This window comes from Candidatus Omnitrophota bacterium, assembly GCA_030688425.1.
GTDB lineage: Bacteria > Omnitrophota > Gorgyraeia > Zapsychrales > JANLHA01 > JAUYIB01.
In genome coordinates this window covers 57672-114862 of the sequence record JAUYIB010000027.1, presented here as the reverse complement: position 1 = coordinate 114862, position 57191 = coordinate 57672, and the positions used below count along the sequence as shown (strand labels likewise).

Genomic DNA, 57191 nt, shown 5'->3' with positions numbered 1-57191 from the left:
GTCCGTCAACGCGGGCGCAAAATTGTTCGACCGGATGAAGGCCCCGCCCAACAAAGACAGATTCCCCGCCATTGAATTCAATGCGCCCCGGGCCTTTTTTCTCCGGGAAAAAGTTTCTCTCAGCGCCTGGGATGAACGGATAAAACCTTCCGGCAAAAAAGGGCTTCTGATTTCCCGGCTTCTGGAAGAATACCCGCTGGAGAGAGGGGACATGGTGGGCCTGTATCATTTCCTTAAAGAACGCTCTCCCGCCTTATATTATCTCTTTTCCGAAAAATACGTGGACAGCCTGGCCGAAGCGTTTCAGGACAACCCGGAGGAAAGGAACACCCTGGAGAGGGTCCGGGCCAACATGAACGCCGAAAAGACATTCCTGGATTATCTGGACCGGCAAGCGGCGGCGGCTCCGGACTCATCCAAGCTGTTTGCGGATGCCATCAATTTCCAAATCGAAATCTACGGGAAGAGGTATTCCATTTTCTCCCAAAACCCGGAGGACCGGGCCAAGATTCAACTATCTCTGGAAGAGGCGGTCCAGCGGTTTCCGGAAGAACAGGGGGAGTGGCTCTTGCGATTGGCGGATTTTCACGATTATCACCATGAATATGGCGCTGCCATGGAAAGCTACTTCCAGGCCATTTCGCAGGAAAACCAACAACAGACAGGGGGGCAGCCGGATTTTCGAAAACGCGCCCTTACGGCTGCCCTGGGGATGTCGCTACGCGAGCAGGATCTTGCAACCTTTGAAATCCTCAAGGCCCTATATCTGCAAGAATTCCCTCTGGAATCCTCAAGCATCTCTCAGATCGAGCAGGCGTACAGCCTTCGGGGGGCCCATTGAAAATAACTAATAAAATTTTTGACTTCGGCTGAATTTCGAAGATAATATAATTATACTATTTTTATTATAGTGCCAAGGAGGGCATTAATGAAAAATCCGATCGGAAAGACAAAAGGGTTTACACTGCTGGAAATCATTATTGTTATTATCATTGTGGGGGTCCTCGCCAGCTTGGCCCTGCCCCGGTTCTTCAGCACCGTTGAATACTCCCGCAGCACCGAGGCATTGTCCTCTGTCAGCGCCATCCGGCAGTCTATGGAACGCTGTTATCTTCAGCGCAACGGGACCTACACCGGTTGCGTCGATTTTACCGTTCTCGACCTTAACAATCCCGGCCTTTCTCCCAACGCGCACTTTACCTACGTCTTAGGGGGATTGTCCGCCACAGGGTACACCATTACGGCAACGCGAAATACCCGGGATGGCGGGTCTACGACGGATATCATTGCCATAACCCAAACCGCGACCGGAGTCACCCGTTCAGGTGTCGGAGCTTTCAAAGGCATCCAATAGTCTCTAACCATTTAGGAGTTCAACACTTATAACATATTTATCCCGGAGGGAGGTGAGAGCAAAAGAAATTCTTGTTCTGCGGAATACCTGGGCAGGAAAACGTTTCCATGAATTTGCCCCCGCCCGGGACCAAGGCAACCTGACACAAGCGGTTGATTTGACTTTATCTCGAGAATATGGTATACCTGTGATAGAAAAAATACATTTCAACCCATACAATTTGGAACTTGCAAAAGGTAAACTACTCGTAAGGGTAGGGCACAAAACTATAGGGCCCACTCGGCACCCAAGGGTGCGGGAGGGGCAGCCAGTTACCAGAATCCAAAGCGAAAAGTGCCTATTCTGAAAAGTGGAATAGGCATTTTTTATTGAACCCAATAACCCCCGAAGGAGGGATGTGAAGACAAACGAAAAGCGACGCCACAGGACAATTTAATCCGAAATCAATCAAGATCCATTGATATAAAATTAAAGGAGAACTGACATGAGACTTACCATGAAAAGGAATAAAAAGGGTTTTACCCTTTTGGAAATTATCATCGTTATCATCATTGTCGGGGTGTTGGCCAGTTTGGCCCTTCCCCGATTCTTCAGCACCGTTGAGTATTCCAGAAGCACCGAGGCGTTGTCATCCGTCAGTGCCGTCCGCCAGTCCATGGAACGCTGCTACCTTCAGCGCAACGGGACCTACGCGGGTTGCACCGACTTCACCACCCTCGACCTGAACGACCCGGGGACGTCGCCGAACGCGCACTTCACCTACACCATCGGCGGGTTGTCAGCCACAGGGTACACCTTGACAGCGACACGCAATACCCGTGACGGCGGTTCTACGGCGGACATCATTGCCGTGACGCAGACCGCAACCGGGGTGACCCGTTCCGGCGTGGGTGCCTTCAAGGGTATTCAATAACGAAGGACCGCTTGTTAGTCGAGTTACGGAAGCAACCCCGACAGATCGATCGTCGGGGTTGCTTCATATAAAGACATGAAAATCAAAGGCTTTACGTTACTCGAGATCATCACTGTCCTGGTCATCGTGTCGGGCATGGCGGCTTTTGCGATCCCGAATTACATGACCACAACAGAGCGCTACAGAGCGGAAGAAGGGAAGCAGGTGCTCATTGCCCTTCTGGCCGCCCAGAAACGTTTCAATTTGGATACGGGCGCCTACACGGGGACTCTGGCAAACCTCGACGTGGAAATCAGGCCGTCGGCACACTTCGGCGCTCCAGCCGTGACGACCAGCACGGCAAACCTGGCCAATATTACAAGGACAGGGTCTTATACACTGCAAATTAACGAAAACGGGATCATCAGCTGTTCCGGCGGGCCCGCGAATTTATGCACAAAAATAGGTTTTTGACGGGAGCTATCCCTATGAATATCTGGACAAAAAAATCCTTTACCATCATGGAAATCATGGTTGTCATCGTGATCATCGGGGCGGTCGCCGGATTTGCCATCCCCAATTACGTCAAGACCGTCGAGCGGGCGCACGAACAGGACGCCACCACCCAACTGAGCGCCATCCATTCGGCCAATAACATCTACCGGGCCAACAACGGGAGGTACTGGCCGCTGGATACCGGGACTTATCCGCTCAATGGCGCGACAAGCATCAACACCAGTCTGGGATTAAGCGTGATCGCCAACGGCATGACGTATACGTGCACAGGCAGCGCGGGGGGGGCGACCTACCAGTGCAATGCCGTGAGAAACGCGCCGGCCGCGTCCTTTACCGTCAGAGTGGATCAAAACCCCTTGGGCAGCACCAACCCGGACTGCGTGCTCGGGCAATGCCCCTAAGGAAAGGCCCCCTTATGAAAAACACCTTGCCCCGAACAACCCGAATGTCCACCAAAGGATTCACAGTCACGGAAGTGGTGATCTCCGCGCTGATTTTCTCGATTGCGGCGGCCGGGATGTTCGCAACGGTTTCAGCCTTGCGCCAACCCGCCGCAGAATCCGCGGACGAAGTGGCGGCGGCCTTCCTGGGAAAACGGATCCTGGACGACCTGCGGGCTGAGCTGGACGCCACAACCTGGGACAGCGGGAATTTTTCCGTCGGCACTCACCCCATGGCTCCCGTGGTCATTGACGGGATCACCTTTACCCCGTCGTATGATGTCATCGCAGACCCTGCCGGGACAGGGGCACGCAAAGTCACCCTCGATATCACCTGGTAAAACCATGATCTTCACACCCGTAAAATCCCGGCAAGGCATGACCCTGACAGAGCTCATCGTGGCAACGATCCTCGTGGGGATCGTCATGGTGGGAACCGTCTCCGTTGATTACGCCATCCGCCGCACCCGCCAGTCAACGTCCTTCTCCGGGATCAACTCTCTGGAGACCTCCGCGACCCTTCTGCATATTTCCCGTAACATCGCCCTGGCCGTGGGAGACCAGCAAAACTCCGGAATTTTCGACCTGGCCGGCGGAGGCAGCGACGGTTTCTGCATCCGGCAGGACATCCTGACCACTCCGGGGGATTACACGGATGACGAATGGAAATGCTACACCCGGATCGCACAAAGAATCCATTTTTGCACCAAAACCGCGGTCCAGGGTCCCTTGGCCTGCGTCGGGACCGACGAAACGGTCGGATTCACTGTTTACGACAGCGGGACAGGAACTGACATGTTCACTTATTCCATTACCAACAACCCCGCCACCCGGGATTTCTACGTGGACGTGACCATTACCAGCAGGACAAATCCGCTTGCGCCCAGCGATCCGCTCAAGAACCCCCAGTATCAAGTCAGCACCCGGATTGCCCCCATGGGCAGCAGTTATTCTTTCCAATAATCTCTCCCTAAAGAAATCCTGGAAAACCTTGTCATCTCCGCCATGTTTTGATAATATAAGGAACATTTTTGTCCCATCATCAGCGCCAACATCATTTGGGCCGATAGCTCAGCTGGGAGAGCGCCTGGTTCGCAATCAGGAGGTCGGGGGTTCGATCCCCCCTCGGTCCATGAACTTCGACGGGCCGGGGTTCGTCCCCGGCCCGCCACCCAACATGCATCGCTTCTTCTGCCCAAATGCCGACTTTCATGTTGAAATACTCACGCTGACGGACCGCACGGAAATCCATCATTTGCGAGACGTCCTGCGGCTCAAAGCCGGACAGGGCATCGTTCTTTTCAACGGCAACGGCGAAGAGGCCGAAGGGACTCTCCAAAAAGTGGAAAAGGACGGGATCGAGATCCGGCTCGGGGCAATCCGGGAGCAGCCTCCCCGACGGTCAACCCGGCTGGTCCTGGCCTGCGCCATGCCGAAAAAATCCAAATTTGAAGGCATCATCGAAAAATGCACGGAACTCGGCGCGGATGAGATCATCCCGATGGTCACGGAAAGGACGGAAACCCGGCTCTCCGGCGATCGGAAAGAGGGGAAACGGCAGCGCTACCAGACCGTGGCCGTCAATGCCGCCAAGCAATCCCGGAGAGCGACCGTGCCCATCATCGGCGGCGTCCAGTCCTTTGAAGATGTCCTCGCAGGACTCACGGCTGAGACGGCAGCCGTCATCCCCTGCCTGATCCCCGGAACAAAAAACATTTTTTCCGAACTCGGCAATTTAAAAGCCCCGGAGAGGATCGTCATCCTCATAGGCCCGGAAGGGGATTTCACCCCGGAGGAAGTTCAAAAAGCGGTCACCGCCGGGTGTATTCCGGTGACGCTGGGACCGACGGTCCTGAAGGTGGACACCGCCGCCGTGATGTCCGTCGGAATCGCCAATCTCATACTTCATCACCAAAGTGCCTGACATGACCAAAGCCGACAAACGAAACATCTTGCTGATTACCCTGCTGGCGATGGGGCTGCGCCTGGCCTACGTTTTCCTCCTCAGACACAACTATTTTTTCGTCGACCATCCCAGCAGCGATGTCCTTTATTATCACGAATGGGCCAAAGAAATCGCTTGGGGAAAGGGAGAGGGATTAAAAACCTTTTGGGGGCTGCCCCTGTATCCCCATTTCCTGGCTGTTCTGGAACGGATCACCCTCGGCCACGCCCCGGGACTGATCCGCTTCACGCATTTTCTCCTGGGGTCGGCCAACTGCGCGCTGGTCTATGTTTTGTGCGCCGCGATCTTTTCCCGGACGACCGCCCTGCTGGCCGGGATCCTCGCCGCGGCGAATTTCACCCTGATCCACTTCGACTGGCTCATGATGCCGGTGCCGCTGCTGATCTTCCTCAGCCTGATCATCGTCATTTCTCTCATCCGAAGCCAGGAAGACGCCGGCGCGAGGGACTTTCTGCTGATCGGCTTTTTGATCGGCCTGGCCTGCCTCGGCGACGGGAAATTCCTGTTTTTCCTGGGGCTGATCTGCCTGCGCGATGTCATCCGGGACCGCAAGGACATCCCCCGGATCTTTTTCAAAAGGATCATCCCGGTCATCGCCGGCGCGGCGATCGTCCTGGGAGGATTTACGGTCCGCAACAGGATCGTTTTCGGCGACTGGATCTTCATCAGCGCCCAGAGCGGGTTGAGCTTTTATGTCGGCAACAATCCCGTGGCCAGCGGCATTTTTGAAAATCCGGATTTCATCCGCCCGACCCACCACGGCCAGGACGAAGACCAGCAGATCGTTGCCCAGGCCGTGGCGGAGAAAACCATGGGCCCGGCCGAAATCTCTTCGTTCTGGAAAAAGACCGCAGGAGCATATATCCGGGAAAACCCCGCCGGGTGGGGCAGGCTTCTCGCTCAGAAATTCCTCCTTTTTTTCAACGACCAGGAAAGGGCCCACGACATTGATCTCATCCTGCAGAGAGACCTGCGGCTCAGAATGGACCTGAACCCTTACTTCCTCCTGTGCCCGATGGCCCTGCTGGGCATGGTCCTGGCCTGGAGATCGTCACGGCAAAACGGCGTCATCAATCTGCTCCTTTTCAGCCAGCTGCTGGTCACCATCGTGTTCTTTCTGACGACCCGCCACCGGGCCACGGTCCTGCCGTATTTCCTCATCTACCAGGCCTATTTTGTCCTTTGGGTGATCGGCCGCTGGAAAAACAAAAAAACAACGCCCGTCGCGATATCCATTGCGGCCATCGCCGTCTTCGTCCTGCTGTTCCCGCCGAAATTCGTGGATCAGGACTCCTACCGTTTCCTGGTCCATGCCAAGTCAGGACCGATCTACGCCAAAAAGGGAGACCTCCCCAAGGCCCGCCAGAACTATTTCTTCGCGCTCGAACTGCGCCCGTCGGACACCAACACCCTCTATAACCTGGCCAACACCTATCTGCAGGAAGAGGATTACAACCGGGCGGAAATTTTCTACCTCAAGGCCCTTGAAACCTGCCATTACAACGTGGACGCCCTGTTCAACCTCGGCGTAACGTATGAAAAGCTGAACGCCCCGAACCGCGCCATTCAAATCTTCCAAAAAGCCCTTCAGTACCAGCCCGGAAGCCTGGACGTCCATTACCGGCTGGGCCGCCTGTACCTGGGACTCGGCCAATGCGACGTCGCCAACCGGCACTTCCAATTTCTTCTCCAGCGTCAACCGGCCCTGGAACCCGACATCCGGCCCCTGATGGAACAATGCCCCGGTCCTCATTTATAAAACCCTATCGCTTCGCCCCCGAAACGATTGACAATACCAGCCGCCTCATGTATAATTCGTTTCTTCATTGGTATAATAGTATTAATTAATAGCTTGTGTCCCCACCCTGAAAGGTCGTACGGGTTAAATCACCATTAACAGGATGAACCACGCAGGACAACCCCGGCCGGAAGACGCGGTTCGTGGGCACATCTCCGCCGTGAAGACACCGCGGATGTGCATCAAGGGAGGAAATCATGGTTGAAGTCAAGAAAGCACCGGAAAAGGCGATCGAAAAAACGGCTGACATGGAAAACAAACGTAAAGCGCTCGATCTGGCTTTGGCCCAGATCGAAAAGCAGTTCGGCAAGGGCGCGATCATGACGCTGGACAGCAACGCCGCGCAGGACGTCAGCGCCATCCCGACGGGATCCCTGGCCCTGGATCTGGCCCTGGGGGTTGGCGGCATCCCGAGGGGGAGGGTGATCGAAATTTACGGACCGGAATCTTCCGGAAAGACAACGCTCACGTTGAGCGTCATCCGGGAAGTCCAGAAAAAGGGCGGGGTCGCGGCCTTTATCGACGCGGAGCACGCCTTTGATTCGTCCTACGCCCAGCGCGTGGGGGTCAAGCTGGAGGACCTGCTCATTTCCCAGCCTGACACCGGGGAACAGGCCCTGGAGATCGCCGAGACACTGGTCCGTTCCAACGCCGTTGACATTGTGATCATCGACTCCGTGGCGGCCCTGACGCCGCGCGCCGAGATCGAAGGAGAGATGGGCGACTCCCACATGGGCTTGCAGGCCCGGCTGATGTCCCAGGCCCTGCGCAAGCTCACCGCCGCGATCAGCAAATCTCGGACCTGCGTTGTGTTCATCAACCAGATCCGCATGAAGATCGGGGTCATGTTCGGCAACCCCGAAACGACCACCGGCGGCAACGCGCTCAAATTTTACGCTTCGGTGAGGATCGACCTTCGCCGCATCGAGTCCATCAAACGAGGGGATGAGGTGATCGGCAACCGTGTCCGCGCCAAGGTCGTCAAGAACAAGGTGGCGCCGCCGTTCCGCGAGGCCGAGTTCGAGATCCATTTCAACGAAGGGATCTCCCGGACGCTCGACATCATGGATCTGGCCCTCAAAACCGAGATCATCCAAAAGGCCGGCAGCTGGTTTTCTTTCGAGAACGAAAAGCTGGGACAGGGCCGGGATGCCGTCAAAAGCTTCCTGCAGGACAACCCCAAGATCCTTTCCAAAATCGAGAAACTGATCCTGGAAAAAATGCACGCGAAAAAATAACGGAAAGCGCGGAGCCGAAACCCGGCGCTCGCGAATCATCAACCGGCTCAACCTTCACGGTTGGGCTGGTTGTTTTATGAAGAAGGACACGATGGCCACGAAAATCCTGAAGCTGTTTTTAACCACGGTTTCCCTGGTTATTGTTCTCGTGTTTTCAGCGTCTTCCGGATTCGGCCAAACTCCGCCTGACTTTACCACCGCCATAGAAACCGTCGCGGAAAAAGTGGGTCCGGCCGTGGTCTCCATTAAAACCCAGGCCACCGAGCGCTATCACGTCCGGCGCCAATATTTCGGCAGCCCGTTTGAGGACGACGCGTTCAACCGGTTCTTTGCGGAATTTTTCGGAGACTATCCGGATTACGAGCAAAAGCGCATGGGGCTCGGCTCCGGCGTCATCATTGACAAAGAAGGTTACATCCTGACCAACGAGCACGTGGTGGCGGGGGCCGACAAGATACTTGTCACTCTTCCCGACGGCCGGAATTTTCCGGCCACGCTCAAGGGCACCGATCCCCGGACGGACTTGGCCGTCATCAAGATCGACGCGGAGAATCTTCCGGTGGCGCAATTGGGCGACTCTGAAACGATCAAGATCGGCCAATGGGTGGTGGCGATCGGCAATCCGTTCGGGCAGATTCTGTCCGATCCCCAGCCGACGGTCACGACTGGCGTCGTGAGCGCGCTACACCGGTCGCTGCCCAAAACGTCCCGCCGGGACACCGATTACTCGGATTTGATCCAGACCGACGCCGCCATCAACCCGGGAAACTCCGGCGGACCGCTGGTCAATCTGCAAGGTGAGGTGGTCGGGATCAACGTGGCGATTTTCTCCACCTCCGGCGGCTACCAGGGCATCGGGTTCGCCATCCCGTCGCACTACGTCAAAAGGATCGTGAACCAGCTGATCAAGGGTGAAGAGATCGAATACGGTTATATCGGCGTCGCCATCCAGGACATGAACCCCCGGCTGGCCCAGTATTTCGGCATCAATTCGACCGAAGGGGTGGTCGCGGTCCAAGTGCTTGAGGACAGCCCGGCCCACGACGCGGGGCTGAAAGAAGGCGACGTGATCATAAAGGTCAACGGCATCCCGGTCAAGAACGGGACGATGTTCGTAAAATACATCAACAATTTGAACGCCGGCGAAAAGGCGGACCTGAGGGTCCTTCGGGACAAAAAGGAATTGTCCATCCCGGTGACCATCGCCAAACGGCCCAAGCTTGACCGGTACGGACGGATCATCACCGATAACGCAAAATCCAGCACTCGGCCGGATGACGATACCCCGGTTGTGATGAAAAATGAATGGCGGGGCATGATTGTCGAGAACGTGACCCAGGACATCGCCCAGCGGCTCAACCGGGATAACCCCAACGGGGTCTTCATCACGAAGATCGACCCCAGCAGCCCGGCGGCCATGGCGGGGTTAAGAGAAGGGGACGTGATCATCGAGATCAACCGGCAGGCCGTGAATAACATCGGGGATTTCAGCCGCGCCGTGGCCAAAGCCAAGGACGGGCAGGCCCTGGTGCGGACCATCCGCGGGTATTTTGTTCTTGGAGAATGACACGGAGGCCGCCCATTGATGATCCCGCGGTCAAGGCGAGAGAAACGGTTTACCGCCTGCTCAAGATCCGGCTGCGCAGCGAGAAGGAAATCGTTTCCAAGCTGGCGGCCAAGGGCATCCCGCCGGATGTTATCCAGACCACGGTTGAATATTTTAAGAAAGCGCGGTTTCTCGATGACGCGGTTTTCACCCGGGCGTGGATCAACTCGCGGCTGAACAAGCCTTTCGGCGCCCAGCGCATCCGGTTCGAGTTGCGGCAAAAAGGCGTTGACGAGGCCATCATCCGGGAGTTGCTCGCGGTCAGCGAAGAGGAAGAACTCGATTCCGTCCTCGGCTTGGCCCAGCGGCGGTGGAAAAAATACAAGGGGATCGATCCCCAGAAAGCCAAACGGCGGCTGTTCGAATTTCTGGCCCGGAGAGGGTTCCGGCCGGCCGTGATCCAGAAAGCTCTCCGGCAATTGACACGCACCCATGACGACACCTAATCTCACAGCCAACGAGATCAGAAAAAAGTTCCTGGACTTTTTCGCTTCCAAAGGACACACCATCGTGCCCAGCGACTCGGTCGTGCCGAAAGACGACCCGACGGTCCTGTTCACGACGGCCGGCATGCAGCAGTTCAAGCTGAATTTCCTCGGCATCGACAAGGGTCTCAAACGGGCGGCCTCTTCGCAAAAATGCCTGCGCACCGATGACTTGGATAAAATTGGCAAGACGGCCTTTCACCACACGTTTTTTGAAATGCTGGGCAACTTTTCCTTCGGCGATTATTTCAAAAAAGAAGCCATTGCCTGGGCCTGGGAATTCCTGACCCGGGAAGTGAAAATCCCGGAGGAAAAACTCTGGGTGTCGGTTTACAAGGATGACGAAGAGGCCTACCAGATCTGGCTGAAAGACATCAAAATCCCTGCCAGCAGAATCGTGAAGCTGGGCGACAAAAGCAACTTCTGGCCGTCGGACGCGAAAAAAAATGGCCCGAACGGCCCCTGCGGCCCGTGCTCGGAAATTTTCTACGATTACGGCGTCAATCCGAAATGCCCTAACGGAGACAAATGCGACCCGGACTGCAGCTGCGGCCGGTTTTCTGAGGTCTGGAACCTGGTCTTCACGCAATTCAACCGCAAGGACGGCGGCGTGCTCGAACCTTTGCCGGCCAAAAACATCGACACCGGAATGGGCCTGGAACGGCTCGTCGCGGTGGTGCAGGACAAGAAGACCAATTACGAAACAGATCTGTTTGAGCCGGTGATTCAAGCTATCGACACAGAGATCAGCAAGAACATTGAGCTCCGGGAGAAAAAGATCATTGCCGATCATATCCGCGCGATCACGTTTGCGATCACCGATGGGATCATCCCCTCGAACAAAGAGCGCGGCTCTGTCGTCAAACGGCTCATCAATGACAGCGCCAATATCGCCTTGAACAGCGGAGCAGAAGAACCTCGCGTTTATAAACTTGTTCCGGCCGTTGTGGATGTCATGAAGGCGCCGTATCCGGAACTGGGAGACAAGGCCAAAGACATCATGATGCATATCAAAAACGGCGAAGAGGCATTCATCCTTGTCAGGAAACAGCGCGTCCCGGAACTGAAAGAACAGCTTTCATTGGAACAAACCCCGGAACAGCGGGGAGAACTGTATTTTAAGTATCGCGATACCTTTGGCCTTCCGGTCCCGGTCATCCTGGACACGGCGGAAGCCGCCGGAATTTCAACAGACCAAATTCAACGGGACATGGTTTATTTCCTTGCCAATATGGAGCAACAAAAAGAAAAGTCCCGCGCCGGCAGCAAGATGGCCGGGGATGTGTTTGCCGACGCGAGCTTGAATCTAAACGTCGCCAAGACGCAATTTCTGGGTTATAGCGATGCAACAGCGAAGGGGGTCGTCCTCAAGTTGTTCAAGGACAACCAGGAAGCCGTAAAGGTTTCCGAGGGCGACCACATCAAGATTCTCTTGGACCGAACCCCGTTTTACGCCGAAGCAGGCGGGCAGATCGGTGACACGGGGGTCATCTCCTCCAGCGGCGGGACGATCCGCGTGACGGACACGAAGAAGAAATCCGACATTTATATCCATTCCGGCACGGTAGAAAAAGGAACAATCAAGAGTGGTGATGCGGTAGAAGCGAAGATCGATGCCGGGCGGCGTTTGTCCATCATGCGTAACCACACGGCCACACATCTTCTGCAGGCGGCATTGCGAAAAATCCTCGGGACGCACGTGCAACAGCAGGGATCGCTTGTGGCCGAAGACCGGCTGCGTTTCGATTTCACGCACCCCCAGGCCATCGTCAAAAACCAGATTTCAGAGATCGAAAGCATCGTTAACGGATGGGTCCGGGCATCAGACCTGGTTGAAACAACCGAGCTGCCCCTCGAAGAAGCAAAGAAAAGCGGGGCCCTGGCTTTTTTTGCCGAAAAATACGGCCAGAAGGTCCGCGTTGTTTCCATCGGCGGCTACTCAAAGGAACTCTGCGGCGGCACTCATGTCAAGGACACCGGACAGATCGAACGGGTGAAGATCACCGGAGAGGGCGCCGTGGCCCAGGGAATCCGCCGCCTGGAAGCAAAAACCGCAAAAGACGCCGAGGAATTCATTCGCCAGCAGGAAGAAATCGCCAAGAGCCAGAAAGAAGCGCTGGCCCTGAAGGAGGCGGCCGTCCAGGCGCAAAAATTCCAGCTCGCGGACATCCTGGATGAGGTGAAGCAGAAAGTCGATAAAATTTTGGACAAAAATGCCCCTCAAATCGTAACGCATTTCATCAAATATGACAACGTCGGGGTTGAAGCCCTGCGCAACGCCGCGGACGTCGTCAAGCAAAGCATTCCCTCGGCGGCCGTTGTCATCGGATCGGGGAGCGGGTATGTTGTGGCCACGGCTTCGGAAGATTTGATCAAACACAATATCAAGGCCAATGATATCATCGAACAGATCAAACCGATGATCAACGGCAACGGCGGCGGGCGGCCGCAGATGGCCCAGGCCGGCACAAAGGATCCGGCCAAAATCGAAGCCGCTGTCCAGCACGCCAGGCAATGGCTTGAGCAAAAATTCGCAAACATAAAATTCTGACAGGAAACCCCTTATGAAAACCTTCAAGATGCATGGGAAAAACGCGCAGAAGCTGTTCGACCGTAACCTGTACTTCCGCAAACGCCATATCGAGGAAAAGGTGCGGACCATCGTCGAGGATGTCCGGAACAACGGGGACGAAGCCGTCCTCAAGTATACACGCCGGTTCGACAAGGTCAAGATCGAGCCCAAGGACCTGCGCGTGGCCGAGCGGGAGATCAGCGGCGCGTTCCAGAACATCACCAGCGAGTTCATCGCGGACCTCAAGGTCATCATCAACAACGTCACGGCCTTTTACAAGGCCCAGATCCAGAGGCCGTGCCGGGTCAAGGACCAGGACGGCGTCCTGCTCAAAGAAAATTTCATCCCTCTGGATTCCGTCGGAATTTACATCCCGGCAGGAACCGCGCCCCTGATGTCAACGGTCTACATGACCGTGATCCCGGCCCAGGTCGCCGGCGTCAAACGCATCGCCATGGTCGCGCCCCCGGACAAAAACGGACACATCAATCCGCATATCCTGGCCGTGGCGAACCTGCTCAAGGTCAACGAAATTTACAAGGTGGGCGGCGCCCAGGCCATCGCGGCGCTGGCCTTCGGGACCAAGACCATACCCCGGGTGGATAAAATCATCGGCCCGGGCAACATGTACGTGACCGAGGCCAAGCGCCAAATTTTCGGCTACGTGGACATCGACATGCTGGCCGGTCCGACGGAGCTCGTCGTGATCGCCAACCGTTACAGCAACCCGGAGTTCGTAATCGCGGACATGGAAGCCCAGTTGGAACACCTGGGGGGACTGGCGATCCTGGTCACGACATCCAGAGACCTGATCCGCCAGGTCCGCAAACGGCTCACGCAGGGATACAGCATCTACGCTAAAAATTTGGATGAGGCCGTAGACATCGCCAACCGGCTCGCGCCGGAACATCTCCAGATCCTGACCAATAACCCGTCCAGCGTGGCGAAAAAAATTAAAAACGCCGGGGCGGTCTTCCTCGGGCCCTACAGCCCGACAGCGCTGGGCGATTACGCCGCCGGACCGAGCCACGTGCTCCCGACCCTGGGGACGGCCCGGTTTTTTTCCGGGCTCTGCGTCTCCGACTTCATGAAAAAAAGCCACGTGATTTCCTATTCCAAGAAAGCCCTGGAACGGCTGCGCCAGCCGATCCAGAAGATCGCGATCATCGAAGGATTGAAAAAACACGCGGATTCCATCGAAGTCCGTTTCAAGTAAGGAAAGGACCGTCTCATGACCGAACGTAAAGCCGTTATCGATCGCAAAAGCAAAGAAACCGAGATCATCGGTGAACTGAATGTTAACGGAAGTGGAAATACAAAAATTAAAAGTCCAATTGGTTTTTTAAACCACATGCTTGAACTCTTCGCATTCCACGGTTTTTTTGATCTGGCTCTAGATGTGAAGGGCGATACCCATATTGACATTCACCACACCAACGAAGATATTGGGATAGCATTGGGTAAAGCGTTTAAAAAAGCTCTTGGAGAAGAAAAAGCAGGAATAAAAAGATTCGGGTATGCCTATGCCCCCATGGAGGCGACTGTTGGGAAATGCGTTATCGACATAAGTGGCCGTGGCTATTATCGCTTCAACGCTGAGGGGGAATACCCGAAAACTTTCCAAAAGGGTGCCCACATGTTTGAGGCAAAAAATGGGATGGATGTTTTGAAGGAACAAAAGCAAGAAGGATATTCTTTTGTTTATTTAGAGCACTTTCTTGAATCGTTTGCTCTCAACTTAGGAGCGACTCTTAGCTTCACAATTCAAAACCCTAGCAACGATTTGCATACAAATATTGAAACTGTCTTCAAATCTCTTGGAATTGCGTTGGACCAAGCCACACAGGTTGATCCTCGTCGCAAGGGAGGGATCCCTTCTACAAAGGGCATTATCGACTAAACCATCCTGAGACATGTGACGTGTGTCCTTGTGACCCAACAAAATAAATCATGATTGCCATCATCGACTACGGCATGGGAAACCTGCGCAGTGTGCAGAAGGCCCTGGAAAAGGCGGGCGCCCGCGCCAGCATCACTCAGAACGCGGACGATCTGGCCAAGGCGCAAAAAATCGTGCTGCCGGGCGTCGGGGCCATGCGGCCGGCCATGGAAAAATTAAACTCCATGGGAATGCCGGAGGCCATCCGCAAGGCGATCGCCGGGAAAAAACCGTTTTTGGGGATATGCCTGGGATTACAGCTGTTATTTGAAAAAGGAGATGAGGGCGGGGGCGTGACAGGCCTGGGCATCCTGCCGGGCACGGTCGGGCGGTTCACTAAGCTTAAAGTGCCGCACATGGGATGGAACCAACTGATCCTGAAAAAAGACAATTGTCCGTTCCTCAAAGGCATCAGCAACGGTGCCAACGTCTATTTTTGCCACTCGTATTACGCCCAGCCGGCTGATCCCAAGATCGTGGCCACAGCCACCGGGTACGGCGTTGAATTCACTTCGTCCGTCTGGAAGGACAACCTGTTCGCGGTCCAGTTCCACCCGGAGAAGAGCCAGGCCATCGGACTCAAGATCCTGGAAAATTTTGTGAGGCTCTAATTTATTTGTTGCCGGTGCGGGCCCGGGGCTGTGTCCCGCGCGCAGGCCCTCGGTGTTTCGTTCGGGATGGTGAGCGAAAGCCGAACCATTCGAGACCGCTTTTCCATCAAATTTAGACCAGAAAAAAGCGGGATCGCTGTTTGAGCACGGGGCACAGCCCCGGGCCGAACAAAACAATGTGTTCAATCAGAGGAACTGTTCAATGTTGCTTATTCCGGCCATTGATCTGAAAAACGGCAAGGTCGTGCGTCTCGTCCAGGGGCATTTCGACCAGGTCACGGAATACAATACCCATCCGGCCAAGGTGGCCCAGCACTGGGAAAAGGACGGGGCCAAGCTGCTGCATGTGGTTGACCTGGACGGCGCGGCGACCGGGCACCTGAAGAACCTGGACGCGATCCGCTCGATCGTCGAGGCCGTGAAGATCCCCGTGCAACTGGGGGGAGGCATCCGGTCCAAAGACATCATTGATCTTCTTTTGGGAAAAAAGGGCTCCGTCAGCAGGGTGGTGTTGGGGACGTCCGCCGTCATTGAAAAAGACATCTATCTGCGCCCGGCGGAAAACCAGGGACTGAAGGACATCATCGCCAAATGGACGGACAGGATAGCCGTGAGCATTGACTGCTCCGACGGTTATGTGACCTACCGGGGATGGACGAAAAAAGCCAATATCAAGGGAACAGAATTGGCCAAAGACCTGGAAGAGATCGGCGTCCAATGCCTGATCTACACCGACATTGCCCGGGACGGGATGCTGAAGGGGCCCAACTTTGACGGAATTGAAGAAATCCTGAAAACCGTCCGCATCCCGGTCATTGCCTCTGGAGGAATAGCCAGGAGTGATGACGTTGAAAAATTAAAAAGACTATCCCTTGATTATCCGCATCTGCTCGGGGCGATCACAGGGAAAGCCATTTACGAAGGCACGCTGGATTTCAAGGACGCGTTAAAAATACTGGCTCCTCACAATCAATGATTGTGGTAACCGGCATAACGGCCATTTTAATCTAAAAGTTTTTCCTTGCCATGGAACAAAGGTCTATATGCTCACCAAAAGGATAATCCCCTGCCTGGACGTCAAGGACGGACGGGTGGTGAAGGGGGTCAATTTCGTCAACCTGCGCGACGCCGGGGACCCGGTGGACATCGCCAAGGCCTATGACCAGAACCTGGCGGACGAGATCGTGTTTCTGGACATCACGGCCAGCCATGAAAAACGCTCCATCATTCTGGACGTTGTCAAAGCCACGGCCGAGCAGGTCTTTATGCCGCTCACGGTGGGCGGGGGGATCAACAACCTGGAAGACATCCGCGCCCTTTTGAACGCCGGGGCCGATAAAGTCTCGATCAATTCCGCCGCGGTCAAAAACCCGAAATTGATCACGGAGGCCGCGGAACACTTCGGCAGCCAGTGCATCGTGGTCGCGGTGGACGCCAAAAAGAGCAACGGCTCCTGGGACGTTTACATCAACGGCGGGCGGATCAACGCCGGCAAGGACGCGATCCAATGGGTCAAAGAGGCCGAACAGCTGGGCGCCGGCGAGATCCTGTTGACCAGCATGGATTTTGACGGTACCAAAAACGGCTACGACATCGCCCTGACCAAAACCGTATGCCGGGCCGTCAACATCCCGGTCATTGCCTCGGGAGGGGCAGGGAAAACCGAAGATTTCTACCACGTGCTCGCTGAAACCGGCGCCGACGCGGCCCTGGCCGCGTCCGTGTTCCATTACGGCGAGCTCAAGATCCAGGACGTCAAACGATACTTACAAACCAAAGCCATCGAGGTCAGATTATGAAATCCAAGTTGGAAAAGATCCAGATCACCCCGCGCAACCTGAACAAGCTCCGCTTCGACAACAACGGGCTGATCCCGGCCATTGTCCAGGACTACAAGAACAAGGACGTCCTCATGATGGCCTTCATGAACATCGACTCGCTCAAGCAGACCCTCAAGCTGGGCAAGACCTGTTTCTGGTCCCGTTCCCGCAAGGAATACTGGGTCAAGGGGATGACCTCAGGCCACTTCCAATTTGTAAAAGATATCTATTACGATTGCGACTGCGACTGCCTGCTGATCACCGTCAAGCAGATCGGCGCGGCGTGCCATACCATGTTGCGCAGCTGTTTTTATAGAAAAATTAAAAGGCCAGGAAAATAGAAGATAGAAGATTGCAGATGGAAGATGGACAAAAGCCGTAACACTTCCATCTTCTATCTTCCATTTTCCATCTTCAAAAAAACATATGCACTATCCAGACCAAAAAGAATTCCTGCGGCTCTGCCGCAAAGGCAACCTGATCCCCGTCTACCGGGAGATCCCGGGGGACATGGACACGCCGGTTTCCACGTATCTGAAGCTCAGAAGCGGGGCAAAATACTCGTTTCTGTTGGAATCCGTGGAAGGGGAAGAAAAGCTCGCCCGGTATTCCTTCATGGCCACGGCCCCGAAGATGGTCATCCGCAGCCAGGGCCGGGAACTCCATGTCACCACCTTGGACCAAGGCCGGATCAAAAAAGAACGGCTACCGATCAAAAGAACCCCGCTCGAATACATCCGCCAGGTCATGCGCCGCTATCGGTTGGTGGACATTCCAGGGTTGCCCAGATTTTGTGGAGGGATGGTGGGATATATCGGCTATGACGTGGTCCGATTCTTTGAGCGACTGCCGGACAAACCCAAGGACGATCTCAAGCTTCCCGACATCCTGCTGGTCCTGGCCAAGGACCTGGTCATTTTCGACCACCGGAACCACAAGATCAAGGTCGTCCGCTGTGTCCATGTGGACCCCAAGGCGTCCGCAGACCGCAAAATCGCCGCCTACCGCGAGGCCGTCAAACAAATCGATAAAACAGTTGCCAAAATCGCGAAACCCCTTAAAATGATGGGAGACAAAATCCCCGTCGGGTCAAAAATCCCGTCCGTCGGGTCAAATATGACCCAGCGGCAGTACGAAGACATCGTCCAAAAGGCAAAAAAATACATCCGGGCCGGGGACATCATCCAGGTCGTTCTTTCCCAGCGGTTCTGCGTCGATTTGAAGACCGGGCCCTTTGAGGTGTATCGAAGACTCCGGCTTTTAAACCCGTCGCCATACATGTACTTTCTGAATTTCGACGACATCCAGATCGCGGGCTCGTCTCCGGAGCTCCTGGTCCGCTGCGAGGACGGGATCGTGGAAACCCGGCCGATCGCCGGAACGCGGCGCCGGGGCAAGAGCGACGCCGAGGACCAGGCCCTGGCGAAAGAGCTCCTGGCCGACCCCAAAGAGAGGGCCGAGCACATCATGCTGGTGGATCTGGGCCGCAACGATCTGGGCCGGGTGTGCAGCCAGGGCACGGTCAAGGTCTCGGAATTCATGGCGGTCGAGAAATATTCGCATGTGATGCACATCGTCAGCAACGTCAAGGGGCGCCTCAAGCCGTCCCAAGACGCCTTTGACGTTTTGGAAGCCGCTTTTCCGGCCGGAACGCTGTCCGGCGCGCCCAAGATCCGGGCCATGGAAATCATCGATGAACTGGAAAACGTCTCCCGCGGGCCTTATGGAGGGTGCATCGGATATTTCAGTTTCAACGGCAATCTGGATTCCTGCATCACGATCCGGACCATCGTCATCAAAGGGAAGAAAGCTTACATTCAAGCCGGGGCGGGGATCGTGGCCGATTCCGTGCCCCTTAACGAATACAGGGAAACCGTCAATAAAGCCCGGGCGCAGGTCATGGCTATCGAATCCGCGCACCGGTAAACACAGTTTCATCAACTGTCACACACGGAGGTTCGTAATGGAAGTCCGCATCAGACTGCAAAAAGCAGGGAAGATCGCCAACAAGCACTACAATTACCGCATTGTCGCCATCAGCCGCGCAGCCGCCCGGCAGGCGCGCCATCTCGAAATTCTGGGATACTATGATCCGGCCAAAAACCCGGAACTCCTGAAGGTCGAGCATGAGAAAATCGAGAAATGGGTCGCCCAGGGCGCGCAGATGAGCGACACCGTCCGCTCGCTGGTCAAGAGGAGTAAGAAAGCTAAATAAGCACGTGACTTATGGAGCGCAGCGAACATAAGTCACTGTGCGAATTAACCCCAGCGGTCAGCCCTGCCTAGCGTTTAGGGCTGCTGGGGTTCAAAAAATATCTTGAACCTAAAAGAGGTCTCCATGTCCCCTGAACAAACAGGAAATCCGTTGTTCCAGATGGTTCCGTTTCTTCTGGTGTTCCTCATTTTCTACGTGCTTGTGATCCGTCCGGAAAAGGACAAACAGCGCCAGCAGAAAGAAACGATCGCCAACGTCAAAAAGAACGACCAGGTCATCTGCGCCGGGGGGATCCACGGCACGGTGGTCAACGTCAAGACGACAACCGTGGTCGTGCGAATCGACGACAACACTAAGATCGAAGTCGAAAAAGATTCCATCGCCACCGTCAAGGTGAAAGCCTAATGACGGCTTGACTTGCGGAACGAGAGTGAACGCAAATCAATGCCGGAATTAATCCCAGCGTCTTGCCGAGCCGTAGCGAGGCAGTTGGGATTAATTCAATGAAGAAAGGTGAAAGTCTCATGAGCAAAGAACTTCGCGTCCGGCTGCTGACCATCCTGGGAGTGGTTGCCGCGGCCCTGTTTTTCACATTCCCCCTGGAACAAAGGATCAACCTCGGGCTTGACCTCAAGGGAGGGATGCACCTCATCCTGAAGGTGGAGACGGAGAAGCTGGACGACAACGCCAAAAGCGACGCGGTCGTCCGGGCCATCGAGATCCTCCGCAACCGCATCGACGGGCTTGGCGTGAGCGAACCCGTCATCCAGCGCCAGGGCGACGACCAGATCATCGTCCAGCTGCCCGGGGTCACCGACCGCGACGCGGCCATGAAGATGATCGGCCGCGTGGCCCAGCTGACCTTCCACATGGTCAACGACAATCCCACGAAAATGCAGGAAGCCATTTCCGGGCAGGTCCCCGAGGGATACCTTTTGAAAAACACCAAAAACGACCGCAGGCCCGTCCTCATCGAGGCCAAACCGGCCCTAAAGGGCGACGCGATCTCTGACGCCCGCGTGGATTTTGATTCCAGCAGTCTCGGCCAGCCCAAAATTTCCTTCACCCTGAATAACGAGGGGACAAAACTGTTCGGGGACATCACCAGCAAACATGTGGACGAACAGCTCGCGATCGTCCTGGACGACGAGGTCATCTCGGCCCCCAACATCAACGAACCGATCCTGACCGGCAGCGGAGAGATCACCGGGACATTCACGTTTGAAGAAGCGTCCCTGCTGGCCCTGTCGTTACGGTCAGGGGCCCTGCCCGCGCCCATGCGGGTCGAAGAGGAGAGGACCATCGGGCCGCTCCTTGGAAAAGATTCCATCACCGCCGGCATCAGCGCCAGCATCCTCGGGATCACCCTGGTCGTCATTTTCATGGCGGCCTATTACCTGGTCGCGGGGCTGGTGGCGGATATCGCGTTGGTCCTGAACCTGCTGTTGATCACCGGGCTCATGGGCTTTTTGAAAATGACCCTGCCGGAGTCCCAGGTCACTCTGACCCTGCCGGGCATCGCCGGGATCATCCTCACCCTGGGCATGGCCGTGGACGCGAACGTCCTGATCAACGAGCGCATCCGGGAAGAAATCCAGATCGGACGCCCGCTGCGCACGGCGATCGCCAACGGGTTCAACCGCGCCTTCAGCGCCATCTTTGATTCCAATATCACGACCCTGATCGCCGCGTTCATGCTTTTTCAGTTCGGGTCAGGCCCGATCAAGGGCTTCGCCGTCACCCTCACCATCGGGTTGGTCTCCAGCTTGTTCACGGCGCTGTTCGTCAGCCGCACGATTTTCATGATGCTTCTGGAATTCGGCTGGATCAAGTCTCTGAAAATGCTCCAATTGTTCAAAGACACCAAGATCGATTTCATCAGCAAACGGTATATCTTCTACGCCATCTCCCTGGCGCTGGTCATCGCGGGCATGACCACATTTTTCAGAAACCAGGACAAGGTTTACGGGATCGATTTTTCCGGCGGACAGGTCCAGGAATACCGGTTCTCAAAGCCGGTTCTGGGGGAAGAACTGCGCAACATCATCAGCCGGGGAAATATCGCGGACGTTAATATCCAGCAGGTCAAAAAGACAGCCGAGTTTGACGAGAGCTGGATCATCCGGACACCGGGCGATACGGTTTCCCAGGTGCAGGAATTGTTCAAATCCCAAATGCCCGATAACGCCTATCAAGTCATGAGGGTTGAAAACGTCGGCCCCATCGTCGGGAAACACCTGCGCGAGCGCGCCCTTCTGGCCGTGATCTTCGCCCTGGCCGGGATTCTGCTCTACGTCGGCACCCGGTTCAAGCATTTCGACTTCGCCACGGCCGGCGTGGTCGCGCTCCTGCACGACGTGGTCGTGACCCTGGGCGTCATCGTCATGATGGGCCGGCAGGTGGATCTCCTGGTTGTCACCGCGCTGTTGACGATCGCCGGGTTCTCCATCAACGACACCATCGTCATCTACGACCGTGTCCGGGAGAATCTGGCCAAAAGCCGCCGGTTCGAGCTCAAGGACATCGTCAACCTGAGCGTCAACCAGACATTGAGCCGGACGATCCTGACGTCTCTGTTGACGTTCCTGTCCGTGATGGCCCTGTATCTCAAAGGCGGAGAAGTGCTCAACACCTTCGCCCTGGTCATGATCATCGGGTTCATCGCCGGATCTTACTCGACGATCTTTATCGCCTCGCCGCTGGTCATCGCCTGCCAAAAATGGTTCGGCAGCGCGCCGGCGGGCGTTCCGGCAGGAGGGCGGCGGTCCGCATGATGTCCTATGTTCCAGTCCCTCAAGCTGTTCGTCGAACAGCACATCAACGTTGAGGAAATCCTGTCCAGCCTGACAGCCCTGTCCTACCGGAACGCCCCTTCCGTGGTCCAGGAAGGCGACTTCAGCCGCCGGGGAGAGGTCCTCGACATCTTCCCGGCGAATTTCGACAGCCCCGTCCGCATCGCCCTGGATGACGACCGTATCCGGACGATCTCCAGTTTCAATCTCGCGACCGGCAAGGCGATCTGGGAGCACAAGATCGTCCTGATCCTGGCCGCCAAGCCGCCCAAAGAAAAATCGTTCTCCTCGGACATCCCGCTCAATCCCTTCATCGATATCCAGGAAGGCGACTACGTCGTCCATCACCAGCACGGGGTCGGTAAGTTCCTCGGGATCAAACCGATGCTCGTGCAGGGCCGGGACAAAGACCACCTGGTCATTGAATACCAGGGGGGAGACCGGCTGTTCGTTCCCCGCCACGACCTGCACCTCGTCCAAAAATACGTCAGCTTCCACAAAAAACCTCCGCGCCTTTTCAAGCTGGGCTCCAAGGAATGGCTGAAGATCAAAAACCACATCCAGAAAAAACTGGAACGGCTGGCCGCGGAGCTCCTGCACGTGCAGGCCATGAGGGCCAGCCTCAAGGGACACGCTTTTTCCGCCGACGCGCCCTGGCAAAAAGAATTCGAGGACGCATTCCCCTTTGAAGAGACTCCGGACCAGATCAAGTCGACCCAGGAGGTCAAGGCGGACATGGAATCCGAACAGCCCATGGACCGCCTGCTGTGCGGGGACGTGGGCTACGGAAAGACCGAGGTCGCCCTGCGGGCCGCGTTCAAGGCCGTCATGGACAACAAGCAGGTGGCCGTGCTGGTCCCCACCACGATCCTGGCCGAACAGCACCACTATAACTTCAGCCAGCGGATGAAAAACTTCCCGGTCAGGGTGGAAATGCTGAGCCGCTTCCGCACCAAACACGAGCAGGCCACCATCCTCAAAGGCCTGGCGAGCGGTGAGGTCGACATCGTCATCGGAACGCACCGGCTCATTTCCAAAGACATCGCCTTCAAAGACCTGGGGCTGATCGTGATCGATGAAGAACAGCGTTTCGGCGTCAAGGCCAAGGAACGGCTCAAGCACATGAAACTGCTCGTCGACGTCCTCACAATGACCGCCACGCCGATCCCCCGGACCCTTTACATGAGCATATCCGGGGCCAAGGACATGTCGGTGATCTCCACGCCCCCCCAGAAACGCGTCCCTGTCGACACCCACATCGTGGCGTTTGACGAAGACCTGATCCGGGAAACCGTCCGCCGGGAACTCGGCCGCAAAGGACAGGTTTTCTTCCTCCACAACCGGGTGGAGGACATCGACCGGATCGCCAAGATCGTCCAGCGGCTGGCCCCGCAGGCCAGGACGGCGATCGGCCACGGCCAAATGCCATCAAGACTTTTGGAAGAAATTATGTTAAAATTCCTGAAAGGCGAGATCGACATCCTGATCTGCACGACGATCATCGAGTCAGGCATCGACGTCCCTAACGCCAACACGCTCATCATCAACAGGGCTGACCGCTTCGGGCTGTCCGAGCTGCACCAGCTGCGCGGACGGGTCGGGAGGTTCACCCAGCAGGCGTACGCCTATTTTATCGTTCCGGATCCCAGGGCGATGACCCACGAAGCCAAACTGCGGCTCAAGGCCCTGCAGAAATACAGCGAACTCGGGGCGGGGTTCCAGATCGCGTTTGAGGACCTGCAGATCCGCGGGGCCGGGAACCTTTTAGGTGAAGAGCAAAGCGGCTATATCGCGGCCGTCGGGTTCGACCTGTATTGCCGCCTGCTAAAAGAATCCATCGGGCACCTGAAAAAAACCAAAGGAGTCAAAATCTCATGAAGCGCATTCCCAAAGTTCTCATGGTCGTCTCCCTCATGACGCTGGCGGCCGCCGGCCCGGCGGTTCCCCCGGCAGGGGCCGTGGAAGACGGTATCCTGGCGGTGGTCAATGACGACATCATCACCCTCCGCGACCTGAGGGAATATCTCGATTCCTATTATTATCAGCTGAAATCCGAGGGGCAAAGCGAAGAGGACATCCAAAAGGCCATGAAAGAGATCCGGGACAACGCCATTAACCGGTTGATCGAGGACCGGCTGATCCTCACCGAGGCCAGCCGCAAAGGTGTCCAGGTCAGAGAGGAGGCCATCCAGAAAAAAATGGCGGACATTGAGAAACAATATCCTTCCAAAGAAGTTTTCTTAAACGCGCTATTGACCGACGGCAACAACGTCACGGACCTGCGCAACAAAATCATTGAGCAGATGAAGATCAAATTCCTGGTGGACGACCAGGTCCGAAACAAAATTTACGTCAACCCGCAGGAAGTCACGGCATACTACACCGCTAACATCGACACATACAAAAAAGCCGAACGCGTGGACCTGGATTCCATCTTCATCAAGGCCGGGGAACCGGCGGACGACGCCCGGCAAAAGGCCGAAGAGGCCCTGGGGCTGCTCAAGGAGGGGAAAGACTTCGCAGACGTCGCCAAACAGTTCTCCCAGGCCTCCTCTGTTGGGATCATGGCGAAAGGGCAGATGCTTCCGCAGATCGAAGAAGCCGTGCTGCCGCTCAAGGCCGGAGAGGTCTCCCCCGTGATCGAGGCCGGGGGGGGATTCTACATTTTCAAAGTGAAAAACAAACTCCCAGCCGAGACCGCTCCGCTGGAAGAGGTCAAGGAATCCATTTACAATATGATCTTTTCCAAAAAATACCGGGAACGGCTGCGGTCCTGGATCGACGGCCTCAAGAAAACCGCCTACGTTGAGATCAAGGAGCGATGATCCCATGCCGTCCGGCCAGCGACCAGTCATAGGGATCACGATGGGGGATCCCTCGGGGATCGGGCCAGAAGTGATCGCCAAGGCCTTGGCCGACAGGACGGTCCGGCGTCTGGGCCGATTCACCATCATCGGCGACCCCGCCATTTTCAAGCGTTACCGGCTGAAAGTCTCCTCACCCTGCGAATGGGCCGCTGTCCCTTCCGGAAGGATTCACCCTGGACATCCGGACCGGGCCACCGGCCTGGCGTCAATCCATTGTCTCAAAACAGCGGTCACTCTGCTTAGAAGCAAGGACATCCAGGCGCTGGTCACAGCACCGGTCAGCAAAGAAGCCATAACGACCCTCGGTCCCATTTTCCACGGACACACGGAATTCCTGGCTGGGGCCTTCGGGATCAAAAAATATGAAATGCTGTTTGTCTCCCGGGGGCTGCGAACCCTGATCGTCACCCGGCATATCGCTCTCAAAGATGTCGCCGGAGTGATCCGGCCGGACAACGTTTACCGCGCCATCCTCATGGCCCACCAATCCCTCAAAAAATATTTTAAGATTGCGCGTCCCCGGATCGCCGTTTGCGGGCTCAATCCGCACGCCGGCGAGGGAGGACAGATAGGGAGAGAGGACAGGACCAGGATCCTTCCTGCGGTCCAAAGAGCCCGCGCCCGCGGCATTCAGGCGACCGGCCCCTGGGCGGCCGACACACTGTTCACCGATGACAAGAGGAAAAGCTACGACATCGTCATCGCCATGTACCACGACCAGGGACTCATCCCGGTCAAGACCCTGTATTTCCGCAATGTCGTCAATCTCACCGTCGGCCTGCCGTTCATCCGCACCTCGCCGGCGCACGGGACCGCGTTCGACATAGCCGGCAAAAACAAGGCCGATCCATCGTCCATGAAGGCAGCCATCCGGCTGGCCGCTGAGCTGGCTTCCCGATGAACTTAAAAACCCCTTCGCACATCCTTCCGAAAAAACATCTCGGGCAGCATTTCCTCTGCGATCCGGCCGTGCGGGACCGGATCATCGAAGCCTGCGATCTTCAAAAAAACGACATGGTGCTTGAGATCGGCCCGGGGCTCGGCGTCCTGACCGAAGGCATCGCATCGCGGGCCCTGCACGTCTACGCGGTGGAAACGGATCTGCCGTTATGCCGTGAACTCGACAAAAAGTTCACCGGCCAGAACGTGACGGTTCTTCATGCGGATATCCTGCAATTTCCCTTCGGATCCCTGCCGTCACGTTTGAAGGTGATCGGCAATCTCCCATACAATATTTCCTCCCCGATCATCGAACGGATGATCGTCAGCCGGAGCCAATGCCGGGAAATTTTCATTACGGTCCAGCTGGAGTTCGGAGAGCGCCTGATCGCCAAGGCAGGGGCCAAGGATTACGGGGCTCTGACGTGTTTTGTGCAGTATTATTTTCGACCGGAGATCTTATTTAAAATCGGGAAAGGGGCGTTCCGCCCGGCACCCAAAGTGACGTCCTGTTTTATCCGGCTGACGCCCTCCGGGCCAGGCCGTCTCGCAGGGGATGAGGGCTGGCTTTTCACCGTGATCCGGCACGCCTTCCAGCAGCGCCGGAAAACGATCGTCAACGCCCTGGGCGGGCTGATCAACAAAGAATTTCTTCTGCCGGCGCTCGAACAAACCGGCATCCAGCCCAAACAGCGTCCTGAAACTCTGTCTCTTGAGGATTTTGTGCGCCTGGCGGACGCGAGCAAAGACATTGCCTCGGGCGCCAGGAAGAAAGGTCGGGAGTAACGGAGGAGAGGGGACTTACTTTTTGTCCCAGCCCTCGAACCAATACTTGACCATGTCTTCTTTCTTGATTTCGAAGGCGTGCTTGAGGATCAATTCCTGGGCCTGCTGGCTGACATCAGAAAAAATGATGCCGGCCAGGTCCTTCCCCTGGGCGTTCGTGCTCCACAGGATCTGCCCGTCCAGCTTGACCGCGACATCATCCGCCAAAAAAATCTTCATTTTGATCTTCTGGTGGACCGGCAGGGAGCCTTGTGTGTAAAGGCACGCGCCGCTGCAGCTGATGTCCTTGCTCTGGGCCTCGTAAGTCCGGGGATCGTCCTCGAACTGGTAATTGATCCTGTTCTTCACTTCCCAGCGGGGGAGGTACCGTTTGTCTGCAACGCTTGACATTGTCACCTTTTTGTCCTTTTTGTTATAAAATTTTTCGCTAACCATAAACTCTATTATCCCAAGCATTTATCAGTTATCAAAAAACCCGCCCCCAGAAAATTCCGAAAAAAAGGCCACAAAATTTATCAAACGATAAATTCCCGTGGCCAATAAAAATATAACATGTCGAAATATCAGATGCAAGGTGAAAAATGATTTTTTAATATTTTTACTAAAGGCCAAGAATTGTCGGCAAGGGCCTTGACACTCCCCCTGACGGATGCAAGAATAGTCCCGTTGGATCAACCCCATCATTATTTTCCCGTGAAAAAGATATTTTTCTCCGTATTCACAACCGCGCTCATTTTGCTCGCCGCATCGCCACGGCCGGCCGTCGCTCTGAACGAAAACAGCATTGCCTACAAATTGGCCGTCCTCGAAGCCCGGGCCCAAAACCCGGAAAAAGTCCTGATGCGCCAGCGCATCAAACCGGCAGATGCCGCGGTGATGGAGTTCCAATGGATCCTCGACAACATGAAAAGCCGCTGCCTGAATCCCGAAAGCGCCATCGCGGACACCATCGTGGAGACCTGGCAGGTCCTGACCCAAAAGGAACAAAAAATATCGCTGCTGCAGACGGCGAGGGAGCTGTCGTCCTACGCCCAGAACACCCGCCTTTTCGGAACGGGAAAAGTCAATTTCCGGATGACAAGCCGCTACTGGCTTCAGGAAAAGTTGAAAACAATCAAAACCAAGGGATAGTTCATGGAAAAACGCATTTTCTATCATGACACCGATGCCGGCGGTGTGGTGTATTACGGGAACTACCTGAAATATCTGGAAGAGGCGAGGACGGAATTCCTGGAAAAAAAAGGAATGAGTGTCGCCATGTTCCAGAAACGCGGTTTCCTGTACGCGGTCCGCAAGTGCACAATCACGTACCGCAGCCCGGCCCGCTACGGCGACACGATCATCTGCGACGCCAAGCTGATAAAAACAACGGCGGCCCAAATGGTCTTTGAGCAGACGATCAAGGACAAAACCGGCAAGCTCATGGTGGAGGCCGAAGTCACGCTGGTTTCGCTCAACAAAGATTTCAAGCCGGTCCAAATTCCCGAGGATCTGAAGGAAAAAATGGGATAGTTTCGTCTTGTCACGCCCTCAGGATGATGTTAAGATAAAAATTTCGTAATTCCGTATCATCCAGCATTTGGATAGACTCACCGGACGCGTTCTCATGGATAAAAAAGACGTCGCATACATCGCCGCTCTGGCGCGGCTTCACTTGGAAGACCATGAACTGGAAGGCCTTACCAAGGACCTGGCCCAAATCCTGCATTACATCGACACCCTCAAAGACGCCGATGTCTCCCGGGTCGAACCGACCAGCCATGTTTTGTCGCTGAAAAATGTCTTTCGCAAGGACCAGGTCAAACCGTCGCTGAAACAGGACGAGGCGCTAAGTTTCGCGGTTTCCAGCCATAAAGGATTTTTCAAGGTTCCCCAGGTCATCGAGTAAGAACGCCCCATGAACCTCACCGAACTCACAGCCCACGAATTGCTCGACCTCACCCGGCAGGGAAAAACCGCCGCGAAAGAGGCCGCGGCCTCGATCCAGGACCGTATCCGTTCCGTTGACCCGAAAGTCAGGGCGTATGTCCGGACCAGCGTAAAAACAGCGCCGGACGCCGCAGGGCCGTACCCCATCCCCATCGCCATCAAGGACAATATCTGCATCAAGGGATCGGAAACCACCTGCAGTTCCAAAATCCTCAAAGGTTTCGTGCCTCCCTATGATGCGGCGGTCATCGAAAAACTCAAGGCCTCGGGGGCGGTCTTCACCGGACAGACGAACATGGACGAATTCGCGTTCGGGTCCTCCACCGAGAACTCCTGTTACGGGCCGACAAGAAATCCCTGGAATCTGGACTGCGTTCCCGGCGGGTCCAGCGGCGGTTCGGCCGCGGCGGTGGCCGCCCAGGAAGCGGTCTGGGCCCTGGGGTCGGACACCGGCGGTTCGATCCGCCAGCCGGCGTCGTTCTGCGGGGTCGTGGGTGTCAAACCGACTTACGGCCGCGTGTCCCGCTACGGATTAATCGCGTTCGCGTCCAGTCTGGACCAGATCGGCCCTCTCACCAAGGACGTCACCGATGCGGCTTTACTGCTCAAAATCATCGCGGGCCATGACGAGCGGGATTCCACGTCGGTCGACCTGCCTGTGCCGGATTACCTGCAGTCGCTGGGCAAAGATGTCAAAGGGCTTAAGATCGGCATCCCGAAAGAATATCTGCTGGAGGGCATTGACCCGGAAGTGAAGAGGGCCGTTGACGAAGCGACCGCGCTCCTCAAGAAACTCGGGGCCACGTTCCAGGCGGTGTCGCTGCCCCATACCAAATACTGCGTGGCCACCTATTACATCGTGGCCACGGCCGAAGCCAGCTCCAACCTTGCCCGCTACGACGGGGTCCAGTACGGCCTGCGCGCCGTCCCCAAAGAATCCCGCAAGGCCGCGATCGTGGACATGTTCGAGGAGACCCGTGACGCCGGGTTCGGCAAAGAGGCCAAACGCCGGATCATGCTGGGAACATACTCGCTGTCCTCCGGATACTATGACGCGTATTACCTGCGCGGGCAGAAGGTGAGAACGCTCATCAAAAAAGATTTCGAGGACGTCTTCCAGCAGTGCGACGCGATCATCACCCCGACGGCCCCGACAACGGCGTTCAAGATCGGTGAAAAAACGGACGACCCGCTGTCCATGTACCTGTCCGACATCTACACTATTTCCGTGAACCTGAGCGGCGTGCCCGGCATTTCGATCCCCTGCGGATTTTCCAGGGCCGGGATGCCGATCGGCATGCAGATCATCACCAAAGCTTTCGATGAAGAAATGATGTTCCGGATCTCCCACGCCTATGAGCAGGCGGCCGGATGGCACAAACGCAGAGCTAAGATATGAAAAATCACGCGCCACAAGTCACACGTCACAAGGTCACATGACACACGGGACAACAAACGCCATGAACCCCACAGAACAAAAATTCGAAACCGTGATCGGACTTGAGGTCCACCTGCAATTCAGCACCAGGACAAAAATTTTCTGCGGCTGCCTCAATGAATTCGGACAGGCCCCCAACGCCCGCACCTGCCCGGTCTGCCTGGGCCTGCCGGGATCGCTGCCGGTCCTCAACGAAGAGGCCCTGCGCTCCGGAGTCAAAGTCGCGCTGGCGCTCAACTGCCGGGTCAGCCCCTTCATCAAATTTGACCGGAAAAATTATTACTACCCGGACCTGCCGAAAGGCTACCAAATCTCCCAGTTTGATCATCCGATCGCCCATGACGGATTTATCCTGATCCCGACGCCCGATGGCCCCAAAAAGATCGGGGTCAAACGGGCGCACCTCGAGGAAGACGCCGGCAAGCTGATCCATGACGGCGCGGTCAACGCGAGCCTGGTGGATTATAACCGCACCGGGACGCCGCTCATGGAAATCGTCTCCGATCCGGACCTTCGTTCGGCCCAGGAAGCCTACGATTATCTGCAGACGCTCAAACTCGTACTCCAGTATCTGAACGTTTCAGACTGCGATATGGAGAAGGGAAGCCTGCGCTGTGATGCCAACATCTCGATCCGCCCCCAGGGGGAGACCACATTGGGAACAAAGGCCGAGGTCAAGAACATGAACTCGTTCCGCGCGGTCAAGGCGGCCCTGGAATTCGAGGAGAACCGTCACCGCCAGATGGCGGCGGCCGGGGAACGGATCATCCAGGAAACCCGGCTCTGGAATGAAACCAAAGGCATGACCCTGCCGATGCGCAGTAAAGAGGAGGCGCACGATTACCGTTATTTTCCGGAACCCGACCTGGTGCCGTTCATGATCAGCGACGCCGAAATCGAAAATACGCGAAAGACCCTGCCGGAACTGCCCGATGCCAAACTGAAACGTCTGCTCTCCCAGTACGGGATCCCCGAATACGACGCCGCGATCATCATCCAGGACCCGGCCCTGGCCGACTTTTTCGAAAACTGCACCAAACATTTCGATACCGCCAAGAAAATATGCAACTGGATCATCGGCCCGCTCCAGTCGGAACTCAACACACGAAAGACAGGGATCAAAGACCTTCCGCTGTCCCCGGAGGCGTTATGCAAGCTCATCCGCTGCGTCGAAGACGGGGTGGTGAGCAACCTGGTCGGCAAAGACGTCCTGGCCGCGATGATCGATTCCGGAAAATCCGCCGAGGTCATCATCCGTGAGCAGGGGCTCGCCCAGGTCTCGGATGACAGCGCCCTGGAACAGATCATCGACGCCGTCCTCGCCGAGAACGGAACGATCGTTGAGCAGATCAAACAGGGCAAAGAGAGCGCCACAGGCTTTTTGGTAGGACAAGCCATGAAGAAAACCCAGGGGAAGGCCAACCCCAAAAAAGTCGGAGAACTTATAAAAAGGAGGCTTCTGAATGGGTAAGAAAGTTTTTTCTTTAATCCTGACCGGTTTTATTTTTTTGACCGTCACCACTCTGGCCCTGTCCCAGATCGACAACAAGGCCATGGACGACCTGTATTCCCAGGTCGAACTGTTCAGCTACGCGCTGACGACCATCCAGTCCGAATATGTGGATGAAAAAAAGCCGAAAGAGCTGATCTACGGGTCGTTGAAAGGGATGCTTTCGTCCCTTGACCCGCACAGCCAATTCCTCGATCCGGACGAGTATGAAGAATTAAAAACCGAAACGCAGGGAAAATTTGGGGGGCTGGGGATCGAAATCTCCATCCGCGACGGTTTGCTGACGGTCATCTCCCCCATCGAGGACACCCCGGCCTGGAAGGCCGGCATCAAGGCAGGCGACCGGATCGTCAAGATCGAAGACGATTTGACCCGCGACCTGACGCTGAGCGAAGCCGTAAAAAAACTGCGCGGCGATCCGGGAACCAAAATCAAGATCACGGTCCTGCGCGAAGACGAATTCAAACTCCTCGATTTCACCATCATCCGGGAGGTCATCCAAGTCCAGGACATCAAAGATCCTCAGATCCTGGAAGACAACATCGGATACCTGCGGCTTACGGAATTCCGGGAGGAATCCTTCAATGAGTTTCGCAAAGCCATCGTGGGCCTCAAAGACAAAGGGGCCGACAGCCTGATCGTCGACATGCGCAACAACCCGGGCGGGCTCCTGAACATCGCCATCAAGATCTCCGAAGAATTCCTTCCGGTGGGACAAACCATCGTCTCCACCAAGGGCCGCCGTTCGTCCCAGGACACGGTCACTCTGTCCAAGGAGTCTCCGGACAAAATCCTGGATTGGCCCATGGTCGTGTTGATCAATGAAGGCAGCGCGTCCGGAAGCGAAATTTTTGCCGGGGCCCTCAAGGACAACAAGCGGGCCGTGATCGTCGGGGAAAAATCCTTCGGGAAGGGTTCCGTCCAATCCGTCATTCCTCTGCCGGACGGGTCGGGCCTGCGGCTGACAACCAGCAAATACTTCACGCCGTCCGGGGTGTGCATCCACGGGATCGGCATCATGCCGGACGTTGTCGTGAAGCGGGAAGAACGCGACAAGAAAGAGGACGAGGAAGAAAAAAAGGCCAAAAAAGACGTCAGCAAGATCTTTGATGACGTTCAGGTCCGGGACGCCGAAGACCCCGAAAGAATAAAACTGACCCAGAAGGAAAGAGAGGCCCGCGACCGGCTTCTCAACGACAACCAGGTCCAGACGGCCATGAGCGTCCTCAAAGGCATCAAGGTCTACAAAAAGCTGAACGGCGGCTGATCCCCGCCGGCGGATTTCCGCAAAACCGAAAGAATCGATTCCATGGCGCGTTTTCAAAAATTCCGGCGGCTTTCTCCACAGACCGTCATCGGCATTTTACTGGTTGTCATTTTCATCGAAACAGCGGCCTTGATCCAGATGTCCCGAGATCGTCACCCGGCCTCCAAAACGGACAGACGCCGGCCCGGGGCCGTTGCACAAGCCCCCAAACCGTCCAAGGCCGACGCCAAAAAAGAAAAGGCGTGGCAGCAGCAAGTCAAGCTCACCCCGCCCAAACCGCCCGGGATCCCGCTCCTGCCTGCCGGCCGGAAGGCCGGGAAGATCGCGATCATCATCGATGACAGCGGGTACAACATCCGCGACTGCGACCATCTGCGGGAAACGGCCGGGCCTGTCACGATCTCGATCCTCCCGAACCTCGAATACTCGACGAAAATTTCGGAATGCGCCGCCGGGGCTGGAAAAGGAGTCATGCTCCACCTGCCCATGGAGGCGCATCACGATGAGGAAAGTTACCCCCGGGGGTACATCATCAAAACCACCATGTCGGCCAAAGACGCCGTGGACCGGTTTCATGAGGCCTTGCGCTCCGTTCCGGATGCCGAGGGCATCAATAACCACACCGGATCCAAAGCCACGGAGAACCAAAGACTCATGTCCATCATCTTCACGGAATTAAAAAATAACGGGCTCTTTTTCGTGGACAGCCGGGTCACATCAAAATCCGTCTGCCCCCAACTGGCGCGAAAAATGCGGCTGCCCTTCGCCGGAAGGGACGTTTTTCTGGATAACCTGAACAACAGGGTTTACATCGAACAGCAGTTCCGGGAGCTGGCCGAAAAAGCCCGGAAGAACGGCCGGGCCATCGGCATCTGCCACGCCCGGGAGCTGACCTGGGACATCCTCAAGGAACAGATCCCCAAATTGCAGGCCGAAGGGTTCGAGATCATTCTTGCCAAAGATCTCGTTGTGCGCTGAAGGAATGATCATGCTCAGCAAAAGAATCCGTGTCCTGGGAATCGAGACCTCCTGCGATGAGACCGCCGCCGCCGTCGTGGAAGCGGGGAGGACCGTCCTTTCCAACATCGTCGCCTCCAGCCTCAAGGAGCATGCGAAATACGGTGGGATCATTCCCGAAATCGCCTCCCGGCGCCAGATCGAACTCATCCAGGGTGTTGTGGGTGAGGCGCTGAAACAAGCCGGAACAACGCTCGACGATATTTCCGCCGTGGCCGTCACCCAGTCGCCGGGGCTCATCGGTTCCTTGCTCGTGGGAATCTCCTATGCCAAGGCCCTGGCCTTCGCGGCAAAAAAACCGCTGATGGACGTAAACCACATCCACGCTCATCTCTATGCCAACTTTTTGACCTTGCCGGGAAAACCGAATACCCCGGGCCCGGATCTCCCGGCGGTCGGTTTGGTCGTTTCGGGGGGGCACTCGAGTCTTTTTTACATCAAAGATTTCCGTCACTTTGAACAGCTTGGGCAAACCCGCGATGACGCGGCCGGTGAGGCCTTTGACAAGGTAGCCCGCATCCTGAACCTGGGCTACCCCGGAGGGCCTGTCATCGACCGGCTGGCGAAAAAAGGGACACCGGGGCAGATCTCCTTCCCGGCCGCGGAGCTGCCCGGCTGTCTGGATTTCAGCTTCAGCGGGACCAAGACCGCCGTTCTGTACTACACGCGCAAGAACCAGGGCCAAATTGGATTTTCGCTGGAAAACGTGGCCTGCGCGTTCCAGGACAGCGTGATTTCCGTCCTGGTCAAGAAAAGTCTCGCGGCCTGCCGGAAGAAAAAATGCGGGACGCTCATCGTCGGAGGGGGAGTGGCGGCCAACTCAGGCCTGCGCGACCAATTGGCGACCGCGGCGGCCCGGGAAGGGCTCCGCGTTCATGTCCCGCCCATGGGCCTCTGCCTCGACAATGCCGCGATGGTCGCTGGAATGGGACACCACCTTTTCAAAAGAAAATCTCTCAAAAAAGGAGCCGGACGTGAATGAAAAGTTCATCGAAATCACGGTCAAGATTCTGCTGACCATCCTGCTGTGCGGGCTGATCGGATGGGAAAGGGAAATCCGCAACAAGGTCGCGGGGCTGCGCACCCACATCCTCGTGGGGGTCGGATCCGCGCTCATCGTGTTGACTTCATTTTATATTTCTGATATATATAAGACCACTATCCCGGTCGTGGACCCCACGAGGATGGTCGCCGGCATCGTCACCGGCATCGGTTTTTTGTGCGCCGGTACGATCATCCGCGCCGGAGACCAGGTCATCGGGCTGACAACGGCGGCGACCCTGTGGATCGTCTCCGGGATCGGCATGGCCGTCGGGGCAGGAGATTACCTGACCGCGGGAATCGTAACCGTCATCGTCTTTTTCGTCCTGATCGGCGTCAGATCGGTGGAAGGAAAAATCAGAAACAACAGCTCACAAGGAGGCGGACATGGTGCTTAACAGAGGCCGCAGGGAAATCAACGAACAGGATGAGAAATCCATCGAGATCAACGCCAAGATGCAGGGGACCCTTTCTTTTAAAGACCCGGTCAACCTGAAGATCAACGGAAATTTCAACGGAACGCTGGAAGTCCGCGGCACGCTCACGATCGGCAGCACCGCCTTTGTCGAGGCCCACATCACGGGCGACAACATCATCATCGCCGGCAAAGTCCGGGGCGATATCTTCGCCAAAAAGATGCTGGTCCTCATGCCCACAGGCGTGCTCACCGGCAACATTGTCACGCCGAAACTGAACATCGTTGAGGGCGCCATGTTTCAGGGCAAATGCCAGATGATGGAAGATGTCCTGAACATCGAGGAATTGTCCAGATACCTGGAGATCGAGACCCCGGCCATCGTGGAGCTCGCCAATAACGGCAAGATCCCCGCGAACAAAGACGGCGACAACTGGACGTTTGAAAGATCCAAAATCGATTCCTGGGCGGCCAACGGAAAGATCAACTGAGGCGCTCCCGTCCCGGCCCATCCCTCATGACCACATCCAGCCAATACATTTCCCTGCGGGAAAGCGCCCAGCTTCTGGGCATTTCCGAAAAAAAAGTGATGGACCTGATCGACGAAGGCCAGCTCAAGGCCTACCGGATCGCGGACCAGTTCCTGCGCCTGAAAAAAGGCGAAGTGATGGACCTGCGCAATACGGGAACGGTGGAAAATGAGGCCGTCGAACATCCCTACACGGCCCGGGACAGGGCCAGGGACTTTTTCTATTTCAACGATTTCTACCTCGCGGCCCTGGCCGTGATCCTGGTTTTGCTCTATATCATCGTCCGGATCGACTAAAACGCCATGTCCCTGACCTTCTCCCACATCGCTGTCATCCTCGCCGTCTGCGGCCTCCTCTCCGGATGCGCCTCGACCAAAGGGACGGCCAAGCAGGACAAACAGCTCATCCTGGAAGAAAAACTCCGCAAATTCAGCGACTTGTCCAGCCAGCTCAAAACTCAGGTCATCCCTTTGGGCACGCTGACCGCCGAAATCCGGTCCCAATTCGGCGACCCCGACGACGTCTTCCGCTCCGGGTCACAAGTGAGCAGCATGGAAATCTGGACCTACCGCGGCATCTCCGCCAACAATGACCTCAACTTTGAGACCATCCAGCTCTATTTCGAAAAAGACAAACTGATCACCTGGAAATACTGAAGAACCTTTTAAGCGGAGAGGGAGGGCGCCAAAAATGTCTTGCTATTCCCCTCCGGCGCGGATAAAATAACTTTTTCAATTACGCGCAACAATCCCTCCCATTGAAATTTTCCGGCGTCCCGGCAAACCGGGACAAGGGACCTGTCCTTTGGCGGCGTAGCTCAGCCCGATAGAGCACTCGGCTCATACCCGATTGGTCAGTGGTTTAAATCCACTCGCCGCCACTTTCTTCCCTGAACAACAAATTCTTCCAGGGAAGAAAGTGGCGAGCACTTGCTTCCATTCTGCCTTTTTCCAGAGAAGCAAGTGCCGCCACTTAATTTCCACTAAACAACAAAATTGACAGGGAAAAGTGGTGGCTGTACTTGTTACCTCAAAGCCGTTATCCAGAAAAACAAGTGCGCCACCAAACTTCCTCTGTTCTACAAAATTTTATATCCAGAAAGATTTGGTGGCCGTACTCGCTTCCTTAAAGCTTTTATCACGGGAAGCGAGTGCGCCACTCATCATAATAATAATTAAAATGAACCTCTTTCCATTTTCCCCCTTCCCAACCCCGCAACTTCCGCTATAATAGGTCACAACACCCCAACAAGGAGACCCCATGAAAGACCTCGGACTTTTGATTCTGCGCGTCGGCATCGGCATCATGTTCATCCACCACGGCTACGGAAAACTGGCGGCCGGGCCGGAGATGTGGACCAAGGTGGGCGGGGCGCTGGCGTTATTCGGCATCAACTTCGCTCCGCAATTTTTCGGGCTTATGGCCGCGCTCTCGGAATTCGCGGGCGGGGCGTGCCTGGTCTTGGGACTTTTCGCGCGATATGCCGCCGCCTTCATGTTCTTCACCATGGTGGTCGCATCCAACATGCACCTGGCCAAGGGCGACGGGATCAATGGCGCGTCCCATGCCATCGAAATGGGCATCGTCTTTCTTTCCCTGGTCCTGATCGGCGCGGGGGCTTATAGCCTGGACGACCGGTTGCGAAAGAAAGCAGGAAAGGCCTCGTGACACCTTTAAGATACGGATTTCCGGCCATGGCCATGATCATGGCCATGGCTTCGGTCTGCGGATCAGCACCGCAGGAAGAGTTTTTCACCAAAAAATTCGGCCAGCCGAGGACCGTGGTCGTGGCCAAGATCATCGATACCGCGACCTTCCTGACTGACAAGGAGGAAAAAATCCGCCTCATCGGGCTCAAAGCGCCGGAACCGCCACCCCGGGAACGGATCGAGAGGGACGAAAACGGGATGGTCATCGAAATCGAAAATCCGGAAAGCACGGTGGAAGAACAAGTTTTCAAGACCGCGCAAACGCTTCTGAAGGGAAAAAAAGTAAGGCTGGAATTTGACGCCAAAGAATCGGGCGACCGTTTTGAAACCCTGGCTTACGTCTTTCTCGAGGACGGGACATTCGCCAACGCCGAGATCCTTCGCCAGGGGTGCGCCGACCTGCAGATCGCTCCGCCCAACATCAAGCGGGCCGATGAATTACGCGCCGCTTACCGCGAGGCCAGGCGAGAACTGCGCGGCATCCAGGGCGAATAAAAAGGAAAACCGCGTGACCCTCGCGATCATCAAGCTCGTCATCTGCGCCATTCTTCTGGCCCTTATCGCTTATTACGGCTCGCGGTGGTTTGACCGATTCTGAAGGCCCGCTCACACACGATGCCCCAACTCCTCACGCATATCCGAGACATCCTCCGCAACCGTAACCTTGTTGCCTACGGCGATACCTTGATCGTAGGGGTTTCCGGCGGGCCGGACTCCATGGCCCTGCTGAACCTCCTGGCCCGAATGAGGACAACCCTGGGACTGAAATTAATCGCCGCCCACGTGAACCACGGGCTGCGGCGGACGGCGGGGAGGGACGAACGATGCGTCCGGCAGGCGTGCGTCGGCCTTCAGATCCCGTGCCATGTCAAAAAACTTTCGCTCGGCAGACGCCGTTCCCGAGGGTCCGTCGAAGAAATCGCCCGGAATAAACGTCTTCAATTTTTCTCGGCATCGGCGAAAAAACTCCGCGCCGATGCCGTGGCTCTGGCCCACACCAAGGATGACCTCGCGGAAACCGTGCTGATGAGGATCCTGCGCGGCACGGGGCTGCAAGGGCTCCAGGGCATGCCCCTGTCGAAAAATATCAACGGGATGAAAATCATCCGGCCTTTGCTGGGCATCTCCAAGCACGAGCTGCTCAACTATCTGCAAAAAGAGAAAATCGCCTTCCAGGTCGATGAATCAAACAGTGAACAAAAGTTTTTCCGAAATAAAATCCGTCTCGAACTTCTGCCGCTTCTGGAGCGAAAATACAACGCGGACATCCGCGAAGTCCTCACAAACCTCTCGAAAACCGCGGCCGTCGACTATGAATACCTTTCCCAGGCGGCGCGGCAGGAATTCAAGCGCTCGTTCAAAATCCTCGGCCCCAACAGTTTGTCCGCGCCGCTGGCAAGGATGGGGAAACTCCACCCGGCCCTGAGACGCGGTGTCATCCGTCTGGCTGTTCAAAAAATCCGAGGGGACAGCACCGCTTTGGCCCTGCGTCATATGGAAGAGATCGAAGATCTCATCCAAAACCGCCCCAACGGTTCTGCCGTCAGCCTGCCGGACGGACTCTGTGCCCGCAAAAAGGAGGGAAGGCTTCACCTTGTCCCCCGGTCCCGCCCCAGACGGTGAACCGTTCTCGCTAAAATTCTTGATAAAAAGATAAATATCACTATAATGGTGAACGTATCACGGCCCTTTCAACAATAAAATGCAGCATTTTTAAAAATTCATTACCCCACATGATTAGCTGACGCAAATCAAAACTGTGGGGCCTTCGGTCCGCCCGGCAAACTTACGTTCGCCTACGGCTCCGCAAGTTTGGGGCTCATTAAATATGACACGACCCAACAACAAAAATCCTTTACGAAGACCCGGCAAAAATCTGCCGCCCCGCAACCGTCCGCCGAACAACAACTGGCTTCTGGCCAGCCTCTTGCTGTTCAGCCTCATGATCTTTTTAAGCCGGCCGGAGGCCATCACGAAAATCAACGCTCCTAAGGAGCTTCCCTACAGCGAATTTTATGCCCTCCTCAAAGAGAACAATACCACCGGACGCATCCAGAAGCTGGAGCTCATCCAGGGCCGGGAAAGCGAGTTGTTCGGCACATACAACGACGGGTCGCAGTTCCGGCTCTACATGCCCATCAACGATGAGCAGATATTCCAGGAGATCCGCGCCAATGTGAAAGATTTTTCCGTCCGGCCGGCCCAGACATTCTGGGCCGAGATCATTACCGGACTTCTTCCGTTCATCCTGATCTTCCTCCTGCTGTGGTTCGTCTCTTACCGGGGCAGCCAGATGGGGAACAAGATCTGGTCCTTCGGCAAATCCCGCGCCAAGGTGAACAGCAAGAACGACCAGAACATCACGTTCAACGACGTGGCCGGCGTTGATGAGGCCAAGGAAGAGCTTCAGGAAGTCATCGAATTTTTAAAAGAGCCCAAAAGATTCCAGCGCCTGGGAGGGAAGATCCCCAAGGGCGTCCTGCTCGTGGGACAGCCGGGGACCGGCAAGACCCTGCTCGCCCGCGCCGTGGCCGGGGAGGCGGGAGTCCCGTTCTTCTCTTTAAGCGGTTCGGATTTCGTGGAAATGTTCGTTGGCGTCGGCGCGTCGCGCGTGAGGGATCTGTTCGACCAGGCCCGCCGGGCGTCCAAGACCTCCGGCAAAGGCGCGATTGTTTTTATCGATGAGATCGACGCCGTGGGGCGCCTGCGCTTTGCGGGCATCGGCGGCGGGAACGATGAGAGAGAGCAGACCCTCAACGCCCTTTTAGTCGAAATGGACGGTTTTAACACGCAGACCGGGACCATCGTCATCGCGGCGACCAACCGCCCGGATACTCTGGACCCGGCGCTGCTGCGCCCGGGCCGCTTCGACCGGCAGATCGTGGTCGGCCTTCCGGACATCATCGGAAGGGAAGAAATCCTGAAAGTCCATTCACGGCACATCAAGCTTGACCCGGCCGTGGATTTCAAGAAAATTGCCCAGCAGACCGTTTATTTTTCCGGCGCGGACCTGGCCAACGTCTGCAACGAGGCCGCCTTGCTCGCCGCCCGCCGGGACAAAGAGACCGTCGGCATGGCCGAGATGCTGGCCGCCGTTGAGCGCGTTACCATGGGCCCGGAAAAAAAGAGCCGGACCGTTTCCAAAAAGGAAAATGAAATCACCGCCTATCACGAAGCCGGGCACGCGCTGTTGTCCCTGCTGGTCCACGAAGTGGACACATTTTCCAAAGTGTCCATCATCCCGCGCGGGATGGCAGGCGGATACACGCTGACTCCCCCAAAAGAGGACAGACATTACCGAAACAAGAAAGAACTCAAGGGCACGATGGTCGTCCTTCTCGGCGGGCTTGTCGCCGAAGAGATCGTGCTCAACGACACCTCGACCGGCGTTTCCAACGACCTGGAAAAAGTCACCCAGATCGCGCGGGCGATGATCTGCGATTACGGTATGAACGACACCCTCGGCCGCATGGCGTTCGGCAATCATCAAAAACACCATTTCCTCGGACGCGACCTCTGGGAAAACAAGGATTTCAGCGAAGAGACCGCAAAACAGATCGATATGGAAATCCGCAAGATCGTTGAAGAGGCCTACCAGCGGGCCAAGTCGCTCCTGTCCGCAAACAGAGACAAACTGGACCTCATCGCCAACCGCCTGCTGGACAAAGAGACGATCGACATCGATGAGGCCCGCGCGCTGCTGGGCATGAGCGGACCGTCTGAAAAAATCTCCCATTCCGCCAACGCAACTCTCTGATCCGTGCAAAAATTTTCGTCAACCTGGCGCCGCCCGCAGTTCCTCCTCCGCGCCGGGGAACACCTTCTTCCTCTCGGCGGCAACACCGCTATCATGGGCATCATCAATGTGAGCCCGGATTCGTTCAGCAGGGACGGAATGCGCGCCGGAAAAAATCTCGCCCAGCGCGCGGTCCGCAAGGCCCGCCAGATGGAGCAGGAGGGGGCCGCCCTCATCGATGTCGGGGGAGAATCCACCCGGCCCGGCGCCTCGCCCGTTTCCGCCCCGGAAGAAATCCGAAGAGTCATCCCCGTAGTCCGCGCCTTGACCAAGGCCCTGCCGCTCCCGATTTCCGTAGACACTTACAAAACCGACGTCGCCCGGCAGGCCCTTGACGCCGGGGCTAGCATCATCAACAACATCATGGGCGTCAAACCCGACCGGGCCCTTTTAAAAACCATCCAGAATTACGGTGCGGCTGTCGTTCTCATGCACATGCGGGGTACACCGCGGACCATGCAGAAAAACACCGATTACCGGGATATCATCAGCGAAATCATCGATTCCCTGCGGAAATCCATAGAAATTTGCTTGGAAATCGGCATCAAATCGGATAAAATCATCGTAGATCCCGGGATCGGGTTCGGCAAGACGGCTGAACAGAACCTTGAGATTCTGAAGCATTTACAAAAATTCACGCACTTGGGGAGCCCCGTCCTCATTGGGACTTCACGTAAATCTTTTATCGGAAAAATTTTAGGCAACGCTGTGGGGCAGCGTCTGCTGGGCACCGCCGCCACGGTATGCGTCGGGATCATGAACGGCGCCCATATCGTGCGCGTGCATGACGTCCGGGAGATCCGTGACGCGGTCCGGGTGACGGACGCCATCCTCAACGCCGACCGGCCGCTCAAAACAAAGGCTTAAGACATGAGATTTTTTGTCATCTGGGAAGCGATCACGCCGGCTTTGGAAATGGTGGTCCTCTGGGCTGTTTTTTACCGCATCCTCGTTTTCTTCTGGGGCACGCGCTCCTTCCAGGTCCTCAAAGGCATCATCTATCTCATCCTGGCCTTCTTCTTTTTCCAGTTCGTCGGTTTCAACACCCTCAACTGGCTGTTGACAAAATTTTTCGCCATTTCGATCATCGCTTTTTTGATCATCTTTCAGCAAGAACTCCGGCAGGGGTTGGCGCGCCTCGGACAGCAGCATCTGTTCAATATCACGCTGGAAGAATCGGAAATCATGGCCGTGTTCGACAAGATCACGACCGCCATATACAAACTGTCCAAGAACAACGTCGGCTGTCTCATCGCGATGGAACGGGAATCCAAGCTCAAGACCTACATCGAAAGCGGGGTAGAGATCGATTCCAAAGTTTCCAGCGAGCTTTTGCAGAGCATCTTCATGCCCAATTCCCCGGTCCATGACGGAGGGGTCATCATCCGCGGGGACAGGGTCGTGGCGGCGTCATGCCTGTTCCCGCTTTCGGACAACCCGAATTTCAACAAGATCATCGGGACCAGGCACCGCGCGGCGCTGGGGCTCACGGAGCAGACCGACGCCGTCGTCCTCATGATTTCGGAAGAAACAGCCGAAATCTCCGTGGCTGTGGATGGACGCTTTATCCCTGTCGTGGACCGCGACAAGCTGGTCAATATCCTCAAAGATCTCTTCCTGTCCCAAAACAAAAAGAAGAAGTGATGTAAACGCCGCGGAGAAACGGAGCAAGGACAATGAAGAAGTTCTTGACGCAGAATATCCTTTTGAAACTCACGGCCCTCGGACTGGCGATCATCACCTGGTTTTACGTCAACCGGGAAATGCTGAAGTAAGGCCGATCTTTTGACCCAGCCGCCCTAATCGCTGAAGCAGGGAAATCGGCTGGGCTACAATCTACGATTTTACCCCCGGCTGCCCTACCGCACAGCAGGGCAAATCGCCGGGGGTTAACGGTTTGGCCCCCTCTGGGCCAAACCGCTCTGAACAAAGTGAATGGGTTCGCCCATCAAACTTACGTTCGCCTACGGCTCCGTAAGTCTGGGGCTCATTAAAAATGCCTAAACTCGGCGTTAACATTGATCATGTCGCCACCTTAAGGCAGGCCCGGCGGGAATTTGATCCGGACCCTGTCGCCGCAGCCAGAATCTGCGAGCAGGCCGGGGCCGACAGCATCGTCTGCCACTTGCGCGAGGACCGGCGTCATATCAACGACGACGATGTCCGCCGCCTTCGCAGGGCCGTCACGACCCGGCTCAATCTTGAGATGTCCCTCAACCCGGGAATCCTCGACGTGGCCTGCGCTCTGCGGCCGGACGAAGCCACCATTGTGCCGGAGCGGCGCCAGGAAGTCACGACTGAAGGGGGGCTGGACGTCATCCGCCACCGCACAAAAGTGGGACAGGCCTTCCGGCGTCTCCATGCGAAAGGTATTACGGTCAGCCTCTTTATCGCCCCCAATGAACAACAAATCAGGGTCACGCATGCGCTGGGCATCGGCATGATTGAACTGCACACCGGACACTATGCCCTGGCCAAAACACGGCAGAACAGATCGAGAGAACTGTCGAAATTGAAGGCCATGACCGGTTACGCCCGATCTCTGGGCATCACCGTGAACGCCGGGCATGGGTTGAATTACATCAACACCCGCCCCGTGGCCATGATCCCGGGAATGGAAGAATTGAATATCGGGCATTCCATCATCTCGTACGCCGTTTTTGCAGGGCTCGCCCGCGCGGTGAGGGAGATGAAAAAACTTTCGTCAGGACGGCCATGATCCGGGGAACAGGCATTGATATCATCGAAATCACGCGCATTGAACAGGCCATCAAAAGATGGGGAGACCACTTCCTCGCCCATGTCTTTTGCGAGGAGGAGATCGAGTACGCCCAAAAACATAAATTTCCGTCCCAGCATTTCGCCGCCCGGTTCGCGGCCAAGGAAGCGGTCCTCAAGGCCATCGGGGACAACGCCCGCGTCAGCTGGAAGGACATGAAGATCACCAACGATAAAAACGGCAAACCGGTCTGTTTTTACAAAAATAAAAAGTATTCCCGAAAAATCCACATCTCCATTTCGCATACCAAAAAATATGCGGTTGCCAGCGCAATTATCACGACATAACCCCCGGGCGCACAAAAATACCTTCGGCCATGTGCTGATCCTGGCCGGCTCGCGGAGAATGCTCGGCGCCGCGGCCCTGACAGGTCTGGCCGCCATGCGGTCCGGGGCCGGTCTGGCGACCCTCGGAATTCCTTCAAGCCTCAACACAGCCGCGCAAAAAAAAATTTCCAACACCCTCATGACCTGGCCGCTGCCGGAAACATCCCGGCAGTCCCTGTCGCTGTCCGCCTGGCCGCTGATCCTCAAAAAGGCGGAAAAATTTGACGCCGTGGCGGTCGGGCCGGGCTTGTCCGATGATCCCCGGACGCAACAGTTGGTCCGTAAAATCGTCACCCATATCTCCTTGCCGATGGTCATCGACGCCGACGGGCTCAACGCCCTGGCAGGCCACCTCGAATGCCTGAAGCAAGGGAAGGGGATCAAGGTCCTGACGCCGCATCCCGGAGAAATGGAACGGTTGGCGGGAATAGGGAAACGCAAAATTTCCGATGGACGGGCGATGGCCGCAAAATCCTTTGCCAGGCGTTACGGCTGCGTCCTTCTTCTTAAAGGCCACAAAACGGTGGTCGCGTCGCCACAGGGGAAAATTTACACCAACCGGACCGGAAACGAGGGAATGGCGACCGCCGGCAGCGGGGATGTCCTCACCGGCATGATCGCCGCGTTTCTGGGGCAGGGGATGGGGGCGTTTGAAGCCGCCTGTTTCGCGGCCCATCTGCATGGAAAAGCCGGGAATTTGGCGGCAAGGCATCAAACAAAGACCGCCATGATCGCCAGCGACATCATCGACTTTATTCCTGCCGCATTCAAATCCACGATCCGATAAGGGAAGCAAACTCTTGGGAGACGGCTTGACAAAGCCCGTCGGATAAGACACAATTACTTTAATGAGCCAGTCTGTTCAGCGCCCCATTTTGGAACTGCCCAGCGGAGAGAAAAAGGTCCTTCTTCATTCCTGCTGCGCCCCGTGCTCGGGAGAAGTCATGGAAGCCATGACAGCTTCGGGGATTGACTATACGATCTTCTTCTACAACCCCAATATCCACCCCCGCCGAGAATACGAAATCCGCAAAGAAGAAAATATCCGATACGCAAAAAAACTCGGGGTTCCCATCATTGACGCCGATTACGACCGGGACAACTGGTTCGACCGCGTCAAGGGCCTGGAGTTCGAGCCGGAGAAGGGAAAGCGCTGCAGCGTCTGTTTCGACATCCGTTTTGAGCGCTCCGCCCTGTACGCGGCCGAGCACGGCTTCAAAGTCTTTAGCAGCAGCCTCGGCATTACCCGCTGGAAGGACATGGACCAGATCAACGCCGCCGGCACAAAGGCCGCCGCCCGTTACCCAGACCTCGTTTACTGGACCTATAACTGGCGCAAAGGCGGGGGCTCGCAGCGGATGTATGATATCGCCAAGCGCGAGGAATTCTACCAGCAGGAATACTGCGGGTGCGTCTATTCCCTACGCGACAGCAATCTCTGGCGGCTGAAAAACGGCAGGGATCGCATCGCAATCGGGAAGAATTACTACAAAAAAGAGCCCGAAGCCTGCGTCCCCGCCGATGGTGGCAGAGCAGGTTCATAACATCCCCTGCAGAAACGTCTCTATGCCGAATGAACATACTGCCTCCCGTGGCGTTGGGCTGCTGGACATCGCCCGGTCCCTCGGAGGCCTTTCCATCAAGGCCGTCAAACTGGCGGATCATCTCCTGGGAGGACTGACGGCCTGTCTCATCCCGTCCCGCCCCGAAACAGAGATCCCTCCCGATCAATGCCGGCAGATCCTCATCATCCGACCGGGAGGCATCGGAGACGCGGTTTTCCTCATCCCGATCCTGCTGGCCCTCAAGAATGTTCCCACCATTTCGGCCGTGGATATCCTCTGCGAGAACAGAAACCGGGAGATATTCCTCTCGCAGTCCCGTCTTTTCCGAAAGCTCTATTGTTATGATGCCCGCTCCGAATTTACCAAAATTTTCAAAAACCATTACGACCTCATCGTCGACACGGAGCAATGGCATTACCTCAGCGCGATCGTTTCCGTCCTTGTCCCGAACCGTTTCAACTGCGGATTCGCCTCGCGTCCCTTGCGGGCCAAATTGTTCCACCGCCGTGTCCCCTATGAAACAGGGGATTATGAGATGAAAAACTTTCGCCGGTTGTTTGAATTTCTGCTCGGCAAAGACACGCCCGAGCCGCTGGTGGACGGGTGCTTTGAGATTGAAGAACAAACCCGGCAATGGGCCCGGCAGATGGTCCCAACCGGTGCGGTGGCGGTCTTTGTGGGGGCCAGCATTGCCCTGCGCAGGATCCCCGGAGATCTCGCCGAGGCCATCGGCCGCCTCGTTCTCAAGTTGCAACATCCGGTCGTTCTTTTGGGGGGGAAGGACGTCCTGGACGCGGGGAAGAAGTTCCAGCAAGATCTGCAGGATTCCAGGGTCGTGAATCTCGTCGGTCAAATTTCTCTGGCCCAATCCACCGCCATCATCAGGGAGTGCCGGCTGTTCATCGGACCGGATTCCGGACTCCTGCATCTCGCCAGCGCGGTCGGGACGCCGGCCATCGGCCTCTTCGGACCCGGGAACCTGAAAAAATGGGCCCCCCGGAACGAAAAAACACGGATCGTCACAAAAAATGTTTCCTGCTCGCCCTGCACGCATTTCGGCTATACAGTCCCGACCTGCGGGGGGACATACCATTGCGTGAAAGACATCTCGATCAACGACATTGCCGATTTTATCACGCAGGAACTGTCGGCAAGCTGACACACCTTTGAAAACATGAAAAAACCTCTCCCCGCCAGAATCCCAACAGAAGACAAAGCCGGGAAAGCCCGCCCCTTCAGCAAGAGAGATCTCCTGGCGGCCGGCATCTGCATCTCGGTCCTCGGGCTCTGGATTGTCCTCCTGACTTACAAATTTTATTTTTTCGGATATTATGACTGGGACTTCGCCATGTACGCCCAGACCCTGCATAACGTTGCGAACGGGTCCCTGGAATCATCTGTCATGGGGATCAGTTTCCTGGCAAATCACGCGGAATACATTGTTTTCCTGCTTGCCCCCCTGTATAAACTTTTCCCGCACCCCATGCTGCCCGTCTACATGAAAGTGCTTTCCCTGGCCGCCGGAGGGTTTATTTTCTACCGGATCGCCCGCAAAGAGATTGGGGAGACCGCGGCCCTGGTCCTGTTATGTATCTATTTCATCTATCCCGCGAATATCTTCGGCATGGTTTATGAATTTCATTACGAAACCCTCAACATCGCGTTCTTATTTTTATTGTTTTGGGCCATGAAAGAGGAAAAATACAAAATCTATTGTCTTTCGGCCTTTATCCTTTTTCTCATCAAAGAAAACATGGATCTGATCGTTATCTTTTCCGGGGTATATTCCCTTATCATGAGAAAAACGGACAGGCTCAAATGGGGGGTTGTTCCCATCGCCGCAGGGGCTGCTGTTTTTTTCTTCTCCGTATGCTTTTTCATCCCATCCATGCGCACAGGAATGGAGCTGCCTTACCAGCAAATCGAACTTTTTCGTAGCCTTGGAGACACGCCGAAGGCTTTAGTGGCAAATCTGCTGTTCAACCCCGTCAAGGTGATGGAGGTGCTCTGGACGCCTGCCAATATCAGATACCTCAAAGAATTATTTCACCCTCTATTGTTTACTTCGATGTTTAGTCCGCATATCCTGCTTATCGTATTTCCCACGTTTATGCAGCACCTCCTGGCCTATGTTTGGACTACAAAATCCATTTACTATCATTATGCCATTACGCTCGCACCGTTCATTTTCTTGGCCAGCGTCAACACTTTGGGCCTGCTGAAATCCCGATTCAGCAAATCCACCTTTAGCATCATCCTGCTCTGCATTTTTGCTGTTTCCGTGACCTTATCGCTGAAATATTCCAAAATGTATGCTCGGCGGTTTGCCGCAGAAAACGTTCAAAAAGCCACCGTCAACTGGGACCTCATCCGGCAGATCCCTTCGGACAGCGGGATCGTTACCACACTGAGATTCCTTGCCCCATTGATCTCCCACCAGCACCTTTATCCGTTTAAAAATATTTCTGAAGGTTATCAGGGGATCTCCGGCAGGCCAACATCTTTCTCGTTCCTCTCAAACGTAGATTACGTCCTCATGGATTTTGAAGATGGCTGGCTTACCGATGACATAAACGAACCCGCCAACCAGCAAAGGGTCACAGACTTTTTTTTGCACCAAACGCCATGGGAAGTCGTTTCCGCTGTCAACGAGGTCATCCTGTTTCGAAAAACCACCGGGGGGGAGGGGATTCCGGCGGTGACGAAACTTCCGGAACGGCCATCCGCAGTCCCCCGCGGCCCCCAAGTCTCCGTTGATGCCTCTGTGGTTCTCTGCTCTGTCCAGAAGGGAAAATCAGTCCCATCCCGGTTCCGGTTGCTGCCAATAACCATGATCTGGAAGTCCGAAAACCCTGTAAGCCAAAAATATCAAATTTCCATTTACATCAAAAATAATATCGACGGGAAACTGACCGAACTGATGCAACACCAAATCGGGTATGCGATCTATCCGACCGATATGTGGAGGAAAGAGGAGTTTATTATGGAGAACATCTGGGTACACCTGCCCAACAACCTGCCCCCTGGACAGTATTCGGTTTCTCTGCTGTTCCGCGACTCGAAGTCCGCCCCCGTAAAAAGGATAAAAGTGGTTAATCGTCTTGATAAAACTTCCGATTTGGAGGAAAATGAATTATTAAAAATCTCCGAATTGACCATCCCGTAGCATGGGGGAGCTGGAAAGAGGCACGAATGCTATTAATACTAAGATTACTAAGAGTTAAACAATGGGCGAAAAATTCCTTCATTTTCTTCCCACTGATATACTCCGGATACCTCTTCCATAAAACAGCGGCCCTGAACTGCTTGCTGACCTTTTGCGGATTCTGCCTGATCTCCAGCGGAATCTACATCCTCAACGACTTCCTGGACCGGGACAAAGACCGACTCCACCCCAAGAAATCGCAGCGCCCCCTGGCGAAATTGAAAATCCGCGGGGATGTCATCGGGGCGGCGGTCCTGGTCCTGATCGCCTCCGGTCTCTGGGTCTGCCAGCAGGTCGACAGAGGGGTCTTATTTACCGCTGTCATTTTCATCATGATCCACCTGGTCTATAACTACCTGACCAAACATGTTGTCATCCTGGACGTCATCTTCATCGCCTTGGGTTTCCAAATGCGGATATGGGCCGGGGCCTACGCCTCCGGCGTCCTGCCGTCGATTTGGCTCCAGATGTGCGTGTTTATCCTGGCCCTGTTTCTGGGGTTCAACAAACGGCGGCACGAATTGACAACGCTCAAAGATGTCGCGGCAGGGCACCGCAAGGTCCTTGGAGACTATTCGACCCAGCTGCTGGATCAGATCATCGTCATCTGCTCGACTCTGGCCATCACGTTTTACGGCCTTTATACAATCTCCCCGGATATCACAGCCCGGATCAACAACCACAATATGGTCTACTCCGTCACTTTCGTAATTTACGGAATCTTCCGGTATTTATACCTGGTCCATATCCGCAAGCTGGGGGATGAACCGGGGGAAATCCTGTTTTCTGATAAATCCTTTATGCTGAACATCATTTTCTGGATCGCTTTCATCATTGTCATCCTATATCAATAAATATTTCAGACAAGGACAACCGCATGTCAAACACCGTTGAAAATCAACCGAAAGTCGGGATCCTGGGTCTCGGGTACTGGGGAAAAAATATCCTGCGCAATCTCTCCGAGTTGGGCATCCTGCACACGGCCTGCGACACCAACCAGGGGCTCCTCGACCAGCACGCCAAGCAGTTCCCCGGGGCGAAATTCGTTTCCGACTTTGATTCCATCTTCAGCGATCCGCAAATCCCCGCCCTTGTCATTTCCACCCCGGCGGCGACCCATTATGATCTGGTCAAAAGGGCGCTGAACGCCGGCAAAGACGTTTTTGTCGAAAAGCCTCTGGCCCTGACCTACGCCCAGGGGGAGGAACTGGTCCGTCTCTCCCAATCGAACGGCAAAATCCTGATGGTCGGGCACATCCTCCAGTTCCATCCCGCGGTCATTAAATTGAAGGAGCTGATCAAAACGGGAGTTCTGGGCAAGGTCCAGTATATTTATTCCAACCGTCTCAACATCGGCAAACTCCGCGTGGAGGAGAATATCCTCTGGAGCTTTGCCCCGCATGATATTTCCGTGATCCTGATGTTGGCCGGGGAGGAACCCCAAAAAGTTTCCTGTGAAGGGGAGAGCTACCTGAACGACGGGATTTTCGATATCACCCTCACGCACCTCGAGTTCCGGAACAAAATTAAAGCGCATGTTTTCGTCAGTTGGCTGCACCCGTTCAAGGAGCAGAAGCTGGTCGTCATCGGGTCCAACAGCATGGCGGTTTTCGACGACATGTCCAAAGAAAAACTGTTTCTCTATCCCCACCAGATCCGGTGGGAAGACGGGAAGATCCCTGTGGCGCAGAAGGCCGAATGTAACCCCGTCCCCATCGACACTCTCGAGCCGCTCAAGGAAGAGTTGCAGCACTTTTACACATGTGTCATGACTCGGCAGAAACCCAAGACAGACGGGGAAGAAGGGCTGCGCGTGCTCAAGGTGCTGGAACAGGCCGAACGGAATTTAAGAAAGGACTGACCCGTGGACACCGGACCGTCATATTTCGCGCATCCGACCGCCTGCGTTGACGAAAATGTGCGGATCGGGGCAAAAACAAAAATTTGGCACTTTTCCCATATCCTGGGAGGGTCTACGATCGGCGACCACTGCATCATCGGTCAAAACGTCGTCATCGGGCCAGATGTTATTATCGGTAACACCTGCAAGATCCAGAACAATGTTTCCGTGTACAAGGGGGTCACCCTCGAGGACGGCGTTTTCTGCGGACCGTCCTGCGTGTTCACAAACGTGTATAATCCCCGCGCCTTTGTCGAACGCAAGCACGAATTTCTCCCGACCTTGGTCAAGACCGGGGCCACGATCGGCGCCAATGCCACCATCATCTGCGGAGCCACCATCGGGCGTTACGCCCTGGTCGGCGCCGGGGCCGTGGTGAAGGAAGACGTGGCTGACTATTCCATCGTGGTCGGCGTCCCTGCCAGGCACGTTGGCTGGGCATGCAAATGCGGCGCGCCGCTCCGGGGATCGAAAACTTTAAAGAATTTTACATGCAAGAACTGCCAAAGCCACTACACCATCGAAAAGCGGCGCTTGGTGGTCGTGAAGGAGACGTTATAATGCCCATCCCGATGCTGGATCTCAAACGCGAGTATGAGTTCATGAAGGCCGACATTGACGCGGCGATCCGGAAATGCCTGGATCACCAAAAATGGATACTCGGGCCGGAAGTCAAAGAATTGGAAGAGAAGGCCGCCGCTTACCTGGAAACCAAGCATTGCATCGGAGCGTCTTCCGGCACCGATGCTCTGGTCCTGGCCCTGCGTGCCTTGGCCATCAAACGGAAAGGGGAGGAATACTTCACTCGAAACGACAAAATCATCACGACCCCGTTTACGTTCACGGCCACCGGAGACGCCATTTTACGGTCCGGGGCAACACCGGTCTTTGTCGACATCCACCCCAAAACGTTCAACATCGACCCGGTCCTGGTGTCCCGTTGCCTCAAAGAGATGCCGGGCGTCGTGGGCATCATTCCCGTACACCTTTACGGACGGTCCTGTGAAATGGACGCCATCATGGACATCGCCCGCCAACACAACCTTTTTGTGATTGAAGACGTTGCCCAGGCCTTCGGGGCCAGTTGGAACGGCAAAAAAGCAGGGACGATCGGAGATTGCGGGGCCTACAGTTTCTTCCCCAGTAAGAATCTTGGCGGATTCGGCGACGGGGGGATGGTGTCAACCAATGACCCCGGACTGGCGGACCTGGTCCGCATGCTCCTCAAGCACGGAGGAAAAGACAAATATAATGTGGACCACATCGGATACAACGCCCGCCTGGACACGCTGCAGGCGGCCGTCCTGGCTGCCAAATTGAAGCACATCGACCATTTTAACAATCAGCGGCGCGCCATCGCGGACAGTTATAGCAAAGCCATTGCCGGCGCAACGGGAATCGTTACGCCCCAATCCGTTCCTGGCCATGTGTTTCACCAGTATACGATCCGGGTGGAAGGGGGACGAAGAGACGCCCTGCAAAAGATATTGAAAGAGGCCGGTGTCGACACGATGATTTATTACCCCGTCACCCTGAATAAAATGAAAGTGTTTGCAGCCCGGAGCGAAACGTTCAACGGACTGCCCGAAGCTGAACGCGCGGTCAGCGAGGTCCTCAGCCTGCCGATCGAGCCCTTGTTTAGCGCTCCGGAGATCCAATTGATCTACGAAACCGTTAAAAAATCCGCTGCCCAATGATCACAAATCTACTAAAAAAACAGACACTGGACAGCTTCGACTACCAGTGGAAAAACCTTCCATCGGGAACAGGTCTGTTGTCCGACCAAGCCTTCGCCGCAGATGTTCCCAGAATCCTGTCCCAGGAGGAACTCTGCATCCACCAAGACTGGTTTCCCGGCAAAGAGGTCCTTGATGCAGGTTGCGGGAACGGCCGATGGACGCATGGTTTCCTGAAGCTGGGGGCCAGGGTCACAGCCGTTGACTACAGCGATGCGGCTCTCCAACATGTCCGGGATTCCCAGTCCTCCCTTGATATGACATCAAACTTAAACCTCAAAAAAGAGGACCTGCTGAATATTTCCGAGGATCTGCGGGGAAAAAAGTTCGATCTTGTTTTTTCATGGGGAGTTTTACACCATACGGGAGACACCCACCAAGCCCTTTGCAACATTGCTCATCTCGTCAAAGACAACGGGGTTATTTATCTTTATCTGTACGGCACGGATTCTCTTTCTTTTGTTCGAAAATCCCTATTACACCTATTGCGATCGCTCCTTGCGCCTTTCCCTTTCCCCCAAAAACAGAAAATCCTGGAACGCATTTTCGGCAGAAAGAACTGCCACAATTTTTTTGATATCTATTCGCCACTGATCAACGAAAGGTTTAAATTTGAAACGATCAAAACATGGCTGAACCGGCTGGGGTTCCCTGTCGTGGACCAAACCATCCGTCACACCGAAATTTTTATACGCGGCTGCAAGGAAGGGTGCTCGGCCAAACCCTATTTCCTGCCATCCCCCCAGCGGCCATACTGGTTCGAGCGCCTCAAACCATGAAAAAAGAAGCCAAAACCCCTTAGCTCACAGGGCCCAAAATCAGTCGTTAAAGGAGACGTCATGGACATCAATGGCAAGAGAATTCTGGTGATCGGCGGGGCTGGCCTTATCGGCTCCCATACGGTTGAAGGACTGCTCAAAGAAGACGTGAAGGAAATCCTAGTTTTTGATAATTTCACGCGCGGCAGCGAAGAAAACCTTGAAATAGCGCTAACGGACAAACGGTGCAAGATATTTGACGCCGGGGGAGATATCCTGCAAACCGACATTCTGGACGCGGCCCTCAAAGGGGTTGACGGCGTGTTCCACTTTGCAGCACTCTGGCTCCTGCAATGCTATGAGTATCCCCGCGCGGCATTTGACGTCAACATCCGCGGAACATTCAATGTCCTGGAAGCCTGTGTGAAAAATCAGGTCAAGCGCCTCGTTTACTCCTCCTCCGCGTCCGTCTACGGCGACGCCGTTGAGGAACCCATGACAGAAAACCACCCGTATAACAATACGACCTTTTACGGGGCGACCAAGATCGCAGGGGAACACATGTGCCGGTCTTTCTACAACCGTTATAAACTCCCCTATGCGGGTCTACGCTATATGAATGTCTACGGCCCGCGGCAGGACTATAAAGGCGCCTACATTGCCGTCATGATGAAAATCCTGGACCGGCTTGACCAAGGACTGCCACCCGTCGTTTACGGGGATGGATCTCAGGCCTATGACTTCGTTTACGTCAAGGATTGCGCCAAAGCCAATGTTTGCGCCATGAAATCCGACGCTGCCGATTCCTTCTACAACGTGGGGACCGGTATAAAAACCACCGTCAAGGAGATCACGCAGATGCTGATCGAACTGACAAACTCCTCATGCCACATTCACTTTGAACCCGCGGGGACAACGTTCGTAAAAAACCGCGTGGGGTGCCCCCAGAAGGCCAAAAAGGAAATTGGCTTTCAATACACCGTGGAATTGAGGGAAGGGCTGCAAAAGCTCATCGAATGGCGTAAAACACACATGGAAACCGTTCAGCGGAAGCGCAACAAGGCCGCGGTCTCGTGAAACGCCCACCACTCGCCATGAATGGAAAATGGCGTCAACCGCTTTGTCCGAAGGGGACTTCCTGATGTGCGGAATAGCCGGGATCATCAACCTCAATAAAAAGCCCGTCTCCTCGCAGCACCTCTGGGCAATGACCGATGCTCTGGCCCATCGCGGCCCGAACGACCGGGGGACGCACATCGACGCATCCATTGGCCTGGGACACCGCCGTCTTTCCATCATTGACCTTTCCAGCGCCGGACATCAACCCATGTTGACGGAAGACGGGAATTACACGATTACCTATAATGGGGAAATTTATAATTTCCAGGAATTGCGGGGCAAGCTCAAAGAGGCAGGCGTTGGGTTCCAATCCGCATGCGACACAGAGGTCGTCCTCAAGTCGTTTGTGGCCTGGGGGCTGAAATCCCTGCAGTATTTCAACGGCATGTTCGCATTCGCTGTTTGGGACAAACGCAAAAAGACCGTGACGCTGGCCCGGGACCGTTACGGCATCAAACCTTTGTACTATTGGAAGGGCAAGGATGTCCTGCTCTTCGCTTCGGAGATCAAGGCGTTCCTGCAGCATCCTGATTTTAAGGCGGCCCTGGACCATGAGGCCCTTCTCGAATATTTCACGTTTCAGAACACGTTTACCCATAAAACACTCTTCCAGGGCGTCGCACTCCTGCCTCCGGGGCAATTCATGCAGATCCTCCCGGACGGCTCGATCGTTCTCAAGGAATACTGGGATTTCCATTTCTTCGAGGAAACTGGCCCAAAGAAGCCGGAGGAATACCTCGAGGAGTGCGACAAGCTTGTCCAGCAAGCCGTCCGCCGGCAACTGGTCAGCGATGTGGAGGTTGGTTCTTATTTGAGCGGGGGGGTCGATTCCGGATCCATCGTCGCCATTGCGTCCCAGACATTCAAGGAGTTGAAAACCTTCTGCATCGGCTTCGACCTTTCCTCGGCCTCAGGGCTGGAGTTGTCATTCGATGAACGGCAGAAGGCGGAACACATTTCGTATCTCTACCAGACCGAACATTACGAGATGGTTCTGAAGGCCGGGGACATGAAACGCTGCCTGCCCCACCTGGTCTGGTCGCTGGAAGATCTGCGTCTCGGACAAAGTTATCCCAATTTTTATGCAGCCAAACTCGCCTCCCGTTTTGTCAAAGTCTGCTTTTCCGGCGGGGGAGGGGACGAATTGTTTGCGGGATACCCCTGGCGCTACTACCGGACCGTCAACAGCAAAACGTTCACCGATTATATCCAGGGATATTACAAATACTGGCAACGGCTGGTGCCCAATAAAACCTTGAAGGAACTCTTCGCGCCGATCTGGGACAAGGTGAAGCACGTCTGGACCGAAGATATCTTCAAATCTGTCTACCGCGACCGACACGTCGTTCCGCAGTCTCCCGAAGATTACGTCAACAATTCGCTCTATTTCGAAGCCAAGACCTTTCTTCACGGCCTGCTGATCGTTGAGGACAAGCTCAGCATGGCGCATGGCCTTGAAGTGCGCGTGCCGTTCCTGGACAACGACCTGGTGGATTTCTCCAGCAAAATCCCCATCCGCCTTAAGCTCCGGAACGTTGACCAGTACCTGAACATCGATGAGGACGAATTGGCGAAAAGGCATAAATATTTCGAGAAGATGCGTGACGGAAAAATGATCCTTCACCAAGTCCTTGGGAAATACATCGGGGACTCCGGAGACCGCTTCAAACAGGGTTTCAGCGGACCTGACGCCAGCTGGTTCAAGGGCGAGAGCATCAACTATGTCAAAGAGCTTCTCTTAAATCCGAAAGCCGCCATATACAATTATTTCGATTATAAAACGGTTAAAACTTTGATCGATGAGCACATTGAAAGCAAAGTGAACCGGAGACTTTTCGTCTGGTCTTTGCTGTGCTTTGAATTGTGGTGCCAAATCTTTTTACTTGGCAAGAGCCATCTGCATTTCGTAGAATCACGCTGAAAAACCGCCCTATGACAAACATCTTCCAATGCGTGAGCTGCCGATCACCCATCAACGTATCCCTGGACCGGCCCTCAGAAATCAGCTGCAACAATTGTCAGTTCAAATACATTGTTGACCGGAATTACCTGCAATACGGGTATGACCAGTTGCTTCTCGAAGAATTTAAGGAAAAATATCTTTTGAATAAGGCCCTGAACAACAACGGCTATCTGAGCTACATTTTCCTCAAAGAAGGGTCGCTCTCGCTCCCCGGAAGAGATGACGTTGCTTTGTTCCGGGATTATATCCTGTCGAAAATCAAGGGAGGGAGGGTCCTGGACGCAGGCTGTGGGGTGCTGGAGCTTCCGGGATATCTTCAATTCCCTCCGGAATCACAGTTTGAATTGTTCGG

60 protein-coding genes, 2 tRNA genes and 1 riboswitch (2 of these 63 cut by a window edge) are annotated in these 57191 nt (G+C 55.4%); of the genes, 61 read left to right on the top strand and 1 reads right to left on the bottom strand.

The features are described from left to right. The 28 genes from Q8Q08_11045 to rsmA form a co-directional block, all read left to right on the top strand. On the top strand, positions 1-841 hold the end of the coding sequence (locus Q8Q08_11045; protein ID MDP2654547.1) for a fused MFS/spermidine synthase. The gene continues 2246 nt to the left of window position 1, outside the view; the window shows 841 of its 3087 coding nt (coding positions 2247-3087); its start codon lies off the left edge, out of view; it ends in the stop codon at positions 839-841. Positions 842-928: 87 nt separating this feature from the next. Next, entirely contained in the window at positions 929-1354 is a 426-nt protein-coding gene (locus Q8Q08_11040) for a type IV pilin protein (protein MDP2654546.1), read from the top strand. 225 nt (positions 1355-1579) lie between these two features. Next, positions 1580-1673: riboswitch (cyclic di-GMP riboswitch) on the top strand. 165 nt (positions 1674-1838) lie between these two features. Then, entirely contained in the window at positions 1839-2267 is a 429-nt protein-coding gene (locus Q8Q08_11035; protein MDP2654545.1) for a type IV pilin protein, read from the top strand. 75 nt (positions 2268-2342) lie between these two features. Beyond that, positions 2343-2720 carry a prepilin-type N-terminal cleavage/methylation domain-containing protein gene (locus Q8Q08_11030; protein MDP2654544.1) on the top strand — a complete coding sequence of 126 codons (378 nt, stop codon included), beginning with the start codon at positions 2343-2345 and terminating at the stop codon, positions 2718-2720. A gap of 14 nt (positions 2721-2734) precedes the next feature. After that, the gene (locus Q8Q08_11025; GenBank protein MDP2654543.1) at positions 2735-3163 is read left to right on the top strand and encodes a hypothetical protein; all 429 of its coding nucleotides are present in this window, start codon (positions 2735-2737) and stop codon (positions 3161-3163) included. A gap of 14 nt (positions 3164-3177) precedes the next feature. After that, positions 3178-3543 (top strand): hypothetical protein, encoded by a 366-nt coding sequence (locus Q8Q08_11020; protein ID MDP2654542.1) that lies wholly within the window; start codon positions 3178-3180, stop codon positions 3541-3543. A 37-nt stretch (positions 3544-3580) separates the two neighbouring features. Beyond that, positions 3581-4165, top strand: a complete 585-nt coding sequence (locus Q8Q08_11015; protein MDP2654541.1) for a hypothetical protein — start codon at positions 3581-3583, stop codon at positions 4163-4165. 97 nt (positions 4166-4262) lie between these two features. Then, positions 4263-4335, top strand: a tRNA-Ala gene (locus tag Q8Q08_11010). 44 nt (positions 4336-4379) lie between these two features. Continuing rightward, positions 4380-5126: an RsmE family RNA methyltransferase gene (locus Q8Q08_11005; protein ID MDP2654540.1), complete on the top strand. Its 747-nt coding sequence runs from the start codon at positions 4380-4382 to the stop codon at positions 5124-5126. Between the two features lies 1 nt (position 5127). After that, on the top strand, positions 5128-6927 hold the full coding sequence (locus tag Q8Q08_11000; GenBank protein MDP2654539.1) for a tetratricopeptide repeat protein: 1800 nt from the start codon (positions 5128-5130) through the stop codon (positions 6925-6927). Positions 6928-7214: 287 nt separating this feature from the next. Beyond that, on the top strand, positions 7215-8204 hold the full coding sequence (recA, locus tag Q8Q08_10995) for a recombinase RecA (protein ID MDP2654538.1): 990 nt from the start codon (positions 7215-7217) through the stop codon (positions 8202-8204). A gap of 91 nt (positions 8205-8295) precedes the next feature. Beyond that, entirely contained in the window at positions 8296-9771 is a 1476-nt protein-coding gene (locus Q8Q08_10990) for a Do family serine endopeptidase (protein MDP2654537.1), read from the top strand. After that, positions 9768-10256, top strand: a complete 489-nt coding sequence (locus Q8Q08_10985) for a regulatory protein RecX (GenBank protein ID MDP2654536.1) — start codon at positions 9768-9770, stop codon at positions 10254-10256. The genes Q8Q08_10990 and Q8Q08_10985 overlap by 4 nt, the downstream gene beginning before the upstream one ends. Next, the gene (gene alaS / locus Q8Q08_10980; protein ID MDP2654535.1) at positions 10243-12846 is read left to right on the top strand and encodes an alanine--tRNA ligase; all 2604 of its coding nucleotides are present in this window, start codon (positions 10243-10245) and stop codon (positions 12844-12846) included. Before Q8Q08_10985 ends, alaS begins: the two co-directional genes overlap by 14 nt. 13 nt (positions 12847-12859) lie before the next feature. Then, entirely contained in the window at positions 12860-14083 is a 1224-nt protein-coding gene (hisD, locus tag Q8Q08_10975) for a histidinol dehydrogenase (protein ID MDP2654534.1), read from the top strand. 15 nt (positions 14084-14098) lie between these two features. Further along, on the top strand, positions 14099-14767 hold the full coding sequence (locus Q8Q08_10970; GenBank protein ID MDP2654533.1) for an imidazoleglycerol-phosphate dehydratase: 669 nt from the start codon (positions 14099-14101) through the stop codon (positions 14765-14767). A 50-nt stretch (positions 14768-14817) separates the two neighbouring features. Continuing rightward, positions 14818-15417 carry an imidazole glycerol phosphate synthase subunit HisH gene (gene hisH / locus Q8Q08_10965; GenBank protein MDP2654532.1) on the top strand — a complete coding sequence of 200 codons (600 nt, stop codon included), beginning with the start codon at positions 14818-14820 and terminating at the stop codon, positions 15415-15417. A 202-nt stretch (positions 15418-15619) separates the two neighbouring features. Next, positions 15620-16393: a 1-(5-phosphoribosyl)-5-[(5-phosphoribosylamino)methylideneamino]imidazole-4-carboxamide isomerase gene (hisA, locus tag Q8Q08_10960; GenBank protein MDP2654531.1), complete on the top strand. Its 774-nt coding sequence runs from the start codon at positions 15620-15622 to the stop codon at positions 16391-16393. A gap of 67 nt (positions 16394-16460) precedes the next feature. Further along, the gene (gene hisF, locus Q8Q08_10955; protein ID MDP2654530.1) at positions 16461-17216 is read left to right on the top strand and encodes an imidazole glycerol phosphate synthase subunit HisF; all 756 of its coding nucleotides are present in this window, start codon (positions 16461-16463) and stop codon (positions 17214-17216) included. Continuing rightward, entirely contained in the window at positions 17213-17578 is a 366-nt protein-coding gene (gene hisI, locus Q8Q08_10950; GenBank protein MDP2654529.1) for a phosphoribosyl-AMP cyclohydrolase, read from the top strand. Before hisF ends, hisI begins: the two co-directional genes overlap by 4 nt. Positions 17579-17663: 85 nt before the next feature. Beyond that, positions 17664-19163, top strand: coding sequence for an anthranilate synthase component I (trpE, locus tag Q8Q08_10945; protein ID MDP2654528.1), 1500 nt, complete (start codon positions 17664-17666; stop codon positions 19161-19163). 37 nt (positions 19164-19200) lie between these two features. Next, entirely contained in the window at positions 19201-19452 is a 252-nt protein-coding gene (gene rpsP / locus Q8Q08_10940) for a 30S ribosomal protein S16 (GenBank protein ID MDP2654527.1), read from the top strand. A gap of 123 nt (positions 19453-19575) precedes the next feature. Then, entirely contained in the window at positions 19576-19857 is a 282-nt protein-coding gene (gene yajC / locus Q8Q08_10935; GenBank protein MDP2654526.1) for a preprotein translocase subunit YajC, read from the top strand. A gap of 119 nt (positions 19858-19976) precedes the next feature. Continuing rightward, positions 19977-22226 carry a protein translocase subunit SecD gene (gene secD / locus Q8Q08_10930; protein MDP2654525.1) on the top strand — a complete coding sequence of 750 codons (2250 nt, stop codon included), beginning with the start codon at positions 19977-19979 and terminating at the stop codon, positions 22224-22226. A 6-nt stretch (positions 22227-22232) separates the two neighbouring features. Beyond that, positions 22233-24122, top strand: coding sequence for a transcription-repair coupling factor (gene mfd, locus Q8Q08_10925; GenBank protein ID MDP2654524.1), 1890 nt, complete (start codon positions 22233-22235; stop codon positions 24120-24122). Further along, positions 24119-25069, top strand: a complete 951-nt coding sequence (locus tag Q8Q08_10920; protein MDP2654523.1) for a peptidyl-prolyl cis-trans isomerase — start codon at positions 24119-24121, stop codon at positions 25067-25069. Before mfd ends, Q8Q08_10920 begins: the two co-directional genes overlap by 4 nt. 4 nt (positions 25070-25073) lie before the next feature. Next, positions 25074-26012, top strand: a complete 939-nt coding sequence (gene pdxA / locus Q8Q08_10915; protein ID MDP2654522.1) for a 4-hydroxythreonine-4-phosphate dehydrogenase PdxA — start codon at positions 25074-25076, stop codon at positions 26010-26012. Next, the gene (rsmA, locus tag Q8Q08_10910; protein ID MDP2654521.1) at positions 26009-26836 is read left to right on the top strand and encodes a 16S rRNA (adenine(1518)-N(6)/adenine(1519)-N(6))-dimethyltransferase RsmA; all 828 of its coding nucleotides are present in this window, start codon (positions 26009-26011) and stop codon (positions 26834-26836) included. Before pdxA ends, rsmA begins: the two co-directional genes overlap by 4 nt. Positions 26837-26851: 15 nt before the next feature. On the opposite strand, the gene Q8Q08_10905 is transcribed toward rsmA, so the two are convergent. Further along, a complete protein-coding gene (locus Q8Q08_10905; protein ID MDP2654520.1) occupies positions 26852-27226 on the bottom strand; it encodes a PilZ domain-containing protein in 375 nt (124 codons plus the stop codon). Positions 27227-27529: 303 nt separating this feature from the next. Here Q8Q08_10905 and Q8Q08_10900 point away from each other — a divergent pair, with 303 nt between their 5' ends. From Q8Q08_10900 to Q8Q08_10740, 33 genes are all read left to right on the top strand, one after another. Continuing rightward, entirely contained in the window at positions 27530-27967 is a 438-nt protein-coding gene (locus tag Q8Q08_10900) for a hypothetical protein (GenBank protein ID MDP2654519.1), read from the top strand. 3 nt (positions 27968-27970) lie between these two features. Then, positions 27971-28348, top strand: coding sequence for a YbgC/FadM family acyl-CoA thioesterase (locus Q8Q08_10895; protein ID MDP2654518.1), 378 nt, complete (start codon positions 27971-27973; stop codon positions 28346-28348). A gap of 94 nt (positions 28349-28442) precedes the next feature. Next, positions 28443-28724, top strand: coding sequence for an Asp-tRNA(Asn)/Glu-tRNA(Gln) amidotransferase subunit GatC (gatC, locus tag Q8Q08_10890; GenBank protein ID MDP2654517.1), 282 nt, complete (start codon positions 28443-28445; stop codon positions 28722-28724). Between the two features lie 9 nt (positions 28725-28733). Further along, the gene (gatA, locus tag Q8Q08_10885) at positions 28734-30164 is read left to right on the top strand and encodes an Asp-tRNA(Asn)/Glu-tRNA(Gln) amidotransferase subunit GatA (protein MDP2654516.1); all 1431 of its coding nucleotides are present in this window, start codon (positions 28734-28736) and stop codon (positions 30162-30164) included. A 61-nt stretch (positions 30165-30225) separates the two neighbouring features. Beyond that, positions 30226-31674, top strand: coding sequence for an Asp-tRNA(Asn)/Glu-tRNA(Gln) amidotransferase subunit GatB (gatB, locus tag Q8Q08_10880; GenBank protein ID MDP2654515.1), 1449 nt, complete (start codon positions 30226-30228; stop codon positions 31672-31674). Then, the gene (locus tag Q8Q08_10875) at positions 31667-32980 is read left to right on the top strand and encodes a S41 family peptidase (protein ID MDP2654514.1); all 1314 of its coding nucleotides are present in this window, start codon (positions 31667-31669) and stop codon (positions 32978-32980) included. Before gatB ends, Q8Q08_10875 begins: the two co-directional genes overlap by 8 nt. A 42-nt stretch (positions 32981-33022) precedes the next feature. Next, entirely contained in the window at positions 33023-33958 is a 936-nt protein-coding gene (locus Q8Q08_10870) for a divergent polysaccharide deacetylase family protein (GenBank protein ID MDP2654513.1), read from the top strand. Between the two features lie 10 nt (positions 33959-33968). Beyond that, positions 33969-34979, top strand: coding sequence for a tRNA (adenosine(37)-N6)-threonylcarbamoyltransferase complex transferase subunit TsaD (gene tsaD, locus Q8Q08_10865; GenBank protein ID MDP2654512.1), 1011 nt, complete (start codon positions 33969-33971; stop codon positions 34977-34979). Continuing rightward, a complete protein-coding gene (locus tag Q8Q08_10860) occupies positions 34972-35436 on the top strand; it encodes an MgtC/SapB family protein (protein MDP2654511.1) in 465 nt (154 codons plus the stop codon). Before tsaD ends, Q8Q08_10860 begins: the two co-directional genes overlap by 8 nt. After that, positions 35426-35944 (top strand): polymer-forming cytoskeletal protein, encoded by a 519-nt coding sequence (locus Q8Q08_10855; GenBank protein MDP2654510.1) that lies wholly within the window; start codon positions 35426-35428, stop codon positions 35942-35944. Before Q8Q08_10860 ends, Q8Q08_10855 begins: the two co-directional genes overlap by 11 nt. A 26-nt stretch (positions 35945-35970) precedes the next feature. Then, positions 35971-36279 (top strand): helix-turn-helix domain-containing protein, encoded by a 309-nt coding sequence (locus Q8Q08_10850; GenBank protein ID MDP2654509.1) that lies wholly within the window; start codon positions 35971-35973, stop codon positions 36277-36279. Positions 36280-36285: 6 nt separating this feature from the next. Then, positions 36286-36639, top strand: coding sequence for a hypothetical protein (locus tag Q8Q08_10845; GenBank protein ID MDP2654508.1), 354 nt, complete (start codon positions 36286-36288; stop codon positions 36637-36639). Between the two features lie 150 nt (positions 36640-36789). Continuing rightward, positions 36790-36863 (top strand) — tRNA-Ile (locus Q8Q08_10840). A gap of 380 nt (positions 36864-37243) precedes the next feature. Then, entirely contained in the window at positions 37244-37651 is a 408-nt protein-coding gene (locus Q8Q08_10835; GenBank protein MDP2654507.1) for a DoxX family protein, read from the top strand. Next, positions 37648-38187, top strand: a complete 540-nt coding sequence (locus Q8Q08_10830) for a thermonuclease family protein (GenBank protein MDP2654506.1) — start codon at positions 37648-37650, stop codon at positions 38185-38187. Before Q8Q08_10835 ends, Q8Q08_10830 begins: the two co-directional genes overlap by 4 nt. A gap of 120 nt (positions 38188-38307) precedes the next feature. Next, on the top strand, positions 38308-39315 hold the full coding sequence (gene tilS, locus Q8Q08_10825; GenBank protein MDP2654505.1) for a tRNA lysidine(34) synthetase TilS: 1008 nt from the start codon (positions 38308-38310) through the stop codon (positions 39313-39315). Positions 39316-39520: 205 nt separating this feature from the next. Continuing rightward, entirely contained in the window at positions 39521-41449 is a 1929-nt protein-coding gene (ftsH, locus tag Q8Q08_10820) for an ATP-dependent zinc metalloprotease FtsH (protein MDP2654504.1), read from the top strand. A gap of 93 nt (positions 41450-41542) precedes the next feature. Then, entirely contained in the window at positions 41543-42355 is an 813-nt protein-coding gene (folP, locus tag Q8Q08_10815) for a dihydropteroate synthase (protein ID MDP2654503.1), read from the top strand. Positions 42356-42358: 3 nt separating this feature from the next. Beyond that, positions 42359-43132, top strand: coding sequence for a diadenylate cyclase CdaA (gene cdaA / locus Q8Q08_10810; protein ID MDP2654502.1), 774 nt, complete (start codon positions 42359-42361; stop codon positions 43130-43132). 352 nt (positions 43133-43484) lie between these two features. Beyond that, a complete protein-coding gene (locus tag Q8Q08_10805) occupies positions 43485-44207 on the top strand; it encodes a pyridoxine 5'-phosphate synthase (GenBank protein MDP2654501.1) in 723 nt (240 codons plus the stop codon). Continuing rightward, positions 44204-44554: a holo-ACP synthase gene (acpS, locus tag Q8Q08_10800; protein ID MDP2654500.1), complete on the top strand. Its 351-nt coding sequence runs from the start codon at positions 44204-44206 to the stop codon at positions 44552-44554. Before Q8Q08_10805 ends, acpS begins: the two co-directional genes overlap by 4 nt. Before the next feature lie 31 nt (positions 44555-44585). Continuing rightward, positions 44586-45380, top strand: coding sequence for an NAD(P)H-hydrate dehydratase (locus Q8Q08_10795; GenBank protein ID MDP2654499.1), 795 nt, complete (start codon positions 44586-44588; stop codon positions 45378-45380). A 61-nt stretch (positions 45381-45441) separates the two neighbouring features. Continuing rightward, positions 45442-46137 carry an epoxyqueuosine reductase QueH gene (locus tag Q8Q08_10790; GenBank protein MDP2654498.1) on the top strand — a complete coding sequence of 232 codons (696 nt, stop codon included), beginning with the start codon at positions 45442-45444 and terminating at the stop codon, positions 46135-46137. Between the two features lie 22 nt (positions 46138-46159). Further along, the gene (locus tag Q8Q08_10785) at positions 46160-47317 is read left to right on the top strand and encodes a glycosyltransferase family 9 protein (protein MDP2654497.1); all 1158 of its coding nucleotides are present in this window, start codon (positions 46160-46162) and stop codon (positions 47315-47317) included. A gap of 15 nt (positions 47318-47332) precedes the next feature. Further along, a complete protein-coding gene (locus tag Q8Q08_10780) occupies positions 47333-49324 on the top strand; it encodes a DUF2079 domain-containing protein (protein MDP2654496.1) in 1992 nt (663 codons plus the stop codon). A 26-nt stretch (positions 49325-49350) separates the two neighbouring features. Further along, on the top strand, positions 49351-50217 hold the full coding sequence (locus tag Q8Q08_10775; protein ID MDP2654495.1) for a decaprenyl-phosphate phosphoribosyltransferase: 867 nt from the start codon (positions 49351-49353) through the stop codon (positions 50215-50217). 23 nt (positions 50218-50240) lie between these two features. After that, positions 50241-51224, top strand: coding sequence for a Gfo/Idh/MocA family oxidoreductase (locus Q8Q08_10770; GenBank protein ID MDP2654494.1), 984 nt, complete (start codon positions 50241-50243; stop codon positions 51222-51224). Positions 51225-51227: 3 nt separating this feature from the next. Then, on the top strand, positions 51228-51824 hold the full coding sequence (locus Q8Q08_10765; protein MDP2654493.1) for an acyltransferase: 597 nt from the start codon (positions 51228-51230) through the stop codon (positions 51822-51824). Continuing rightward, positions 51824-52960, top strand: a complete 1137-nt coding sequence (locus tag Q8Q08_10760; GenBank protein MDP2654492.1) for a DegT/DnrJ/EryC1/StrS family aminotransferase — start codon at positions 51824-51826, stop codon at positions 52958-52960. The genes Q8Q08_10765 and Q8Q08_10760 overlap by 1 nt, the downstream gene beginning before the upstream one ends. After that, on the top strand, positions 52957-53778 hold the full coding sequence (locus Q8Q08_10755) for a class I SAM-dependent methyltransferase (GenBank protein MDP2654491.1): 822 nt from the start codon (positions 52957-52959) through the stop codon (positions 53776-53778). Before Q8Q08_10760 ends, Q8Q08_10755 begins: the two co-directional genes overlap by 4 nt. A 60-nt stretch (positions 53779-53838) precedes the next feature. Next, complete coding sequence (locus tag Q8Q08_10750; GenBank protein MDP2654490.1) at positions 53839-54834, top strand: NAD-dependent epimerase/dehydratase family protein; 996 nt, start codon at positions 53839-53841, stop codon at positions 54832-54834. A 64-nt stretch (positions 54835-54898) separates the two neighbouring features. Beyond that, positions 54899-56797, top strand: coding sequence for an asparagine synthase (glutamine-hydrolyzing) (gene asnB / locus Q8Q08_10745; protein MDP2654489.1), 1899 nt, complete (start codon positions 54899-54901; stop codon positions 56795-56797). An 11-nt stretch (positions 56798-56808) separates the two neighbouring features. Continuing rightward, positions 56809-57191 carry the beginning of a methyltransferase domain-containing protein gene (locus Q8Q08_10740; protein MDP2654488.1) on the top strand. Its footprint extends 484 nt past the window's final position, so the window shows 383 of its 867 coding nt (coding positions 1-383); its start codon is at positions 56809-56811; its stop codon lies off the right edge, out of view.

Excerpts from the sequence above, each read along its gene's own strand:
- Q8Q08_11040 (MDP2654546.1), top strand. The coding sequence starts at position 929 with ATGAAAAATCCGATCGGAAAGACAAAAGGGTTTACACTGCTGGAAATC.
- Q8Q08_11035 (MDP2654545.1), top strand. The coding sequence starts at position 1,839 with ATGAGACTTACCATGAAAAGGAATAAAAAGGGTTTTACCCTTTTGGAA.
- Q8Q08_11030 (MDP2654544.1), top strand. The coding sequence starts at position 2,343 with ATGAAAATCAAAGGCTTTACGTTACTCGAGATCATCACTGTCCTGGTC.
- Q8Q08_11025 (MDP2654543.1), top strand. The coding sequence starts at position 2,735 with ATGAATATCTGGACAAAAAAATCCTTTACCATCATGGAAATCATGGTT.
- Q8Q08_11020 (MDP2654542.1), top strand. The coding sequence starts at position 3,178 with ATGAAAAACACCTTGCCCCGAACAACCCGAATGTCCACCAAAGGATTC.
- Q8Q08_11015 (MDP2654541.1), top strand. The coding sequence starts at position 3,581 with ATGACCCTGACAGAGCTCATCGTGGCAACGATCCTCGTGGGGATCGTC.
- Q8Q08_11005 (MDP2654540.1), top strand. The coding sequence starts at position 4,380 with ATGCATCGCTTCTTCTGCCCAAATGCCGACTTTCATGTTGAAATACTC.
- Q8Q08_11000 (MDP2654539.1), top strand. The coding sequence starts at position 5,128 with ATGACCAAAGCCGACAAACGAAACATCTTGCTGATTACCCTGCTGGCG.
- recA (MDP2654538.1), top strand. The coding sequence starts at position 7,215 with ATGGAAAACAAACGTAAAGCGCTCGATCTGGCTTTGGCCCAGATCGAA.
- Q8Q08_10990 (MDP2654537.1), top strand. The coding sequence starts at position 8,296 with ATGGCCACGAAAATCCTGAAGCTGTTTTTAACCACGGTTTCCCTGGTT.
- Q8Q08_10985 (MDP2654536.1), top strand. The coding sequence starts at position 9,768 with ATGACACGGAGGCCGCCCATTGATGATCCCGCGGTCAAGGCGAGAGAA.
- alaS (MDP2654535.1), top strand. The coding sequence starts at position 10,243 with ATGACGACACCTAATCTCACAGCCAACGAGATCAGAAAAAAGTTCCTG.
- hisD (MDP2654534.1), top strand. The coding sequence starts at position 12,860 with ATGAAAACCTTCAAGATGCATGGGAAAAACGCGCAGAAGCTGTTCGAC.
- Q8Q08_10970 (MDP2654533.1), top strand. The coding sequence starts at position 14,099 with ATGACCGAACGTAAAGCCGTTATCGATCGCAAAAGCAAAGAAACCGAG.
- hisH (MDP2654532.1), top strand. The coding sequence starts at position 14,818 with ATGATTGCCATCATCGACTACGGCATGGGAAACCTGCGCAGTGTGCAG.
- hisA (MDP2654531.1), top strand. The coding sequence starts at position 15,620 with ATGTTGCTTATTCCGGCCATTGATCTGAAAAACGGCAAGGTCGTGCGT.
- hisF (MDP2654530.1), top strand. The coding sequence starts at position 16,461 with ATGCTCACCAAAAGGATAATCCCCTGCCTGGACGTCAAGGACGGACGG.
- hisI (MDP2654529.1), top strand. The coding sequence starts at position 17,213 with ATGAAATCCAAGTTGGAAAAGATCCAGATCACCCCGCGCAACCTGAAC.
- trpE (MDP2654528.1), top strand. The coding sequence starts at position 17,664 with ATGCACTATCCAGACCAAAAAGAATTCCTGCGGCTCTGCCGCAAAGGC.
- rpsP (MDP2654527.1), top strand. The coding sequence starts at position 19,201 with ATGGAAGTCCGCATCAGACTGCAAAAAGCAGGGAAGATCGCCAACAAG.
- yajC (MDP2654526.1), top strand. The coding sequence starts at position 19,576 with ATGTCCCCTGAACAAACAGGAAATCCGTTGTTCCAGATGGTTCCGTTT.
- secD (MDP2654525.1), top strand. The coding sequence starts at position 19,977 with ATGAGCAAAGAACTTCGCGTCCGGCTGCTGACCATCCTGGGAGTGGTT.
- mfd (MDP2654524.1), top strand. The coding sequence starts at position 22,233 with ATGTTCCAGTCCCTCAAGCTGTTCGTCGAACAGCACATCAACGTTGAG.
- Q8Q08_10920 (MDP2654523.1), top strand. The coding sequence starts at position 24,119 with ATGAAGCGCATTCCCAAAGTTCTCATGGTCGTCTCCCTCATGACGCTG.
- pdxA (MDP2654522.1), top strand. The coding sequence starts at position 25,074 with ATGCCGTCCGGCCAGCGACCAGTCATAGGGATCACGATGGGGGATCCC.
- rsmA (MDP2654521.1), top strand. The coding sequence starts at position 26,009 with ATGAACTTAAAAACCCCTTCGCACATCCTTCCGAAAAAACATCTCGGG.
- Q8Q08_10905 (MDP2654520.1), bottom strand. The coding sequence starts at position 27,226 with ATGTCAAGCGTTGCAGACAAACGGTACCTCCCCCGCTGGGAAGTGAAG.
- Q8Q08_10895 (MDP2654518.1), top strand. The coding sequence starts at position 27,971 with ATGGAAAAACGCATTTTCTATCATGACACCGATGCCGGCGGTGTGGTG.
- gatC (MDP2654517.1), top strand. The coding sequence starts at position 28,443 with ATGGATAAAAAAGACGTCGCATACATCGCCGCTCTGGCGCGGCTTCAC.
- gatA (MDP2654516.1), top strand. The coding sequence starts at position 28,734 with ATGAACCTCACCGAACTCACAGCCCACGAATTGCTCGACCTCACCCGG.
- gatB (MDP2654515.1), top strand. The coding sequence starts at position 30,226 with ATGAACCCCACAGAACAAAAATTCGAAACCGTGATCGGACTTGAGGTC.
- Q8Q08_10875 (MDP2654514.1), top strand. The coding sequence starts at position 31,667 with ATGGGTAAGAAAGTTTTTTCTTTAATCCTGACCGGTTTTATTTTTTTG.
- Q8Q08_10870 (MDP2654513.1), top strand. The coding sequence starts at position 33,023 with ATGGCGCGTTTTCAAAAATTCCGGCGGCTTTCTCCACAGACCGTCATC.
- tsaD (MDP2654512.1), top strand. The coding sequence starts at position 33,969 with ATGCTCAGCAAAAGAATCCGTGTCCTGGGAATCGAGACCTCCTGCGAT.
- Q8Q08_10855 (MDP2654510.1), top strand. The coding sequence starts at position 35,426 with ATGGTGCTTAACAGAGGCCGCAGGGAAATCAACGAACAGGATGAGAAA.
- Q8Q08_10850 (MDP2654509.1), top strand. The coding sequence starts at position 35,971 with ATGACCACATCCAGCCAATACATTTCCCTGCGGGAAAGCGCCCAGCTT.
- Q8Q08_10845 (MDP2654508.1), top strand. The coding sequence starts at position 36,286 with ATGTCCCTGACCTTCTCCCACATCGCTGTCATCCTCGCCGTCTGCGGC.
- Q8Q08_10835 (MDP2654507.1), top strand. The coding sequence starts at position 37,244 with ATGAAAGACCTCGGACTTTTGATTCTGCGCGTCGGCATCGGCATCATG.
- tilS (MDP2654505.1), top strand. The coding sequence starts at position 38,308 with ATGCCCCAACTCCTCACGCATATCCGAGACATCCTCCGCAACCGTAAC.
- ftsH (MDP2654504.1), top strand. The coding sequence starts at position 39,521 with ATGACACGACCCAACAACAAAAATCCTTTACGAAGACCCGGCAAAAAT.
- folP (MDP2654503.1), top strand. The coding sequence starts at position 41,543 with ATGGGCATCATCAATGTGAGCCCGGATTCGTTCAGCAGGGACGGAATG.
- cdaA (MDP2654502.1), top strand. The coding sequence starts at position 42,359 with ATGAGATTTTTTGTCATCTGGGAAGCGATCACGCCGGCTTTGGAAATG.
- Q8Q08_10805 (MDP2654501.1), top strand. The coding sequence starts at position 43,485 with ATGCCTAAACTCGGCGTTAACATTGATCATGTCGCCACCTTAAGGCAG.
- acpS (MDP2654500.1), top strand. The coding sequence starts at position 44,204 with ATGATCCGGGGAACAGGCATTGATATCATCGAAATCACGCGCATTGAA.
- Q8Q08_10790 (MDP2654498.1), top strand. The coding sequence starts at position 45,442 with ATGAGCCAGTCTGTTCAGCGCCCCATTTTGGAACTGCCCAGCGGAGAG.
- Q8Q08_10785 (MDP2654497.1), top strand. The coding sequence starts at position 46,160 with ATGCCGAATGAACATACTGCCTCCCGTGGCGTTGGGCTGCTGGACATC.
- Q8Q08_10780 (MDP2654496.1), top strand. The coding sequence starts at position 47,333 with ATGAAAAAACCTCTCCCCGCCAGAATCCCAACAGAAGACAAAGCCGGG.
- Q8Q08_10775 (MDP2654495.1), top strand. The coding sequence starts at position 49,351 with ATGCTATTAATACTAAGATTACTAAGAGTTAAACAATGGGCGAAAAAT.
- Q8Q08_10770 (MDP2654494.1), top strand. The coding sequence starts at position 50,241 with ATGTCAAACACCGTTGAAAATCAACCGAAAGTCGGGATCCTGGGTCTC.
- Q8Q08_10760 (MDP2654492.1), top strand. The coding sequence starts at position 51,824 with ATGCCCATCCCGATGCTGGATCTCAAACGCGAGTATGAGTTCATGAAG.
- Q8Q08_10755 (MDP2654491.1), top strand. The coding sequence starts at position 52,957 with ATGATCACAAATCTACTAAAAAAACAGACACTGGACAGCTTCGACTAC.
- Q8Q08_10750 (MDP2654490.1), top strand. The coding sequence starts at position 53,839 with ATGGACATCAATGGCAAGAGAATTCTGGTGATCGGCGGGGCTGGCCTT.
- asnB (MDP2654489.1), top strand. The coding sequence starts at position 54,899 with ATGTGCGGAATAGCCGGGATCATCAACCTCAATAAAAAGCCCGTCTCC.